A 57671-nucleotide genomic window follows, 5' to 3' on the forward strand; every position below is an offset into this window, starting at 1 on the left:
GGTTCGCGAGCGGCGCGGGGCTGACCGGGCTGACGATCGCGATCGATGGCGAGGAGGTGCCGTTCGGGACCGACCTGATCTTCGCCGCCGAAGACCTGCCGAACTTCGTTTTTCATGCCGAGATCTGCGAGGATTATTGGGCGCCGACCCCGCCCTCGACGCACGGTGCGCTGGCCGGGGCGCTGATCTGCGCCAATCTCTCGGCGTCGAACGTCGTGATCGGCAAGTCGCGGGAGCGGATGATGCTGTCGGCGTCGCAATCGGCGCGGGCAATGTGCGCCTATGTCTATTCCGCCGCCGGTCCGGGCGAGAGCACGACCGATCTGGCGTGGGACGGGCAGGGCAGCGTGCATGAACTCGGCGAGCTGCTGGCGACCTCCGATCGCTTCGCGCATGAGCCGGGCCTGACGATCGCGGATGTCGATACCGAGCGGCTGGTGCAGGATCGATTGCGCAACGGCACGTTCAACGACGCTGCCGTCTTCGCCGGTCATCCTGAGACGCGCTTCCGTCGGATCGGCTTCCGGCACCAGTCCGAGTTCGCCGACGTCGGGCTGAAGCGCGAGATCCGCCGCTTTCCCTTCGTGCCCAACACGCCCGGCAAGCTCGACGAGGATTGCTACGAGGCGTTCAACATTCAGGTCGAGGGCATTGCCAAAAGGCTGGTCGCGGCGCGCGCGCAGCGGCTGGTGATCGGCGTGTCCGGCGGGCTCGACAGCACGCACGCCTTGATCGTCGCCGCCAAGGCGCTCGACCGGCTCGGGCGGCCGCGTACCGACATCCTCGGCATCACCATGCCCGGCTTCGCGACCAGCGCAGGGACGAAGGACAATGCGTGGAAGCTGATGCGCGCGCTCGGGATCACCGCCGAGGAGATCGATATCCGCCCGGCGGCGACCCGTATGCTGGAGGACATGGGGCATCCGTTCGGGCGCGGCGAGCCGGTCTATGACGTGACGTTCGAGAACGTGCAGGCAGGGCTGCGCACCGATTATCTGTTCCGCATTGCCAACCAGCGCGACGGGCTGGTGGTCGGAACCGGCGACCTTTCGGAGTTGGCGCTCGGCTGGTGCACGTACGGCGTCGGCGACCAGATGAGCCATTATGCGGTCAATGCCGGAGTGCCGAAGACGCTGATCCAGTTCCTGATCCGCTGGGCGATCGGCACCGACCAATATGATCGCGAGACCGATGCGGTGCTGGAGGCCATTCTCGGACAGGAAATCAGCCCCGAACTGGTTCCGGGCGAAGAGTTGCAGAGCACCGAAAGCAAGATCGGGCCGTATGCGCTCAACGACTTCTTCGCGCATTATCTGATCCGGCACGGACTCGCGCCGTCGAAGGTCGCGTTCCTTGCGTGGCATGCGTGGCACGATGCGTCGGCGGGGCGCTGGCCGCTCGGCTATCCCGAGAACAAACGCACCGCCTACGACCTCGCGACGATCACGCTTTGGCTCGAGCGGTTCCTGATCCGCTTCTTCCAGACGAGCCAGTTCAAGCGCTCGGCGATCCCGAACGGGCCGAAGGTTTCGGCAGGCGGTGCGCTGTCGCCGCGTGGCGACTGGCGCGCGCCTTCCGACGGCACCGCGGCAGCGTGGCTGGCGGAGCTGAAGGCAAACGGGCCGGGGATTTAAATGAATCCGTCATCCCGACGACGAACGGGGAGGTGATCCCCTCGATAGCTCGCAGGCTTCCCTTCCTTACAACCGGGTCGTAGAAGGCGCCATGCTACAGGCAAGTCCGGGTTTCTCGCTCTCAACGCGTCCGGCAGCGCTCGCGCGCTGGCTCTATTGGGTCGCCGCACTGATCGTCGCGATGGTGGTGGTCGGGGGGATCACCCGCCTGACCGAGTCAGGGCTGTCGATCACTCAGTGGAAGCCGATCAGCGGGGTGGTCCCGCCGCTCACACAGGCGCAATGGCAGGCCGAATTCGCCAATTACCAGCGGATACCGGAATATCAGCAGCTCAACCGCGGCATGACGCTGGATGGGTTCAAGGCGATCTTCTTCTGGGAATATCTGCACCGGCTGCTCGGGCGCGTGATCGGGCTGGCCTTCGCGCTGCCGCTGTTGTGGTTCGCGGTGAAGCGGCAGATCCCGCGCGGTTATGGCTGGCGGCTGAGCGCGTTGCTGGCGCTCGGCGGGTTGCAGGGGGCGATCGGCTGGTGGATGGTCGCGTCGGGTCTGTCGGTGCGCACCGACGTCAGCCATCTGCGGCTTGCGACCCATCTCGGCACCGCCTTGTTCATCCTCGGCGGGATCGTCTGGACCGCGCGCGACCTGAGCGCACTCGCCGCCAACCCGCTGGCGCGTCCCGCCAAGCTGCGCACCTGGCCGGCGCTGGTGATCGTGGCGCTGGCGGTGCAGATCACCCTCGGCGCGCTCACCGCCGGGCTCGACGCCGGTTATGCCTTCTCGAGCTGGCCTCTGATGGGTGACGCGTGGTTTCCCGCGAATGTGCCGATGCTGACCCCGGCGTGGAGCAATGCGATCGACAATCCCGTGGTGGTCCAGTTCCTGCACCGCTGGATCGCGTTCGTCGCGGCGGGGGCGTTGGTCTGGCTGGCGTATCAGGCGCGGAAGATGCGCGCCGATCGTGTCGCCGCAGCGGTGGCACTGCTGGTCGTGGTGCAGATCGCGCTCGGCATCGCGACCTTGCTGTCGGGGGTCGAGATCGTCGTTGCGGTGGCGCATCAGGCGAATGCCGCCCTGCTGCTGATCGCCACCGTCGTCGCGGCGCACGCGGTCAGCCGCCGCCGAGCGTAGAAGCGCTTGAAGCCTCCGCAGGTCGTTCAGGTATCATAATACCGGTCAGCAAACCCGCGGAAACCTTGACAGGATCGTCGTCGCGCGGCATTGCGCCGCCATCGACGCGTACACCCGGCGGGGTGGCGCGTTTTTCTCTTTCGACGCGAATATGAAGGTCACCAGGCACCATGAAGGCGCTGATGAAGACCACCAAGGCGGCCAAGCCGTACGAGGTGGAGAAGAAGTGGCACATCGTCGACGCCACCGACCTCGTGGTCGGTCGTGCGGCGGTGGTGATCGCCAACGTGCTGCGCGGCAAGCACAAGACCAGCTTCACCCCGCACGTCGATTGCGGTGACAATGTCATCGTCATCAACGCGGACAAGGTGCGGTTCACCGGCAACAAGCTGACCGACAAGGTCTATTACAAGCACACCGGCTATGCCGGCGGCATCAAGGGCATCACGCCCGCCAAGGTGCTGGAGGGCAAGTTCCCCGAGCGCGTGCTGGAGAAGGCCGTTGAGCGCATGATCCCGCGCGGTCCGCTGGGCCGTCAGCAGATGCGCAACCTGCGCATCTTCGCCGGATCGGAGCATCCGCACGAAGCGCAGAACCCGGAAGTCCTCGATATCGCGGCCATGAGCCGCAAGAACAAGGTGGGCGCATAATGTCCGACAACCGCCAGTCCCTTTCCGATCTGGGTGCGGCGCTCCAGCAGCAGCGCGAGACCACCGACGGCGAGCAGGTCGAGACGACCTCTTCCCCCTCGGCCGACGCGTATCTGGCCGGTGACGTGCAGGAGCCGGTGCAGCGCGCGCCGCTGCGCGCGCAGGAAATCGACAAGTACGGCCGCGCCTATGCGACCGGCCGTCGTAAGGACGCCGTCGCACGCGTCTGGCTGAAGCCGGGCTCGGGCAAGATCACGATCAACGGTCGCGATCAGGAAATCTATTTCGCGCGTCCGACGCTGCGCCTCGTCATCAACCAGGTGTTCGGGATCACCGAGCGCGAAGGTCAGTATGACGTGATCTGCACCGTCAAGGGCGGTGGCCTTTCGGGTCAGGCCGGCGCAGTGAAGCACGGCATCAGCCAGGCGATCACCCGCTACGAGCCGGCGCTGCGCGCACCGGTGAAGGCGGCAGGCTTCCTGACGCGCGATCCGCGCGTCGTCGAGCGTAAGAAGTACGGCCGCGCCAAGGCACGTCGTAGCTTCCAGTTCTCGAAGCGCTAAGGTCAAGCGGGCGGTTCCGGCTCGGCCGGCACCGCTCGACGACATGGCGTACCAGCGATGGTGCGAAGGAGCGGTCCGGCAACGGGCCGCCCTTTTGCTTTGGGTGCGGTCAGTCGTCTTCGCGCTCGGCCGCGCCACGCAGCACCAGGTACCCCGATAGGCCTGCCAGCAACGATCCCGCGAGCACGCCGAGCTTCGCCTCGGTCTGCAACAACGGGGCGGCCGGGAAGGCTAGCAACGTGATGAAGATGCTCATCGTGAAGCCGATCCCGCACAGCAGCGCGACGCCGAGCAACTGACGACGGCTGGCGTGCGCGGGCATATCGGCCCATCCCAGCCGGATCGTGAGCGATGCCGCGCCGAACACGCCCGCCAGCTTGCCGATGAGCAATCCGCTCGCGACGCCCAGGGTCACCGGTGCGGTGAATGCCTCGGAAGACAGGCCGAGCACCGGGACGTCGGCATTCGCTAGCCCGAAGATCGGCACCACGATGAACCCGACGGGCAGGTGCAGCGCGCGCTCGAGACGGTGGAGCGGACTGCTGCCCTTCGCCCCGTCGCGCGACGGCACACGGTCGATCGGGATCGTCAGCGCGAGCATCACGCCGGCCAGCGTGGCGTGAACCCCCGATCGCAGCAAGAAGACCCACAGGATCACGCCGACGAGCAGGTAGGGCGACAGCCGCCGCACACCGCCTCGGTTGAGCGCGACCAGCACGGCGACCGCACCGATCGCACCGGCCAGGTCGGGCAGCGAAACATGGGCGGTATAGAACAACGCGATGATCACGACCGCGCCGAGATCGTCGATGATCGCCAGGGCGGCGAGGAACACGCGCAATGCCGCCGGCACGCGATCACCGAGCAATGCGATGACGCCGAGCGCGAAGGCGATGTCGGTCGCCGCCGGGATCGCCCAGCCGCTGGCGGTCCCCCCGCGGTTGAAGGCGAGATAGAGCAGCGCGGGCGCGATCATTCCACCGGCCGCGGCTGCACCCGGAAGGATGCGGCGGCGCCAGGACGAAAGCTCGCCGTCGATCAACTCGCGCTTGATCTCCAGCCCGACCAGCAGGAAGAAGACGGTCATCACTCCGTCGTTGATCCAGTGGCCGAGCGAGAGCGGGCCGACCTGGCTGTGGAGCAGCGCGTCGTAAGCGGGGGCGAGGGTGAGTTGGCGAGGATCAGCGCCACCACCGCCGATGCCATCAGGACGATGCCGGAAGAGGACTGTGCATGGAGGAAGGCGCGGATCGTGCCAAGTCGCCCGGGGACGTGGTGCTGCATCGCCGAGGCTGTGAGGGATGCGCGATGCTGAGGCAAGGCAGTGAGCCACGATCGCACCGCCGGCACATACCGGCGACGGGTCAGGTGATGTTATGCTGCGTCGCTGGTTAGGAACGTCCGCAGCCGGTCGGCCATGTCCTGCAACGTCACCTGCGCGATGTCGCTGTCCGCACCCCGGGAGGTTCGCAGCAGGTCCGCGATCGCGAGCTGGATCTGCGTGATGTGGTCGATGCGCTGGAGGCTGGCCATGTGCCGGCGTAGCGTCGCGTCGTCGCTGCCCAGATCATAGGCGAGGTCGGCCAACATACTCGACGCGAGCACCAGCTCGGCGGCGAGCGCCTGCGCCAGCGGGCGCGGTACGCCAGCCGTCGGCACCTCCCCGTCCGGCATCGGCATTGCCGCCATCGCGGTCATTTCGAGCACATCTTCATGACACCGGCGACCAGCGCGTCGCTGGCGACCGGCTGCGACACCATACCGCGCGTCAGCGTATAGCCGCCGCCGCTTTCGGCCGGGGCGAAGGCATAGCCGCCCGCCGCGTTGAGCGCGCGCAAGCCACCCGCACCATCCTCGTTGGCGTCGAGCAGCAGCACGCCGACCGCATTCGCCGCCGCCGCCTTCGCCGCAGAGGCGAACAGCAGCGAGATCGACGGACGCTCACCCGCGACCGGATCCTTGGCGAGCAGGCGCAGCGTGCCGTTCGGCCAGCTGTCGATCACCAGATGGGCGTCGCCGTTCGGGGCGAGATAGATCGTGCCCTGTTCCGGCTTCATGCCGTCGGCCGCGACCACCACCTTGGCCGCACATTGCTCGGCGAGTTTCTCGACCATGCTCTCGACCAGCCCCGGGCCGAGATGCTGGACGACGACGGTCGGCGGGCAATTGGCGGGAAAGGCGGTGAACAGGTCGAAGATCGACTTGGTATTCGACGCATCGCCGCCGACCAGCAGCAGCCGACCGTTCCAGTCGATCGGGGGCGCCTTGCCGGTCTTCGGTGCGGCCTTGGGCTTCAGGTCGGCCTTCTTGGCAGCCTTCAGACGCTTGGCGAGCTTGGCGATGATCGCGTCCAGTTCGGCGGGCGCCGCGACGCGCGGCTTCGGGAAGCAATCGATCGCGCCGAGCCGCAGCGCCTCGATCGATTCCGCCGCGCCGTCCTGCGTCCGGGTCGAGAACATGATGACCGGCATCGGCTTCGTGTCCATGATCTCGGCCAGGTAATCGAGGCCGCTCATGCCCGGCATCTCGACGTCGAGCGTCATCACGTCAGGGCGGGTGCTCTCCACCAGCCCGCGCGCTTCCGCCGCGCCATCGGCCATGCCGACCACTTCGACACCCGGGATCCGCTCGAGCGCACCCGAGATCAGCGCGCGCATGGTCAACGAGTCGTCGACCACCAATACTTTCGTTCCAGCCATGACCCAGTCCTAAATTACGCGCGTTAACTATGTGTTGTCAGGCGGCATCCGCCATCGCGGCGCGCTCCACCAGCCGCTCCAGCGCGAGCACCAGGATCAGCCGCTGATCGATGGTCGCGAGGCCGTCGAGGAATTGTTGGGCGGCGGTGTCGCCCATGTCGGGGAGCGGTTGCATGTCTTCGCTCTGCACCGTCACGATGTCGTTGACCGCATCGACGATAATGCCCTGCAATTGCTCGCCGATCCGCACGACGATGATGACGTGCCGCGCGGTCGGATCGGTCATGCCCCAGCCGAGCCGGTGACGCAGATCGAGCACCGGAAGCACCACGCCGCGCAAGTTTACCACGCCGCGAACGTGGCTGGGCACGTTCGGGAGCGGCGTGGCGGGCGACCAGGCGCGGATTTCGCGGATCGCCATGATGTCGACGCCCAGATACTGATCGCCGAGCTGGAAGGTGATGAGCTGACGGGACATGGGGTTCGTTCCTTGTGACATCAGTGCAGCACGCGCCGGATCGCGGCGGCGAGCTTTTCGGGGTGGAAGGGCTTGACGATCCAGCCGGTCGCGCCGGCCTGACGCGCACGCTGCTTCTTCTCGTCGGAGCTTTCCGTCGTCAGCACCAGGATCGGCAGCGTGCGGCGGCCGTCGGCGCGAACGTTCTCGATCAGCCCGAACCCGTCCATGCGCGGCATGTTGATGTCGGTGATGAGCAGATCGGGCTCGTCCTCCTCGTCGAAATTGGCGAGCGTTTCGAGCGCATGGACGCCGTCCTCGGCCTCGACGACGTGATAGCCGAGGTCAGTCAGCGCGGCGCGCAACAGCATTCTCATGCTGGGCGAGTCATCCACGGTCATGATCGTCTTGGTCACGGGTAACGGCTCCTGGGCAGAATGCGGGGCGTAATCAGAAGAACTCGACGTCGCCGAGCGACGCGGGCGGCGGCGGCGGCGGGACGGGGCGCGGCCGGATCACCGGCGCCGCGATCGCCTGTTCGGTCACGACGCGGCACCGGGCGAGGCCCACCGCGGGGCGGAACTCGACGCGCCGCGCGCCATTGCCGCCGACATCCTCGCCGACCAACGGGATGCGCTCGTCACGCAAGAACCGCCGCGCGAAAGCGATGTTGTCGCCGCCGATGTCGCGAAAGCCGGTGCGCATCGTCGCGCCGCCGAAGATCCGCGCCTTGAGCCGCGACCGTGCCCCGCCCATCGCCAGCATGGCGTTGATGAGCACTTCCATCGCATAGACGCCGTAGCGCTGCATCGAGGCGGGATCGGAGGCATGACCCTCCGCTAACAGGTAGTGGTTAATACCTCCTACCTTGGCGACCGGATCGTAAAAACAGGCGGCGATGCAACTGCCGAGCACGGTGGTGAGCACCACGTCAGTCTCGTCGCTGACGCGCGTCTCCCCTTGCGCCACGGTGATCCGGCGCAGCCCGTCACGGAGCGCGATCACCGTCATGCACGACACTCCTGGAGCAGGCGAGCGGCGATCCGCCGCAGCGGCATCTGCTGCACGACCGCGCCGATGCGATGCGCAACCGCGGGCATCCCGTAGACGACGCTGGACGATTCATCCTGCCCGATCGTCAAGGCACCGGCCTGACGCATCGCGAGCATCCCCTCGGCACCGTCCGCGCCCATACCGGTCAGGATCGCGCCGACGGCATCGCCACCGGCGATCCGCGCGACCGAGTGGAACAGCACGTCGACCGACGGCTGGTGTCCGCTCGCCTTCGGGCCGGCCAGCAAGCGGCAGTAGCGCCGCGTTGCAGGCCCGGCGATCTCGAGATGCTGATCGCCACCCGGCGCCAGATAGACCTTGCCGGGGCGCAGCACCGCGCCCGCGCGGGCTTCCTCGACGCTCGGCTTGCACAGGCGATCGAGCCGCGCGGCGAAGCTGGCGGTGAAGCTGGGCGGCATGTGCTGGACGATCACGGTCGGCGGGCAGTTGGCCGGGAAGCCGGAGAGCAGCTCGATCAGCGCCTCGACCCCGCCGGTCGACGCACCGACCGCGATCATCGACTGATCGCGCGGGACGTAATCGGCCTGAGGCGCGGGCTCGGCGATGCGCGGCGCCGCCGCGGCGCTCCGGCCGCGCGACCCGGAGGCGGCGCGGACCAGGGCGGGCAGGCGGATCGCCTCTTCGGGACGGCGCAGCGCCAGCTTGTCGAAACATTCGAAGGCGCCGAGTTCGAGCGCGGCGATGCTGGCGTCCGCGCCCTCGGAGGTCAGCGTCGAGAGCATGACGACCGGCGTGGGACGCAGCCGCATCAGCCGTTCGAGGAAGTCGAGGCCGTTCATGCCCGGCATCTCGATGTCGAGCGTCACGACATCGGGATCGAGTTCCTTGATCCGCGCGCGCGCTTCCTCGGCGCTCGATGCGGTGCCGACGACCTGGATATGCGGATCGTTGGCGAGCGTGCGCTGGATCAGCGCCTGCATCGTCAGCGAGTCGTCGACGACGAGGGTGCGAACGCTCATGCGCGCACCTTCAGATAGGCGGTGCGGCCGACGCACTCGAACCGCGAGGCAATTTCGGGCGCGAGGCGCTCCGAATGGCCGATGTAGAGCATCCCCCCGGTCTCCAGATGGTCGGCCAGCCGTGACTGCAGCTTGGCCTTCGTTGGTTCGTCGAAATAGATCATGACGTTGCGACAGCAGATCGCGTCGAACCGCCCCTTCATCGGCCATGGGCCGAGCAGGTTGAGCGGGCGAAACGAGATCGCCTCGCGTAGCGCCGGGTCGACCGTCAGCCGGTCGCTGACCCAGGTCGCGCGCATCTTGGGCGGCACGGTGCGCAGCGTGTCGGCGGAATAGCGGCCGGCGCGCGCCGTCTCCAGCACGCTGGGCGACACGTCGGTGGCGAGCATCCGCAGATCGCCCTTGAGCAACCGCTGCGCCGCCGACCGATCATGGCCGAGCGCTGCCATCAGCCACGTATAGGGTTCCTCGCCGCTGGAGCAGGCCGCCGACCACAGCCGCACGCGCCCGCCATTGACCAGGCGTTGCGCGAGCGTCGGCCACATCCGCTCGACGAAATCGTCGAAATGATGCGCCTCGCGGAAGAAGCTGGTGTGGTTGGTGGTCAGCGCATCCAGCATCCGGTTGCGCTCTTCCTCGTCGTCCTCGATCACCTTCAGATAGGCCGAGACGCTGGTCAGTCCGCACGCGCGCACGCGCGGGGCGACGCGACCGTAGACGAGCTGCGACTTGCCTTCCGGCAGCAGGATGCCGAGCGTGTCGTAGACGATCCGGGCGATCCGCTGGTGATCGGCGGGCGCGAAGTCGAACTCGCGCTTCGCCGAGGAGATGGCGAGCGCGGCGGTCACGCGGCGTGCGCCAGCTGCCCGCGCCGCGCACGCTGCGAGGTGAGCGCGTCGACGTCGATGATCAGCGCGACGCGCCCGTCGCCGAGGATCGTCGCCCCCGCCAGCCCGTCGATCGCCTGGTAATTGGCCTCGAGGCTCTTCACGACCACCTGTCGCTGATCCTGGATCGAATCGACCAGCAGCGCGGCCTGACCCTGATCGCCTTCGACGACGATCAGCACCGCCTTCTCGGGATCGCGCTCGCCGCTGCCGATGCCGAGCTGTTCGGCGACCGGATAGATCGGCACATAGGAGCCGCGCACGTCGAGTACTGCTCCGTTGATGCCGATCGCGGTGACCGACCGGTCCGAGGGCCGCAGGCTTTCGACGATGTGGCTGAGCGGGATCACGAACGTCTGATCGCCGACCGTGACGATCATGCCGTCAACCACCGCCAGCGTGAGCGGCAGGCTGAGCGAGAAGCTCGACCCGGACCCGAAGCGCGAATGGATGCCGATCCGCCCGCCGAGCGCCTGAACGTTCTTGCGCACAACGTCCATGCCGACGCCGCGCCCCGAGATGTTCGAGACGGTCGCCGCGGTCGAGAAGCCGGGCGCGAAGATGAGATTGTCGACTTCCTCGTCGCTCAGCACCGCGTCGGGCAGGATGATCCCGCGCTCGACCGCCTTGGCGCGGACGCGCGTGCGGTCGATCCCGCGTCCGTCGTCTGCGACGGTGATGACGATCCGTCCCGAATGATGCGCGGCCGAGAGCGTGACGACACCGGTTTCGGGCTTGCCTGCCTTGATGCGCTCTTCGGTGGTTTCCAGCCCGTGATCGACCGCGTTGCGGATCAGATGCGTCAGCGGCTCGCCGATCCGCTCGACGACGGTCTTGTCGACCTCGGTCATCTCGCCTTCGATGTCGAGCCGGACGCGCTTGCCGGTTTCGCCCTCGAGTTCGCGGATGATGCGCGGCACGCGGCTGAAGACGGTCTTCATCGGCTGTGCGCGGATCGCCATCGTCGATTCCTGAAGCTCGCGCGTCAGGTGATCGAGGTCGGTCAGCTCGGAGATGCCGGCCATGTCGTTCTCGCTCAGCCGTTGCGCGAGCATCGCCTGGGTGATGACGAGTTCGCCGACGAGGTTGACGAGTCGATCGAGCTTGTCGAGGTCGACGCGGATCGTCTGGGCGACCGGGGTCGGCGGTGCGGCGGGGGCGGCGGCCACGGGACGCGGTGCGGGAGCGGCGGCCGGTGCCACGGCAACGGGCGTCGGGGCCGGGGTCGGCGTCGGTGCCGGGGCAGCCGCGATCGGCGCGGGGGCAGGGGCAGGGGCGACCGGCGGAGCCGCCACCGGCTCCGGTGCCGCAGCGACCACGACCGTCGGCGGCGCGGCCGGCGGGAGGCTGGCGACCTTCTCCAGCGTCAGCGCGCAGCCGTCGGTGAATTCGAAGACGCCGCGGATGTCGTCTTCGGCGACCGCCGCAGGCACCGCGATCCGCCATGCCAGATATGAGAGTTCGGGATCGAGCGTCGCGAGCGGGGGCAGCGTGTCGGCGTCGCACGACAGCACCTGCGCGCCCATCCGCAGCAATTCGCGGAGCAGCAGCAGCGGCTCGCCGCCATTGTCGAGTCCGTTGGCGGGCGGGCGGAAGGTCAGCAGCCAGCCGGGGGTTGCTTCTTCGTCATTGTCCTCTGCGGGCGGTGCCGCAGCCGGACCGCCGACATCGTCGAGCATCGCCATCAGGTCGTCGAAATCGTCACCGATGCCGATCGGCGCGGTATCGGTGACCGCCTCGATGGTTACCGGCTCGGGCGCGGGTGCCGCTTCGCCGCTCGCCGCCGCGATCAGCCGCGCCAGCATCGCCGCGTCGTCGGGCGCGTCGCCACCGTCGCGCGCCGCGGCGACATGATCGGCGAGCATGTCGAAGGCGGCGACGATCAGGTCGACCAGCGCCGGGGTGAGTGCCAGCGACTCGCTGCGCAACAGGTCGAGCAGCGTCTCGTACTGATGGGTATAGGCCTGAAGCCGCTCGTGCCCGAACGCGCCCGCCCCGCCCTTGATCGAGTGGACCGCGCGGAAGATGCCGTTGATCGTCTCGCCGTCATATTGCTGGTCGCGAAGCGCGGCGAAGGCGCTTTCCATGCCGGCCAGGCCTTCTTCGCATTCCTGGAAGAAGATCTGCTGGATTGCATCGAGGTCCAAGGTCGGGCTCCTGCGCGAAAAGGGTCTTGAGGTCAGGCGGCGGCGAGGACGTCGAGCGCGGCAAGCTCGCCGGCCTCGATCATCGCGACGCTGGGGAAGGCGACCTGCCACGGCAGGCCGCGCGCCACGGCGGCGGCGCGCGCCGCGGCCAGCACCTGAAGGCACGCCTGCCCGATCTGGTCGACGGCGCCGGCATCGATCGCGATCGGCTCCGCGGCCTCGACCAGCTTTTGCAGCGACTGGCGCAGCGGCGCCGCCGCGGCGGTATCCAATCGGGAGCTGAGGACGATCGACATCGCGGACTTTCCTGTCAGATGACGCAGGGACGGCGCGGGCCGAAGCGATGTGCGATCACGATGGTCCCTTCCGTCCCCAGAGATGGTCGATTTCCCGCGCTTGATCCGCCGACGGGGAACCGGTCTGCGGTCGATCTGCCCGATCTCTCCTAAGATGACGTTAAATGCGCCGAGGCGCGGCGAAGTAGCCGCCAAGAGTACGGCGGTTAATACGATCACAACCAATGACTTGCATGGCTGATCGCAGAACGGCGACGGCGCCGGCGGGGGTGCGTTTTGTTGCAGTCGGTAAGGACGGTGATGCCGGAGGATCGATCGGGCGAGTTGCTGCGCCAGTCGGCGGTGATGCGCGCGATCGGCTCGCCGTTCGTCGCCGACGTGCTGGCCGCCGCCGCGCGGCAATTGACGCACGCGCCGCTGACCTGCGCGATGCTCGCGGACTGGCCGGGTGACCCGGCGGCGGCGGCGGTGGCGATGAGGCTGAACGCGGCGTTGCACGCGCTGGCGCGCCGCAACACGCCGCCGGTGCTCGGCGCCTTGTATCGCGGCGCGCATGACGATTTCGACGGTGCGGTGCGCGCGGCGTTGCGGGCGCACGATGCCTTCATCGCGCGCTGGCTGCGCGACATGCCGCAGACCAACGAGGTCGGCCGCGCGGCCGCGATCCTGGGTGCGTTGATGGAAGTGGTCGGTCGGGTGGCGTTGCCGGTCGAGTTGATCGAACTGGGGGCGAGCGCCGGGCTCAACCTCAACCTCGCTCGCTATCGCTACGATCTGGGCGGAGTCTCGGCGGGGGCGGCCGAGTCGGCGGTGCGGATCGCGCCCGAGTGGCGCGGCGCGGCGGCACCGGACCGGACCGTCGACGTCGTGGCGGCGGAGGGGGTCGATCTCGATCCGCTCGACCCGCACGACCCCGCGACGTGCGAGCGGTTGATGGCCTATGTCTTCGCCGACCAGCCGGCGCGCGCGGCGCGGCTCGCGGCGGCGCTGGTGGTGGCGCGGCAGCATCCGCCGCGGATCGCGCATGCCAATGCGACGACGTGGCTGGCGGAGCGGCTGGCGACGCCGCAGCCTGCCGGGCGGTGGCGCGTGGTCTTCCATTCGATGATGGCGCAATATGTCGACGCGGCGGCGCGTGCGTCGCTGGACCGCTGCATCGCCGCTGCGGGCGCGCGCGCGGATGCCGAGCGGCCGCTGGCGCGGATCGCGTTCGAATGGGACAGGACGCGCAGTGAAGTGGAGCTGCGGCTCAGCTGCTGGCCTGGCGGCGACACACGCGTGCTGGCGACGTGCCATCCCTATGGCGCGTGGATCGACTGGATCGGGTAAAAATCCCGCCTTTATCCATGTTTAACTAACCGACGCTAGACGCAGAGCGTACATACGAGCCCCTGCGGCAGAAAGAACAGAGATGTTCAAGACTCTGAGCATACCGAGGAAGCTGGGTTTTCCTTCCTCGTCATCAATGCCTCGGCGGCGATCATGATGGTCGTGTTCTTCGCCAATATCTGGATGATCCGCGCGGCGACCGCGAGCAACAACCACAGCCAGGAAGTCTATGCCAAGGCGTTGACGCTGGAGACGTCGATCCTGCGCGAGAACAGCCAGTTGCGCGGGTATCTGGTCACAGCCGATCCGACGTATCTGAAGTCGTACAACGAAGCGCGCGCGGAATATGACCAGGCGACGGTCGCCCTCGAACAGATGTTGACCGACCCGGCGCAGCGCGCGCTGGTGCTCACGTCGCGCGAACAGACCGCCAAGTGGCGGCGCGACTGGAGCAACCGGCTGGTCGCGATGGTGAAGGCCGGACAGCGCGAGGTCGCCGAACAGGCGGTGCGCGATGCCGGCAAGAAGGTGCTGACCAGCGCGATCGTGCTGCCGTTGCGCGACCTGCGCGATCAGGAAACCGCCGCGATCGACGAGAATGCCGCCGAGCAGGCGCAGGTGCTGACCACCGCGACGATCGCGCTGGTGCTGGGCGGCATCGCGCTGATCGGGATCGCGGTGCTGTTGCAGACCGCATTGAGCCGAAGCATCGCGCGGCCGGTGAGCGCGCTGACGCGGCGCATGGCCGACCTGGCCGCGGGCAAGAGCGCGATCGACGTGCCGGACACCGCGCGTGCGGACGAACTGGGCGACATGGCGCGCGCGGTGCTGGTGTTCCGCGACGCCGCGCAGGCCAAGCTGACCGCCGATCAAGAGCGCGAACTGGCGATGCGCGCGATCGGCGACGGGCTGCACCGTCTGTCCGAAGCCGACCTGACGGTGCGGCTGGCGGCGCTGCCGGGGTCCTATGCCGTGCTGTCGAAGGACTTCAACGGTGCGGTCGGCAAGCTTTCGGACCTGACGTGCAACGTGCGGCGCAGCGTCGAGACGATCAAGCAGAATGCCGAGGAGATCAGCCAGTCCGCGCGCGACCTGTCGTCACGCAGCGAGCAGCAGGCGGCATCGTTGCGCGAAACCGCCGCGGCGATGGACGAGATCACCGGCACCGTCCGCGAAGGCGCGACCAACGCCGCCGATGCCAACAAGGCGATGGCCGAGGCGCGCAACGCCGCACAGCAGGGCGGCGAGGTCGTTCGCAAGTCGGTCGCGGCGATGAACGGGATCGATCAGGCGAGCCGTGAAATTGCCGATATCATCAGCGTGATCGACGGCATCGCGTTCCAGACCAATCTGCTCGCGCTCAATGCCGGCGTCGAGGCGGCGCGGGCCGGGGAGGCGGGCAAGGGCTTCGCTGTCGTCGCCAGCGAGGTGCGCGCGCTGGCGCAGCGTTCCGCCGATGCCGCGGCCGACGTGAAGACGCGGATCATGTCGGCGATCCACCACGTCAAGTCGGGGGTCGAGCTGGTCGACGAAACCGGACAGGCGCTGGAACGGATCATCGACCGTGTCGGCAGTGTCAGCGACGTCATGGCGACGATCGCGCGCGCGTCGGATCATCAGGCCGAAAGCCTGGGACAGGTCAATATTGCGATCAGCGAGATGGACGGGGTGACGCAGCAAAATGCCGCGATGGTCGAGGAATCGACCGCCGCCGCGAACCTGCTGGCGCGCGAATCCGAGCAACTCGCGGGGGCGGTGGCGATCTTTACCGTCGACGACGCACCGGTGCGCTCGGCGCCGGTCGCGGTGAGCGCGCCGCGCGCGCGCCACATCACCGCGCCGACCCGTCCGCTGCCGCGCACGATCGGCAATACCGCGCTGAAGGCGAGCGAGGACGACTGGTCGGCGTTTTGATTTTTTACGCCGTCTCGGGTTTGTTGCGCTCGGGGCCGTCATTGCGAGCGTAGCGATTGCTTCGTTGCGCTCGCAATGACGGGAGGGGACGTTCCGGACCGAACAAGCGGAACCCCGGCTAAGGGCCGGCGCGCGGTGGTCAGCCCGTGAACGCTCCGATTTCGGCGACCGTCAGGTTGCCCGCCGGGATCGCCGGTGCCTCGAAGCGTAGCCGCAGGTAGCGGGCCTGCCGGACTGCGAACGGCACGCGCTGGGTGGCGAGCGCGTAGGCGATGTTGGCGAACTCGCCGGTCGCCGCGGGCACCCAGTTCTTGCCGTCGGCGCTCGTCTCCACATCATAGCCGCGCGGCGGCGCAGTATCCTTGGCGATGGTGCGCGATGGAGTGAGGCTGAAGCCGGCGAGTGGCAGGACGCGGCCGAGGTCGATCGTCACGCTCGCGGGATTGGCCGCCGTCGGTGACGGCACCGTCCAGCGCGTCTGCGCGTCGCCGTCGATCAGTTTCTCCGCGCCGGGTCCGCTGGCGGTGACGATCGACCAACCCTGCCGCGGGATGATCGTCGGATCGGATACCTTGGGTGGCGCGACGGGGACGGGCTGGACCTGGCGGAACAGCGAAATCTCGCTGATCGCGGGGCAGGCGGGGGCATCGAGTATGCGCAGCCGCAGCCGGCGCGCCGAGGACGGTTGCGGCAGGCGCACGATCCGCTGCGCGCTGATGCACTCATGCTCGGCAACCGTCCGCCATTGCCCGGCTTCCTCAAGGTCTATCGCGAACTTCGTCACGCGGACGCCGAGCGGGAGGTATTCGCGCAGCCGGATCACGTCGAACGTCCGGCCGGGTGGCAGGTCGAGCGTCAGCGTCGGCGTTGTGTCGCCATCGGGCGTCGACCAATAGGTGTCGCGGCGCCCGTCGAGCACCCGCGACGCGGCGAAGGCGCGGCCGCGCTCGGCACTGGCATGTGCGACCGCGCCCTGGGCCAGATTGCGGGCATAGGTCTGCGCCTGCGCGTCGCCGAAGCTCTTGAGCACCGCGGCGTCGTGATCGGCGACACGGCCGCGGCGATCGGGCGGGATGTTGAGGTGCATGTTGGTGCCGCGTCCGACCGATTCGTCGAAATAGCGCAGCAGGCGGGCGGGGCTCTTTACCTTGGCGTCCTCGTCGGCGTGGTAGAACCAGCCGGGACGGATCGAAGTGTTGGTCTCCGCCGGCCACCACACAGGCGCGCCGCGCACGCCGGAATTGCCCTCCGACTGGACGTAGGGATGCGCGGGCATCGTCGGCCAGCACGGGTCGCCGGCAATACCGTCTTCGTTGCCGACCCAGCGAATGTCCGCGCCATACGGGTCGAAGGTGCAGGCCATCGGCTGATGCTGGTGCACCAGCGCGATGATCGACGGCCAGTTATAGTATTTCGGCGCATCGATCTTCCGCGTCTCGCGGGCGCCGCCGTAATAACCGTCGCCGCCGTTCGCGCCATCGAACCAGAATTCGAACAGCTCGCCATAGCGCGTGCAGAGTTGGACGACCTGCTTGCGATAGTAATCGATATACGCGGGACGCCCATATTCGGCGTGGTTGCGGTCCCAGGGTGACAGATACAGGCCGAAGGCGAGCCCGGCGCGGCGCGTCGCCTTTTCCATCTCGCCGACGATATCACCCTTGCCGCCTTTATACGGGCTGTTGCGGATGCAATGCTCGGTCAGCAGCGTCGGCCACAGGCAGAAGCCGTCGTGGTGCTTGGCGGTGAGAATGATGCCGCGCATCCCGCCCGCCTTGGCCGCGGCGACGATCTGGTCGGCGTCGAAGTCGGTCGGGTTGAAGAGCTTCGGGCTCTCGTCGCCGTATCCCCATTCGCGATCGGTGAAGGTGTTGATCGAGAAATGGATGAACGCGTATTGCTCGCGCATGTGCCACGCGGCCTGCCGCTTGGAGGGCGTCGCGCCCCATGGCTTCGGCGCGCCGGTGCCCTGTGCGAAGGCGGGGAGCGCGGTGGTCGCGGCTCCGGCGGCGATCAGCGCGCGGCGGGTGAGGTCGGTCATCGGGGGCTCCTGACGAAAACGAAAGCACTGAATTGTTTAAAAAATCCGGCCCATTACCTCAGCCATTCGCCTCGAGTAGCCGTCGAGCTCGTCGAGACGGCCTATCGAGAGGACGCCGCATGGGACCACCTCTCGATACGGGCTCTCGACAGGCTCGATCCCTACTCGAGGCGAACGGCGTGGGTGAATGGCGACGGCCCATGTCCATCACGCCGGCGTGCGCCCGAACGACGGCGGGCGATCCGGCATGTCACGTCCGAACGCCGGGTTCGGCGTCGCGCTCGTCGTGAAGCGCAATGTGCCGCCATTCACCAGATCGGCGTGCGCGATCCAGCTCTTCGTCCACGGGCGGCCGTTCCACGTCACTGCGGTGACATAGGGTGTGGCGGCGGTGTTGCCCGGCGCCTCGACCACCAGCCGCTTGCCGCCGGGCAGCGCCAGCGTCGCGCGCTCGAACAGCGGCGAGCCGAATACGTATACCGCCTCGACCGGATCGACCGGGTAGAAGCCGAGCGAAGACATCACGAACCAGGCGCTCATCTGCCCGCAATCGTCGTTGCCGATCACGCCGTTCGGATCGTTCTTGTACATCTCGGTGAGTAGCCGTCGCACCATCCGCTGCGTCTTCCACGGCGCGCCGACATAGGCATAGAGATAGGCGACATGCTGGTCGGGCTCGTTGCCGTGCGCATATTGGCCGACCAGCCCGCTGATATCGGGCGGCGCGTTCTTCGGCAGCGTCGACGGCGCGGTGAACAGCGTGTCGAGCTTCGCCTCGAACTTGGCGTCGCCGCCGATGTGCGCGATCAGGCCATAGACGTCGTGCTGGTTGAGGAACGTCGCCTGCCAGCCGTTCGCCTCCGTATAATCGCGCCACCACGGCTTGGGCATGTGCCCGAGCTGGATCGGGTCATAGTCCTTCCACCACGAACCATCCGCGAAGCGCGGGCGTGCGAAGCCGATCGACGCGTCGATGACGTTGCGCCAATTGCCCGAGCGCTTGAGCAGCCGGGCCGCTTCCGCCTCGGCACCAGCGACGCGCGCGATCCTGGACGACGCCCAATCGTCATAGGCATATTCCTGCGTGCGGCTGACGCTTTCGAACCATTTGTCCGCCGGGACATAGCCCTTGGCGTCGTACAGGTCGCGGCCCTTGCTGTTGTCGAGATCGGGCGCGCTGAAATCGAAGGAGCGCTTGGCGATCGCGGGCCACGCCGCCGCGTAATTGGCGGGGATGCCCTTGGCGTGCGACTCGGCGAGCACCGACACGCCATGCCAGCCGATCATCGTGCCGGTCTCGACACCCTGCAACGGCCAGACCAATGGGCCGTACGGGCTTTGCTGCGTCTGCCGGATCAGGTCGTCGACGAGCGACTTGACGCGATCCGGCGCGACAATCGTCAGCAGCGGGTGGAGCGCGCGATACGTATCCCACAGCGAATAGGTCGAATACGCGCGCTGGCCGGCGGGCACATTGTGCACCTGCCGGTCGAGCCCGACGTACCGGCCGTCGACATCCGAGAAGAGCGTCGGCGCGACCATCGTGTGATAGAGCGCGCTCGCCATGATCGTGCGCTGGTCGGCGGTGCCGCCTTCGACGGTGATCGCGCCCAGCGCCTCGGCCCAGCGGCGCGCGGCGGCGCGACGGATGCCGTCGAAGTCGCCGCGGGTCGCCTCGGCCTTGAGGTTCGCGCGCGCGCCCGCGACGTCGACCGCCGAGATACCGCAGCGGATCACGATCGGCGCCGCGCCGGCATCGTCGTAGAACAGCACCGCCTTGACGCGCTTCGCCGATACGGACGTCGCCCCCTTCGGCTGTTCGACGTCGTCGTCGCCGTAGAAAGCGACACGATCGGGCTTGCGCGAGAGCTGCATCGCGAAATGGATGCGCCGGCCCTTGGACCAGCGATGGACGCGACGGCTGCCGGTCAGCGTGCCGTCGGCGTCGAGCGTGAGGCTGCCGTCGTCGATCAGCGGTCCGCTGTCCCATTTGTCGAGGATCATGTGCGCCATGTCGATCAGGATGTGACCGGCGCCCGTGGGGAAAGTGTAGCGGTGCCAGCCGGTCCGCTCGGTCACGGTCAGCTCGGCGCGGACGCCGCTTTCCAGGGCGACACGGTAATAGCCCGGCTCGGCATGTTCGTCCGAGTAACGCTGGCGATACCCCTGGTCGGGCGTCTCGATCGGACCGGGCTGGAGCTGCACGGGGCCGCGCGTCGGCACGACCAGCACGTCGAGCATGTCGCCGATCCCGGTGCCCGACAGATGCGTGTGGCTGAACCCCATGATCGAGCCGTCGCCGTGGTGATAGCCGGAGCAGGTGTCCCAGCGCGCCACATCGGTGTCGGGGGACAGCTGCACCATGCCGAAGGGCAGGGTCGCGCCGGGATAGGTATGGCCGTCGCCACCGGTGCCGACGAACAAATTGGGCGCGGCGCGGCGCGGGGCGGCGGCGAAGCTGGGGAGCGGCGCGATCGCGGCGGTGGCGGTGGTCGCGAGCAAGGCGCGGCGGGTGAGCATTACAGGGCTTCCTTGAGGATCGCAGGGTTCGTGCGCGCGAGCCGCACGATCAGTTCGCCGAACAGGCCGTTCGCCCAGGCGAACCAGTGGCGCGTCCATTTGGCCGGGTCGTTCATGTCGAAGGTCTCGTGCATGAAGCCTGTGCCCGCATCGGTGTCACGCAAGGTCTTCAGACAGGTGCGGATCGTGGCCGCATCGGTGGTGGAGAGCGCGCGGACGATCAGCGACATCGGCCAGATCTGACCCAAGCCGACGTGCGGTCCGCCGATCCCTTCACCCGCCGTGCCGCGGAAGAAATAGGGGTTGGCCTCGCTCCACGCCGCCGCCTCGGTACGCCGCCACAAGGCGTCGTCGGGCGCGACGCAGCCGAGATAGCCGAGGCCGGACAGCGAGGGCACGTTGGCGTCGTCCATGAACATGGCGTTCCCGAAGCCGTCGACCTCGTACGCCCACACCTCGCGGCCGTCGCGCAGCCGCATCGTGCCCCATTGCTTCAGCGCGGCCTCGACCTCGGCGGCGAGCGCGGTGGCGTCGGCGGCGAGCGCATCGTCATGCGCGGCTTCACTGGCGACGCGCGCCATCTCGCGCAGCGCGGTGACCGCGAACAGGTTCGACGGGATCAGGAACGGATATTGGCAGGCGTCGTCCGACGGGCGGAAGCCGGAGACGATCAAACCCACCGGACGGATCGGATTGCCCCAACCTTCCAGCGGCATCATCTCGGTATTGCGGTTAGAGGTGCGCAGGAAGCTGTACGGACCGCGCCCGTCCTTGCGTTGCTGTTCGCGGAAGGTGCGGACGCTCGCGCGCGCGGCCTCGGCCCAGGTCGTGTCGAACGGGCGCGGGTCGCGCGTCGCCTGCCAGTAACCGTGCGCGAGCCGCATCGGATAGCAGAGCGAGTCGATCTCCCACTTCCGCTCGGCGACGCCGGGCTTCATCTCGGTCTGGTCCTTGAGCGACCATTCGAGATCGGTCTTGGCCGCCGGATCCTGCATGAAGGCGTTCGCATAGGGGTCGATCAGTATCGACCGCGCCTGTCGCGCAATCAGCCCGCGGAACAGCTCGCCGAGCTTCGGGTCGTCCTTGACGAGGTGCAGGTAGGGCGTGACCTGCGCCGAACTGTCACGCAGCCATAGCGCATTGATGTCCCCGGTAATGACGAAGGCGTCGGGGCGTCCGTCGATGGTGCCCATCTTGACGGTGGTGTCGAGCGTGTTCGGATAGCAATTGCCGAACATCCAGCGCAGCTTCGGGTCGGCAATCTGCTTCGACACGCGCGCGAGTTCGCGCTCGACCGCGGGCGAGGTGAAGCGGCGGTCGGCGAGCGCAGGGCGCTTGCTGGCAACGTCCGGCTTGGCGGCGAAGGCGGGCGTCGCGGCGAGCGCGGCGCTGCCGGCGAGGAAGTGGCGGCGGGTGGGGGTCATGCGGGTATACTCCGTGTCCCGGCGCAGGCCGGGACTCAGTTGCGGAACAAGTGTGACGACGTGCTGCCTTCCATCGCGAAGGGCGTCCCAACTGGGCCCCGGCCTTCGCCGGGGTACAGGGTGCGGGCGATCACTTCGGTAGATCCACGTCGGTTCCGGTCACCGCGAAGTCGGTCCAGGTTCCCGCGGCACTTCCCGGCTGGCCACCGCCGACCCACAGGCGATAGCCACCGGGCACGATGTGCCGCCGCCCGTCGCGCTCGACGATGCTCATCATCCGCGGGTCGATCGTGAAGCGCGCGGTGGCGGCCTTGCCGGCGCGGAGCGGAATGCGCTGGAAGCCGACCAGCTGTCGTTGCAGCACCGGCGTCGTGAAGCCGCCACTTCCGACCTTGGGCGGCACCAGATACGCTTGCACCACTTCCTCGCCGTCGCGTCGTCCGCTGTTGGTGACGCGCGCGGTGACGGTCAGCGGCTGCCCGGCGGCGACGCTGGCTGCGCCCGCAACCCGGTCATAGCCGAAGCTCGTATACGACAGCCCGTGCCCGAAGCCCCAGAGCGGCGTGCCGGTGAAGTAGCGATAGGTGCGCTCCTTCATCCCGTAATCGACGAAGGCGGGCAGGTCGGTGGTCGCCTTGTAGAAGGTCACCGGCAGCCGTCCCGACGGGTTGGTCGCACCCGTCAGCACGTCGGCGAGCGCGGTGCCGCCCGCTTCGCCCGGATACCAGAGCGCGAGCACCGCATCGGCCATTGCCGGATCGACCGCCACCGCGCTGCCGCTCGCCAGCACCAGAACAATCGGCTTCCCGGTCGCCTTCAGCGCGGTCAGCAGGCGTTGTTGCGCGAAAGGAAGCGCGATGTCGCTGCGGTCGCCGCCGATGAAGCCGGGCACCTGCACCTGCAGCGCCTCGCCCTCCAGGTCAGGGGAAAGGCCACCGACCATCACGACGACGTCGGACGCCTGCGCCGCCTTGACCGCTTCGGCGACCAGCGGCTCTTCGGGTGGGAGCCACAACAGGCGGAACGTCTCGTCCTGGCTGCTGTGATCGAGCGTCAGGTCGAACGGCTGCGGCTGGCCGTCGCTGTCCCAAGCGATCTCGACCCGGCCCTTGGCGACTGCGCCCTGATGAAGCACGCGCCCGCCGACCGACAGCGTCGCGGTGTCGTGCGTGCTGCAATTCTTCCAGCATTGCGCCTGATCGAGCATTAGCCGGTACGCGCCCGGTCCTGGCGGGGTCAGCGTGCCGGTCCAGCGCGCGACATAGCCCTGCACCGGCAAGCCGGGGGCCGGGGGGACACGCGTCAGGTCGAGGTCGATATGGCGCTCGGCACGCTTCAGTACCTCGCGCCCTCCGACGCTGTAGCTGGCGGTCAGGTTCCTGAGCGCCGTCTCCGGCAGCACCACCGGCGCGCCATCGGCAAGCACCGAGCCCTGCGCATAGGCGACATTCGCAAATCGCTGACGCAAGCCGGCCAGCGGGGTGACCGGCTGGACCGCGGTGCCGTGGTAATTGCCCTGCAGCACGCCGAGATCGTCGGCGTTCGCACCGATCACCGCCAATTTGGTGCCCGGCGCGAGCGGTAGCCGCTGGCCACTGTTCTGAAGCAGGACGATCGCCTTGCGCGCCGCGTCCAGCGCCAGCGCGCGGTTGCCGGCCGTGTTGATCGCATCCGGCTTGATGTTCGCCCACGGGCTGGTCGCGCCGAACGCGATCCCCAACCGGCGACGCGCGTCGAGCGAGCGGTGGAGTGCGGTGTCGACCTCCGCCGTGCTGACCAATCCGCGCTGCACCGCTTGCGGAATCGCCGAATAGGTGTTGCCGCAATTCAGGTCGTTGCCACCCTTTACCGCCGCCGCGGCAGCCGCCGCCGCGTCGAGCCGGTAATGGTGGAACATGTGGATGTTCGCGACCGCATCGCAGTCCGAGACGGTGAAGCCGGTGAACCCCCAGTCGCGGCGCACGCGATCGTTGAGCAGCGTGCCCGACGCGCACGCCGGCGTGCCGTGGATCGAATTGTACGCGCACATCAGCGACTGCGCCTTGCCCTCGGTCACCGCCATGCGGAACGCGGGGAGATAGGTCGCCTCAAGATCCTGCGGGCTGGGATCGACGTCGAAGCCGTCGCGTCCGGCCTCGGGCCCGCTGTGCACCGCGAGATGCTTGGGCGTCGCGATCACCTTGGGATGGAGCGGGTCCGGGCCTTGCAGGCCGGTGACGAACGCGACGCCCAGCTTGCCGGTGAGATACGGGTCCTCGCCATAGGTTTCCTGCCCGCGGCCCCAGCGCGGATCGCGGAAGATGTTGATGTTGGGCGACCAGATCGTCAGCCCTTCGTAGATGCGGCGGTTCGCGCCGACCGGCTGCGCGTTGAACTTCGCGCGCGCCTCGGTGGCGACCACATCGCCGATCTTGTGGACCAAGGCGGTGTCCCACGTCGCCGCCATGCCGATCGCCTGCGGGAAGACGGTGGCATGGCCGTTGCGCGCGAGGCCGTGCAGCCCCTCGTTCCACCAGTCATAGGCGGGTAGCCCGGCCTTGGCGTCGGCGGGCGCGGTGCTTTGCAGCTGCGCGGCTTTCTCCTCGATCGTCATCGTCGCGATCGTCGTCGCGACCGGGTCGGCGGCGGCGCTTGCCAACAGCAGCCAGATCATTTGCGTCCTCCCAGCGAGCGCAGCGTCAAGGCGCGCTTCAATTGTGCGGGCGTCGCGCTCGACGCCACGGTGATCGCGCGGCTTTCGCCGGGCAGCAGGTCGAAGCCGTCGTCGGACGGCTGGGCGGAGGTCGCGCCGAAATCGAGCATCACCGCGCGCGCCAGCGCCTTCGCGGTGATCGTCACGGTCCGGCCCTCCCAGCGCACCGACAGGCCGGGGTCGGGCCAGCGCACGTCCTTGGGGAGTACCCGCTCGACGATGCGCCGGTGCAGCAGGCGGGTGTCGAAGTATAGTTCCGCCACGGCATAGCTCTCACCCGGCGCGGCCGTCCCGAACAGTTCGGCGTCGGGGATCGTCGCCGCCTCGCTGGCGGCCAGCGGTTCGATCATCGTCTCGCCGCCGCGCTCGCCGAGCACATGTCCGGCCATATCGAACCCGCGAACGCGCCAGCGCCCCGATAGCGGCGTCGTAGCGTCCGACACGATCGCGACGCGTGTCGCCGCGTCCTTGTGCTCGGCGACGATCACCTGCTCCGCGAAGAAGCGTCGCGCGGCATATTGGAGCAGCTTCCACCGCCCGTCATAGTCGATGCTCGACCAGGAGATGGCGGGCCAGGTGTCGTTCAACTGCCAATAGAGCGACCCCATCGTCACCGGGCGGCAGGCGCGATGATGCAGCGCCGCCATTTCGATCGCCTGCGCCTGATTGACCTGGCTCAGATACACGTAGTCCGCCAGTCCCTTGGGCTCGCCGAGCCGCTCGCGGATGTAGAAGAGCAGCCGGTCGTTGCCTTCCCCGGCAAGGAACTTCTGGTGTGCCTTCATCACCGGATCGGTGGGCGCGACGTTCAGATTGCCCGCGAAGTCCTTGATCGTCGCCAGATCGGGCATCGCCTGAAAGCCATATTCCGACATGAAGCGCGGGCAGGAGTTCAGATAGTTCGCGACCGGCTTCGACCCGGACCAGACATCCCAGAAATGGCGGTCGCCCGCGGCATCGGTGTCCACCGGACCTTCGTAATCGGTCGAGGGTGAACCCGGCCAGTACGGTACCGCCGGATCGAAGTCGCGCACCGCCTGCCGCAGCACGCGGTCGAACAGCACGGCCATCCCGATGCCGATCCGTTCCTGCTCGTCCGCGCCGACGGCTTTCTTGAACGCCTTGCGATCCGACCAGTTTTCCCAGCCCGACAGCACTTCGTTGCCGCCCGCCCACAACACGATCGACGGGTGACCGGACACGCGGGCGACCTGCTGTTCGGCCTCGACGCGGACATTCTCGCGGAACGCCACGTCGGGTGGTGTCACCGCGCCGCCGAACATGAAGTCCGACCAGATCATCAGCCCGAGCTCGTCGGCGGCATCGAAGAAGGCATCGGGGAGATAATAACCGCCGCCCCAGATGCGGATCATGTTCATATTGGCCGATTTCGCATCGGCGAGCAGGCCGCGCATCTTGGCGGGCGTGACGCGCGCCGGAAAGTTGTCGAAGGGGATCAGGTTCGCGCCCTTGGCGAAGATCGGTGTATCGTTGACCTTGAACCCGAAGGCGCCGCCACCGCGGATCAGCTCGACGGTGCGCAGCCCGATGCGGCGTTCCGCCCGGTCGCTCTCGGTGCCGTTCTCGGCCAGCGTGCCTGCCACCCGGTAGAGCGGCTGCGCACCGTAACCGACCGGCTGCCAGCGTTGCGGCTGCGCGATCGTCAGCGGAATGATGACGCGATTGTCGCCGGGCGTCAGCGTCACGTTCTGCTCGGCGGTGACCAGCTTCCCGTCAGGCGCGGTGATCGTTGCGCGCACCAGCGCCGGGCCGCTCCGATCGGCGACCACGTCGAACTTCGCATCGAGCCGCGCCTCGGCGTCGGTCAGCGCGACCTGCTCGAAGCGCAGTTGCGCCAGCCGGGCATCGTCCCATGCCTCCAGCCGCATCGGCTGCGTCGGGCCGATGTTGATGATGCGGGGGCCCCAGTCCCAGCTCCAGTCGTATTTGGGTTTGCGGATGTAGGGGGAGGTCTGCTTGCCCTTCGGTTCGTCGCCGAACGCGGAGTCGTATTCGCCGGGCAGCGGGTGCGCCTCGGCCAGCACCTTCGGCTGCATCGTCCTGATCGGCGAGGCGAAGGTGAGGGTGATGATGTTGTCGCCGGCCTTGAGGAAGCGCTTGGCATCGACGCGCCATTGCCGGTGCGCATTGTCGGCGCTCAGCACCGGCTGGCCGTTGACCGACACGGTCGCGAAGGTGTCGAGCGCGTCGAACACCAAGTCGAGATGGCCGCGCGCGATCTGTTCGGCGCTCAGCCGGAGCGTGCGCTGATATTGCCAGCCGGTCAGCCCGGCCCATTGGATCGCCGCCTCGTTGGTGCCCTTGAAGGGATCGGGCACCTGTCTGGTCGCGATCAGCGCCTGTTGCACGCTGCCCGGCACGGTCGCGTCGAACCATTTGGCGGCGCGCGGATGCGTGCGCGCGGCGTCGGCGTCCCGGGGGTCGATGCGTACCTGCCAGCCCTGATCGAGCGGCGTCACCGTCTTCGGTGCCGCCACCGCCGCGGTCGAGGCGAGCAGCAACGGCAGGGCCAGCCACCGCATCAGCGGCGCTCCGTCAACTGGACGCTGCCGACTGCGTAATAAGGGTCGCTGAGCGGCGCGGTGAACTGAAAGCAGATGTCCTGATCTCCGGTCATCTTCGGCAGCGTGCCTTCGAAGGTGAAGCGTTGCGGCGCGCTCGCCGGATCGGGCAAAGGGAACGCGCCGATGGCGACCGGCTTGGCGGTCTTGTCGCCCGCCTCCTGCGCCTTCGCCGCCGCGGTGCAGCCCAACTGGACCAGCAGCTCGCCGTATGGCGAGACCGCATATTGCTGGCGCGCCTTCGCCCCGTCGTGGCCGAGCGCCCAGTTGCGCGCGAGCCGCACCACCTCGACCTTATACCCGCCCGCCACGTCCAGCGGCGCGGCCGGATAGACCGCGCAGGTGTTGAACAGATTGAGGTTGAACGCCGGCGATGCCGCGGTCGCGTCCGGGGTCAGCGGGACGCGCAACCCGAAGGGGCCGGTCGCGCACGGTGCCAGATCGCTGTTGGCGCGCAGCAGCAATGCGGTGCGCGAGCTATCGAAGGCGCGCACCGCGGCGGTCGGCTGGCCGGCGGCGTCGAAGGCCGCCGCGCGCACCGTGACGCCGTGGGTCAGCGACAGCGGCGCACGATAGACGCGCGATCGGGCGGTCGGCGTGCTGCCATCGGTAGTGTAGCGGATGGTTCCGTAACCGGCCTGCGTCGACAGCGTCAGCGGCACACGGTTCGCGCGCAGCGCATCGCCGCGCGTCCCCGCCACCGCGAAGTCGACCGCAAACGCGCTGTCCGCGACGGTGACGCCACCGCTGCTCCACCGCGCCGCCTGACGCTGCACGCGCGGCAGGAAGCCGGAGAGGTTGCGCTGGTCCTTCGCCGACCAGGTGATTTCGGCGATCGCGGCGGCGCGCGGGAACAGGTGGAACTCCACCTCCGCGGGCGTGACCATATATTCGCTCCATGCATTGCCCTGCGCGCCGAGCACGTGATGTGCACGATCGGCAGGGATGCCGGCGGGCATCGGGTCATAGGCGTAGACGTCGGCAAGCGAGCTGACGACATTCTGGCCCGGCACCTCGGTGTCCAAGCGGCTCTGGACGCGATCGAGGTACAATGGCGTGCCCGGCGACAGGACCACGTCATGCCCAAGATTGGCGGCGGCGACCGCGCCCTGCTCACCACGCCACGACATTACCGATGCCGAGGCCGGCAGCCCGCCCTCCAGGATCTCGTCCCAGCCGATCAGGCGTCGACCCTTGCTCTGCAGATAGGCGCCGAATTGATCGATCATCCAGCTTTGCAGCGCATCCTCGTCCTCGAGACCCAGCGCCTTGATCTGCGCCTGCACCACCGGGCTGCGCTGCCATTGGTCTTTCAGCGCCTCGTCCCCGCCGAGATGGACATAGGTGCCGGGGAAGACGTCGGTCAGCTCGTCGAGCACCTCCTTGACGAACGCGATCCCCTTCGGCCCCGGATTGAACAGATACGGCTCGATCCCCCAGCGATTGCCGACCGGCGGGCGGTCACCGAGAATGCCCAGTTCGGGATAGGTCGCGACCAGTGCGGTGGCGTGACCGGGGAGGTCGATCTCGGGCACGATCGTGATCCCACGCTCGCCGGCATAAGCGACCAAGCCGCGCAACTCGTCCTGCGTATAGAAGCCGCCGACGCGCGTCGTCGGAGCGGGGCCGCCGGTCGAGGGCGGGGTGCGCCACGCGCCGGCTTCGGTGAGCTTCGGGTAGCGCTTCACCTCGAAGCGCCAGCCCTGATCGTCGGTCAGGTGGAGGTGGAGCGTGTTGAGCTTCACTGCCGCCATCTGGTCGACGATCCGTCGCAGGTCGGGCATCGGCAGAAAGTGGCGCGCCGGATCGATCATCAACCCGCGCCAACCGAAGCGCGGCGCGTCGTCGATCGTCACCGCTGCGACCCGCACCGGCTGGCCGCGACGCGCATCGGGGCTGAGCAACTGCACCAGCGTCATCGCGCCGTGCACGAAGCCGGCGGGCGTCGCGGCGAGGATGCGGATGCCGTCGCACGTGGCGATCAGGCGATAGGCTTCCGCGCCGGTGACACTGGCGTCCTGTTCGAAGCGGATGCGCGCTGGCGCATCGGTGACGGTCAGGCCCAGTCCGCGCGTGGTGCGGACATGCTCGACCAGCAGCCGGGCGGCAGCAGCAGCGGGGGCGGGCGCGCTGACGGTCGCGCCGTCCGCGATCGTCACGCTTCCCGATCCGCGCACGACCGATTGCGGCAGCGGCAGCAATGACTGCGCAACGCCGGGCGTCGCGAGGCAAGTCATTGAAATAGCCGCAATAGCGGTTGCGCAGAGACGGCGCATCGCTGCTCCTTGGTTCTGTTTTGGTATTTAGGGCATCATGCCCATCGCGACCGCGCGCGTCCATGCCGCGGGCAAAAAATGGGCCCCCGCGGATGCGGAGGCCCAGGGCAGGAAACGATCTAAGTAACTGAGATTATAGGCGGAAGGTGACGCTACCCACATAGGTGCGGCCGTTCTTGTAGAAGGCCGACGGACGATCGGGCGTGCCGCTGTACTGCAGGTAGGTTTCGTCGAGCAGGTTCTGCGCATTGACCGTCAGCGAGATGTTCTTGGTCAAGGCGAGCGACGCCGATGCGTCGAGCTGGTTGTACGGCGCTACCATCTCGAACGAGTTCAGGCGTCCGATCGAACGGAAGTAGGACGAGCGGTAGTTGTAGCTGACGCGCGCCTGGAACGGTCCCTTCTCGAAGTAAGGGATAACGTTGACGGTGTGCTTCGACAGATACGGCAGGTTCAGCGAACCCTCGATACCCGGGATCACCGAGGTCGAGCTGTCCTGATAGGCATAGTTCGCCTGAATGCCGAACCCGCCCCAGATCTCGGCCTGGCCGTTGACCAGCACGCCGTTGACCTTCGCCTTGCCGGCGTTGATCGGGCTGTTGACGCGATAGGTGTTGATGACCCGGCCTTCGAGCGAATTGTAGAAGCTCTGTCCGGTCTGCGTCGTGGTGATGATGTAGTTGTTGATCTCACGACGGTAGAGTTCGACCGACAACAGCGCACCGGCGCGCGGATAGAATTCCGCCGTGATCTCGTAGTTGGTCGATTCATACGGCTTCAGATTCGGATTGCCGCCGCCGGCATCCAGCGTGACGTCGTTCTGCGAGATCGACGCGGCCAGATCCTGATACCGCGGACGCGAGATCACCTTGGCCGCAGCGCCGCGCACGATGAATTGCGGCGTGACTTCATACGCCACGTTAAACGCGGGCAGGAACTTCAGATAGTCGGTCGAGGTGCTGGTCGGCACCGGCGTCGGGTTCTGGTTGGTCGCGGTCGGCAGCGACAGCGCATAATAGGATGCGTCGTGGGTGTAGACGAGGCGACCGCCAAGGTTGCCGCGCAGCCCGCCCTGGTCGAAATTGACCTGGATATAGCTCGCCGCAGTCCGCTCCTCGACGCGCGTCGAGGCACCGACCTTGTAGAACAGCGGGGTGTTGATGCTGTTGGCGAGGATCTGGATCACCGCCTCGCGGGGCAGGTTGAGATACTTGGTCGCGGTGCCCGAGCCGCCCGAACCGTCGAAGATGCCGTCCGGCGTGGTCAGCGTCGTGACGCCGAGCTGCGAGCCGTCCTTCGCCGACGTCAGATAGCTGTTGATGCCGCGCGCATCGATCTTGTTGACGTGATCGGTGATCCGCGCGCCGATCAGCAGCTGCTTGAAGAAGCCGTCACCCAGCGGCACGACCGCGTCGAAGCCGCCGAACGCATCGCGATCGGTCGTGACGCTATAGTCCTGCCCACCAATCTGCGCGGCGTTCAGCTGCGTGCCGTTGACGAGGTACGGGGTGCCCTCGATCGTGACCGGGTTGTTGCTCGGGTTGGTGAAGTAATTGGCCGGGTTGGTCAGGTCGCCGGTGAAGTTCACCTCGGCGGTGGTCGGCGAGATCGCGTAGCTGAACGGCAGCTTGGTCTGCACGTTGAACAGATATTCGGGGTTACGCCCGCCGGTCGCCTTGCTCCAGCCGCCGACGAACGAAACCTTCGCGCCATTGTCGCCTTCCCAGTCGGCGAAGAAGTTGAGGTTGTCGGTCTTCAGCTTGGTCGAACGCACCAGGGTGTCGAGCTGCGCGTTGCGCTGGCTGGTCGCCGCGCCGAAGCTGGCGTTGGTGACGACGCCGTTCGAGATCGTCGCCGATTGCAGGTCCGCGCCGCTCCACGCGACCGGGATCGTGTACATCGACTGGCTGTAATTGTTGTAGTTGCCGTCGATGTGCAGGCCGTTCAACGTCAGCGTCAGGTTGCTGGCCGGGCGATACTGCACCGTGCCCGACACGCTGGTGCGCTCGCGCTGCTGCTGGAAGTAGGCATAGTTGATGCCGAATGGCGCGACCGCCTTCATCAGGTCGTCGCGCGTGCCGCCGGTGAGCGTGGCGGACTGGTTCTGCAGGATGCCCTGACCGGCGCTATCACGCTTCACGCTGCCATCTTCGTTCTTCTGGAAGAAGTCGGCGCCGCTCTGATAGCCGAAGAATTCCACACCGGCGCGAACGAGCTGCTGCTTGTCATAGGTGGCCGCGACGAGGAAGCCGAACGTCTCGTCCTGGTTCTTCCAGCTGTACAGGCCGGAGCCGCGAACGCTGCCCTTCTCCGAGCGATCATTGTAGGTGTAGCCGCCCGACGCGAACAGCGAGTTCGCATCCAGTTCCAGCGGGCGACGCGTGCGCACGATCACCGTGCCGCCGAGGCTGCCGTCCTCGAGGCGTGCTTCCGGCGACTTGTACACTTCGAGGCGGTCGACCAGTTCCGGCGCCAGCAGCGAATAGTTGAAGGTACGGCTCGACGGATCGTTGTCGTTGCCGCCCCAGTCGGCCGAAGCGAGCGCGTGGCCGTCGAGCAGCATCCGGTTGAGCGCCGGATCGGTGCCGAGGATCGCGACCTTCTCACCTTCGCCGAAGCGGCGGTCGATCGAGACGCCGGGGATGTGCGCGAGCGACTCGGCGACGTTGCGGTCGGGGAATTTGCCGATGTCTTCCGCCGAGATCGCGTCGACGACGGCGTTGGCGTTGCGCTTTACCTCGATCGCCTGACGGAGGCTGCCCGCGTAACCGGTGACGACGATGTCTTCGCCGACCGCGCCGTCTGCCTGCGCATTGTCAGGAGCGGTGTTCGACGGTGGCGTCGTGGGCGCCTGCTGCGCCTGCGCGCTGGCGGCGGTGAAGCCGATCATGGCGGTGGAAACCAGCATCATCTGACGCAAGCGCATAATAAACCCCTCATAGACCCGTCGCTGCGGGCGGGATGAAACCGGACCATTCGTTCGACGCCTTGGCATGTCGCAGCGCATCGGTCCGAGACTGGTCTTATAACCAATTTACCATCGTTCGTCACAGATTGTTACGAAGAGGTTTCACCCTCAAAAGGCATTTTTACGCTTTTTGTGCGTAGCTGTGTCTTCCAGGTGACAGATGCTTTTCTGCGGCCGTTGCAGTGAGCGGTATCATGCAGTTCGGGCCGCGGGGTTGCACCGCGTCGGCGTTGGGCTACGGTTACGTCAACGTGATGGGTCCGCGTACCGCGGCGACAGGGAGGACGCGGATGGCCTTTTCGGATGAGGTGGGACGGTTTCGGGAGGGCAATGCCGCGCCGCTCTACCTCCAGCTGCAACAGGTGATCCGCGAGGCGATCGACGGCGGCATCCTCAACCAGGGCGACGCGATCCCCGCCGAGCGCGATCTGGCGGTCGAATATGACGTGTCGCGGATCACGGTGCGCAAGGCGATCGGCGGGCTGGTCGAGGACGGGCTGCTGACGCGGCGGCGCGGGGCGGGGACGTTCGTCGCCGGGCGGGTCGAGAAGAGCTTTTCCAAGCTGTCGTCCTTCTCCGAAGACATGGCCGCGCGCGGCAAGACCGCGTCGAGCAGCTGGATCAGCCGCGTCGCGAGCACCGTGAACCCGGAAGAGAGCATGGCGCTGGGCCTGTCGCCGGGTGCGCCGGTGTTTCGCTTCCAGCGCATCCGCCACGCCGACAACGAGCCGATGGCGCTCGAACTGTCGGCGATCGCTGGCTATTGCCTGCCGTCGGTCGAGGCGGTCGAGGATTCGCTCTATAGCGCGCTCGACAGGGCGGGCAGTCGCCCGGTGCGCGCGCTCCAGCGGCTGCGCGCGGTGCCGTTCGGACCGGAACATGCCAAGATGCTGGGCGTCGACGCCGGCCATGCCGGTTTGTTGATCGAGCGCCGCGGCTTTCGGCGCGATGGGCGGGCGGTGGAGTTCACGCGCTCCTATTACCGCGGTGACGCCTATGATTTCGTCGCGGAATTGTCCGACCTTTAGGCCCTCACTTCGTCACGCTGCCTTATCGTCATTCCCGCGGCGGCGGGGATCCAGACGCGCAGGTCTTCGCAAGGGCCGAACGGTCAGAGGTTCTGGATTCCGCCTTCGCGGGAATGACGGAGCGGGGAGGTCAGGCGGTCAACGCCCCCGCATCCGCCACCAGCAGATGCAGCGTGCCGTCCGCCGAACGCGCCAGCGCGCGCACGCCGAGCCCGTTTAACGCCACCTCGTCGATCGCACCGCCTGCCAGCGCCACGCGCACGCGGCCCGGATGGACGCTGGCCGCACGGACGTTCGCTGTGCCGCCCAGCGCCTGGAGCACCGCCGCCGACAGCGTGACCGGCGCGTCGGCAACCTCCTCGACCACCGGCGCGGTCGCGACCGCCACGCCGCCCGCCGCGAGGGCGTCGCGGATCTCGACCGCGACGACGTCGGCGATCGGTCCCAGCACGACCTGCAACGCGGTCGGCGAGGGGCGGATCAGCCCGCGCGCGCCGAGCGCCTTGAGCGCGGCGTCATCCACCGCCTGCTGGTCGCGCACGTTGAGCCGCAGCCGGGTCGTGCACGCGCCCACCTCGGTCAGGTTCGCCGCACCGCCCAGCGCGCGCGCGAAGGCCGCGCCGCGCTCGCCGGCCGCGACGGCCACCGTCGCCTCGCCGTCGAGCGGCTCACGACCGGGCGTCTTGAGGTCGAAGCGCGCGATGAAGAAGCGGAACAGCCCGTAATAGAGCGCAAAATAGACCGCGCCGACCGGGAGCAGCAGCAGCGGGCGCGTCGCTAGCCGGAAGTTGAGCACATAATCGAGCAGCCCGGCCGAGAAGCCGAAGCCGAGCTTCACGCCCAGCGCGTTCATCAGCGCCATCGATACGCCGGTCAGCACCGCATGCACCGCGTAGAGGATCGGCGCGAGGAACATGAAGCTAAACTCGATCGGCTCGGTCACTCCGGTCAGCATCGAGGTGAGCGCGAGGCTGAACAACATGCCGCCGATCGCCTTGCGCCGCTCCGGCAGCGTGGCATGGTACATCGCGAGACAGGCGGCGGGCAGGCCGAACATCATGACGGGGAAGAAGCCGGCCATGAACGCCCCCGCGCTCGGATCACCCGCGAAGAAGCGTCGCAGGTCGCCGGTGCTGCCGTGATAGTCGCCCATCACGAACCACACGATATTGTTGAGCAGGTGGTGCAGCCCGGTGACGAGCAGCAGCCGGTTGAGCAGGCCGAACAGGAACAGCCCGGCCCCGCCCGACGCAGCAATGCCATAGCTCAAATGGTCGATCCCGCTCGCGATCGCGGCGAAACCGGTGCCGATGACGACCGCGAGCACCAGACCGGCGAGCCCGCTGACGATCGGCACGAAGCGCCGTCCACCGAAAAAGGCGAGGTATTCGGGCAGCTTGATCGTCGAGAAGCGGTTGTAGAACAGTCCGCCGACCAGCCCGGAGAGGATGCCGGCGGGTACGTCGAGCCGCGCGATCGCTTTCGCCTTCCACGCCGCCACCGCCAGATCGACCGAAGGGCCGGTCAGCCCGGTGGTGACCTCGGGCGGAACGACCAGCAGCACCTTGGCCGCTTCGGTCGCGACGAGGAAGCAGACCACGCCCGCGAGACAGGCCGCGCCGTTGCCGTCACGCGCGAAGCCGGTGGCGACGCCGATCGCGAACAACAGCCCGAGGTGCGAGAAGATCGCGTCGCCCGCCGCGCTGACGAACGCGATGTCGAGCAGGTCGGGCTGGCCGAGCCGCAGCAGCAGACCGGCGATCGGCAGCACGGCGATCGGCAGCATCAACGCGCGGCCGAGCGGCTGCAGGGTGCCGAGGATCGACTTCATCGCGCAAACTCCCGTGCGAGGCGGCGGACGGCGTTGGCGTCCGGGCAGGCGAGCGCCGCACGCGCATGGTCGCGCGCCGCCGCCAGATCGAGATCGCGTACCAGCGCCTTGATCTCCGGCACCGCAGCCGGAGCGACCGACAATTCGGTGACGCCGAGCCCGAGCAGGATCGGCACCGCGAGCGGATCGGAGGCGAGGCTGCCGCACACGCCGGTCCAGCGGTGGCGCAGCGCGCCGCCGCGCACCGTTTCGCCGATCAGGCGCAGCACGGCCGGGTGCAGCCCGTCGAGCGCACCCGCGACCGCCGCATTCCCGCGGTCCATCGCCAGCGTATATTGCGTCAGGTCGTTGGTGCCGATCGACAGGAAGTCGGCCTCGGCGGCGAGCAGATCGGCACCGATCGCGGCGGCGGGCGTCTCGACCATCACGCCGAGTTCGACATCGCGCGCCCCGCCGGTCAGCGTGTCGAGGACGGCGCGGACCTTGAGCAATTCGTCGACGCCCGCGATCATCGGGACCATGATCCGGCAGCGCCCGAGCGGGCGGACCGCGAGGATCGCCTTGAGCTGATCCTCGAGGATCTGCGGATGCGCGAGCACGACGCGGACGCCGCGCAGGCCGAGCGCGGGGTTTTCCTCACCAAGAATGGGCAGATAGGGTGCAGGCTTGTCGCCGCCGATGTCGAGCAGCCGGACGATCAGCGGCCGTCCGTCGAGCGCGTCGACCACCGCCTGATAATCGGCGGTCTGTTCGGCGACGTCTGGCGCGGTTTCGCGGTCGAGGAACAGCAATTCGGTACGGAGCAGCCCGCAGCCCTCCGCGCCATTGCGCACCGCGAACTCGGCGTCGGCGGGGGAGCCGCAATTGGCGAACAGCTCGATCCGCGTGCCGTCGGCGGTGCGGCATTCCTCGGTGGCGCGCGCGAGCGCATCGGCGCGGCGCGTCGTGGCGGCCGTGACGCGCGCTTCGGCATCGGCGAGCGTCTCTAGCGAAGGGGCGGGGTGGAGCCAGCCGGACCCGGCGTCGAGGATCACGCGCGTTCCGATCGCCACGTCGCGCAGCGTGTCGCCGAGCGCGACCAAGGTCGGCACGCCGCGCGCGGCGGCGAGGATCGAGACGTGCGACGTCGGGCCGCCGCGCACGATCGCGAGCCCCGCCAGCCGGTCGAGGTCGAGCGCCATGAACTGCGAGGGCAACAGGTCCTCGGCGACGAGGATCGCGCCATCGGGCAGCGTCACGCCCGCGTCTTCGACCCCCATCAACCGCGCGATCAACTGGCGTTCGAGGTCGCGCATGTCGTCGGCACGCTCGGCGAGGCGCGGATCGCTCCCCGCGCGTAGCGCATCGGCTTGCGGCCGGATCGCGGCGCGCCACGCATAAGCCGCACTCTGCCCCTCGGCGATCCCCGCGCGCGCCGTGTTCAGCAGCGCGTCGTCGGAGAGCATCGCGGCATGCGCGTCGAGGATCGCGCGCATCGGGCCGCTGGCTGCGGCGGCCTTGCCGGTCAGCTCGGCCGACAATGCGGTGCACGCCTGCGTGAAGGCGGCTTCCTCGGCGGCGATCCCGCACCCGTCGCGCGGTACGTCGAGGTCCTGCGCATCCCAGCGCGCGACCGTGCCGATCGCGAGCCCCGGCGCGGCGGTGACGCCCGCGATCGCGCCTGCGGGCACGTCGCGTGGCGCAGGCGAGGTGGGGCGGGGCGGTGTGGGGGCGGCGTCTTCCTTGATGCCGTGGAGGATCAGTTCGGCGACCGCCTCGACCGCCGCTGCGGCCTGTGCGCCGGTCGCGGCGATCGTCACCCGGTCGTTATGCGCGACGATCAGCGACAGCAGGCCGATCGGGCTGGTCGCACCGACCGGGTCGCCGTCCTTCGCCAGCGTCACCGACGCGTCGAAGCCACGCGCCACCTCGGCGATACGCGCGGCGGGGCGGGCGTGGATGCCGTGCGGCAACGGCACGACGATCGTGCGCAACGCCGAGGGACCGTCACCCGCCGCCTGCTGTGCCTGCGCATCGAGAAGGGTGAGCGTCATCAGCGGATCGCCCGACGCCACGATCGCCCCCGTGGCGCGGTGTGCGATCGTGAAGCGATCGCCATTGGTGACGACGATCGGCGTCACTGCCGCGCGCGCCTCGCACACGATCCGGTCGAGGTCGAAGCGGATCAGCGGCTGACCGCGCGTCACGGCATCGCCGGCCACGACCAACGTTTCGAACCCTTCGCCCTTCAGCCCGACGGTATCGAGGCCGATATGGATCAGCAGCTCCGCACCCTCGGCAGTGCGCAGCGTGATCGCGTGGCCGGTCGGCTGCACCGTGATCACCTGCGCGTCGCACGGCGCGGTCAAGGTGTCGCCGGTCGGGTCGATCGCCACGCCGTCGCCCAGCATCCGCTCCGCGAACACCGCATCGGGCACGTCGTCGAGCGAGCAGGCCCAGCCTTCGAGCGGTGCGTAGAGCGAGAGGGAAGCCATGGCGTCTCCGGGTAGAAACTGGGGTCAGGCGACCGGCTGCGCGCCGATCCAGGTGCTGGCGAGGTAGAGGTCGCGGGTCAGGATCGCCCAGTCGGCGCGCTGGCCGACCGCCAGCGTCCCGCGCTCGTCGGACAGGCCGAGGAACGCCGCCGGGCTTGTCGCCGCCAGCCCCGCCGCTGCCTCCGGGGTCAGCCCGAGCCGCGTCACCGCGCCGCGCACCGCGCCCGCCATGTCGAGGTCGGATCCGGCGAGCGTTCCGTCGGCGCCGACGCAGCGGCCACCCTCGACGTGGATGGGCTTGCCCTGAAGTACGAAGTCCTTGGTCTCGGCGCCGACACACGGCATCGCGTCTGTCACCAGCATAAAGCGGTCTGCGGGACGCGCGCGCAACGCGATCCGCAGCGCGGCGTCGTCGACATGGAAGCCGTCGACGATGATCCCGCACCAGGCGCTGTCATTGTCGAGCACCGCACCGACCACGCCGGGCGCGCGGTGTCCGAGCGGCGACATGGCATTGTAGAGGTGCGTCACCCCGCTCGCACCCGCCGCGAAGGCGGCGGTGGCGGTGGCGTAATCGGCGTCGGTATGGCCCAGGCAGACGCGCACGCCGGCCGCGACCAACGCGGCGATCTGCGCGGTCGAGACGCATTCGGGCGCGAGCGTCACCATCACGCGCCCGCGCCGCGGCGCGGTGAGCAGCGCGAGCATGTCGTCGTCGAGCGCGCGGAAGCGTGCCGGGTCGTGGATGCCCTTGCGCGCGACGTTGATCACCGGCCCCTCGACATGGATGCCGATCACCCCCGGCACGCCGGCCTCGATCGCGGCATCGACCGCATCGAGCCCGCGCGCGATCGCGTCGGGCGTGTCGCTGATGAGCGTCGGCATCGTCGCGGTGGTGCCGTAGCACGCGTGCGCCATCGCGATCGCCGCCAGTCCCTCGACGGTCGGCGTGTCGTTGAACAGCACGCCGCCGCCGCCATTGACCTGCGTATCGATGAAGCCGGGCATCACCCAGCCGCCATCGAGATCGGTCGCGTCGGCGTCGGCCCCGGCATCGACCTGCGCGTCGATCGCGGTGATGATCTGGTCCTCGACCGTGATCGTCGCCGCCGACAATGTGCCGTGCGCCGTGACGATATGGCCGTTGGTAAAGCTGTGCCGCGTCATAGCGTGCGGGTGACCTTGCTCAGATGGCGGGGCGCATCCGGATCGAGCCCACGTGCCACCGACAGATTGTTCGCCATGCGATAGAAGCTCTGGATCGTCAGGATCGGCTCGATCGCGGGATGGTCGGCCAGCGCGGGCGGGTGGCTGGCGCCGTCGGCGCGCGCATCGGCGAGCGCGACACGGGCGCCACGCGCCGCGAACTCGGCCGCCGCCTCGCGCACGCCGTCACCGGCCACGTCGGAGGTGGCGAAGGCGAGCAGCGGAAAGCCTTCGCCCACGATCGCCATCGGACCGTGGCGCACCTCGGCGGCACTGAACGCCTCGGCATGGAGCGCACAGGTTTCCTTGAGCTTGAGCGCAGCCTCCTGGGCGATGCCGAAGCCGAGTCCGCGGCCGATCACGAACAGGTTGTTGGCGTCGACCAGCAGATCGACCACCTCGCTCCAGTCCAGCGCCCACGCCGTCGCGAGCCGGTCGGGCAGGGTGTCGACAGCCGCACGCAGCCGATCGTCGCCCGACCATTCCGCGACCAGCAGCGCCAGCGCGGCGAGCGCGGTGATGTAGGATTTGGTCGCGGCAACCGACTTCTCCGGCCCCGCCATCAGCGGCACGACGGTGTCGGCGGCCTCGGCGAGCGGCGAGGTGGCGTCGTTGACCAGCGCGACGATCCGCGCGCCCGCCGCCTTCTGCGCGGCGACGGTGGCGAGCAGGTCGGGGCTGCGCCCGCTCTGCGAGATCGCGATGCATAGCGGCGCGGCGGGGGTCTTCACCGCCGATTCGTAGACCGATGCGACCGAAGGCGCAGCGGAGGCGACCGGCACGCCGACGAACGTCTCGATCAGATATTTGCCGTAGGTGGCGGCGTGATCCGACGAGCCGCGCGCGCAGGTGACGACCACTGCCGGCGGCGTCGCGCGCAGGTCACGTGCGAGATCGCGCAGCGTATCACGGTTGGTGGCGAGCGTTCGTGCGACCGCTGCGGCGGACTCGGCCGCTTCCGCGAACATCAACGTCTGATCGGCGTCGGGCATGTGGTGGCGCTTCCCTCGCGAACGGTGCGGACCCGGTGTGCCGCTCCCTGTTCGGACAGGGTTAAGTCATACATTGGTATTGTTCAAGTCTCTGCCGCGCACAGGATGGTCGTAAGCGCCGCGACGGCTGCGATATCGGTGCGCTTGGCGACCGGCGGACTGAACCCGAAGCGCGACAGGGCGGGGTCGTCCTCGCTGATGGCCGTCCGGCACGAGGCGTGAACCTCGCGCACCCCGGTCGTGAGGATCGCGGGCAGGGTTGCCGCCGACACGCCGCTGCCCGCGAGGATCACGATCCGCTCCCCGGCATGCGCCACGAGCGTGGTCAGCATCGGCAGCGCATCCGCCGCCTGCGGCTGTCCTCCGGAGGTGAGGATGCGATCGAAACCCAGTTCGATCGCGGTGTCCAGCGCGGCGGGCAGGTCGGGTGCGAGGTCGAAGGCGCGGTGCAGGGTCAGCGACAATGGGCGGCGGCGCGCCGCGCCGAGATCCCGGGCAAGCGCGATCCATGCGGCGATCGTCCCGGTATCGAGGCGATGGTCGGGCAGGCTGGCGCCGATCACGACCCCCGCCAGTCCTGCGTCGGCGGCGGTGCGGATGTCATCGGCGACCAGCGTGCGCTCGGCGGCGTCATGGACGAACCCCCCGGCACGCGGACGGGCGAGCAGGTGGACGGGCAGGGGCGCCTGCGCCGCCGCGCGGATCAGCGAGGCGGGCGGGGTCAGCCCGCCGACGTCGAGTGCCGCGCATAATTCGATGCGGTCCGCGCCGCCAGCGACCGCGGCGGCGATGCCGTGCGCATCCTCGACGCAGACCTCGAGCAGCCGGCGCGTCATGCAGCGAACAGCGACGGTGCCTTGTGGACGACGGTGCGCCCGGCGGTGTCGGTGACGGCATAGGTGAAGCCGGGCAGCAGGCAGAACGCCCCGACGTTGCCGCGCGGATCGAGCGCGAGGAAGCCGACCTGCACGCCCTTGATCGCGTCGCCGCGGAGTTTGGCGATGTGGCGGACCACTTCCTCGCACGCGCGCTGCGGCGACAGCCCGGCGCGCAACGACGCGACGACGCGCGCGCTCCCCGAAACGCGCGTCACTTCCTCGCCGACGCCGGTCGAGGTCGCGCCGCCGACGCCGCGCTCGACGTACAGGCCCGCGCCGACCTGCGGCGAATCGCCGACGCGGCCGCGCATCTTGAACGCCATGCCCGAGGTCGTGCAGGCTCCCGCCATCCGGCCGCTGGTGTTGCGTGCGAGCAGGCCGATCGTGTCGTGATCCAGCGCCCCGCCCGGCGTCACATGCCGCTGCGTGCCATAGGTGCCGGTCTCGCTATTTGCGACCGGCTGGTATTTGGCGGTCTTCAACCAGTCGCGCCACGCCTTCTCGGCCTCGGGCGTCAGCAGCTTTTCCTGCGGAAAGCCTTGATCGCGTGCGAAGCGCGTCGCGCCTTCGCCGACCAGCAGGGTGTGCGGGGTCTTCTCCATGACGCGGCGCGCGACCGAGATGGCGTGCGTGGTGTTCTCCAGCGCGGCGACCGCGCCGACCCCGCCGGCATCGTCCATGATGACCGCATCCAGGGTGACGTGCCCGTCGCGATCGGGATAGCCGCTATAGCCGACCGAATGGTTGTTCGGATCGGCCTCCGGCACCTTCGCGCCCGTCTCGACCGCATCGAGCAACGTGCCGCCCGCCTTCATCGCCGCAAAGGCCGCGTCGTTCGCCGCCGCGCCGAAATCCCAGGTCGAGACGATCAGCGCCGCGCCGCCGCGGGTTGCCGCCGCCACGGGCGCCGCCGCGCCCAGCGCCGCCAATCCGGTCATCACCGATCGCCTGTCCGTCATTCGACCCGCCCCTGTTCGTATCATCGCCTACCATGCACGTCTGCCCGCTGGCCGCAACGAGAAGCTGCATTGGTGATGCAGATGGTCCTATGCAGGTCTTCCTGTGCCGGGTGATCCGTACCCGGCGCGTGCGTGACAGCAAAAAGGCCGCGGGTTCGACCCGCGGCCTCCAGCTTTCGTTCGCGTCGTCACCGGGCGGCGCCCGCGATGACCGGCAACGGCAGTCGTTATCTCTGGGGCGCGCGACGGGCGAGAACCACGACCATCGCCAGCGTGCCCAGCGCTCCCGCGGCTCCGACAGCGATTACCATAAAGCTTGGTACGTCCATCATCCTCTCCCTGCCGCATCGTGGCGGCTATTCTTTCTGTACGTGGGAGAGTGACCGGAAGCCGGGGGGACTGCAACCGGAAAGTCAGTCCCGCATCATTATTGCGCGCGGGCGCTATTCGAGATCGCTCTCGCTGACGACGATCGGCTGCGCATCGGCGTTGCGGGCCAGCGCCGACAATGCCGCATCGTTGATCGCATCGGAGAAGCGGTTGAACATGTCGATCGCGTCGCCATCCGGTGCGTCGCCGCTCAGCGCTTCCAGTACATCATATTGAACGGCAAACTCATATTCTTCGCCGTCCGCCTCGCCGGTGAACTCCACCTGGCGTTCGTCGATGTTGTCGAGCAGCGTGCCGAGATCGATTTCGAGCCGTTCGATCGCCATTCATTCGTCCTTTCACGTTCGTCAGCAGCCAAAAAACAGGAGCGGCGACGATGTTCCACCGTGGTCGTTTGTCCGGCTTAACCATACTGTCGCGCGGCGCGCACGTCCGGTCGCAGCAAGGATGGTCGGCGACGCGGTGATGGATCAGCGATAAGCGAACAGGGGAGACGGCACGGCAGCCGCAGGTCGCTGATGTCAGAGGGAGAAAATTTCATGCGTCATCGTTCGATCATGCTCGCCGCGTGCGGCATGTTGATGCTGGGGGCCTGTGCCAAGAAGGCTCCGCCAGCGCCGCCACCCCTCCGCCGGGTGCCGTCGCCGGCAGCCATGCCGCCGACCGCGACGGCGACGGGATCGTCGACGGCTATTACACGTCCGACGGCATCTACCATCCCTATGCGCCGCCGGCTCCGCCGCCGCCGCCGCCCGCGCCGACGCGCCGCGGGGAACGGGGCTGATCACTCGGGCGAAGGAAGGGCGGCGGTGCCGCTCTTCCCTGGCCGGGCTCGCGATCGTGCTGGCCGTCGCCGCGTCGATGACCTCGGCGTCGGCGGCTGCGCCGCGTTCGACGAAAGCGAAGGCCGCCGCCGGCAAGGTCACGAAGCCGAAGACGGCAAAGACCGGCGCGCAGAAGCCGAAAGCGAAGCTCTCCAAATCCGCTGCCGATACGGCGCGCGACCGCGCGGTCGCAGGCGCGGTCCGCGCAGCGGCCGGCGGCTGGATGGCGCGCGTCTATGCACAGCGCAATTACGCGCCCTTATGGGCAAGCGGCGGACGCATCGGCCCGGCGGCGGACACGCTGATCGGTTACCTCGCCGATGCCGATCTCGATAATCTCAAACCGTCGTCCTACGATATCGGCAAGCTGCGCGAACGGCTCGATGCAGCGCGCGGCGGCGATCCGGCGCGGGTGGCGGCGGCGGACCTCGCCTTGTCGGACACGTTCGTCCAGTTCGTTCGCGATCAGCGCAAGCCGCGCGAGGTCGGTATGAAATGGGCCGATCCCGCACTCAAGCCGAAGCGGCCCAAGCCGGAGGCGGTGCTGCGTGCGGCGACCTTCCCCAAATCCTTCGCTGGCTATGTCAAGGACATGGGCTGGATGAGCCCTCGCTATGTCGAGTTGCGGGAGGTGTCGCGACGCGCGCGTAGCGGCGGGATCACGCCCGCCGCGCTGCTGCGGTTGCGCCTGAACCTCGATCGCGCGCGCCTCCTGCCGGGACCGTGGACGCGGCATGTCGAGGTCGATGCCTCGTCCGGGCGGTTGTGGTTCTACGAAGCGGGCACGACCAAGGGCACGATGCGCGTCGTCGTCGGCACGCGCGAGACGCAGACGCCGATGCTCGCCGGCACGCTGCAATGGGCGATCCTCAACCCCTATTGGAACGTCCCCGACTATCTGGTGCGCAAGAACATCGCCACCAAGGTCCTCGGCGGGCGCACGCTGGCGTCGCTCAACATGGAAGCGTTGAGCGACTGGACCGCGGCCGCCCGCCCGATCCCGGCCAGCGCGATCGACTGGCCGGCGGTGGCGGCCGGCAAGCGCGAGCTGCGGCTCCGCGAGCTGCCGGGGCCGGCGAACTCGATGGGCAAGGTCAAATTCCTGTTCCCCAACGATGAGGGGATCTACCTGCACGACACGCCCAATCGCGCGCTGCTGACGAAGGACGATCGTCACTTCAGCAACGGATGCATCCGGCTGGAGGATGCACCGCGGCTGGCGCGCTGGTTGATGGGCAAACCGCTCAGTCCCGGCAAGAAACCGGAGCAGGCGGTGGCGCTCACCGCGCCGACGCCGGTCTATCTCACCTATCTGACCGTGATCGGCAGTGGCGCGCAGGCCGTCGCGTTCCGCGATGACGTCTATGGGCGCGACGGCCGGACCACCTAGGGTCTGTACTCAATCGCAACAAGGTCGTGACGGAGCGGATTTTGACGCCAGGCTAGGAGCAAGGAGGGAGCGATGCTCTCGCATCGTGACCGACGCGCGACGCCGCATGGCGCCAAAAGCCGCCCGCCGCTTCGCGGTCGCCTCTGGAAGGCCACCCAGCATCGTCGCTTGCTTGCGGGTAGCGCAGCTACCCGACCGCGCGTCGCTCCTCGTGGGCGGCCTTCCAGAGGCGATCACGATCCTTGTTGCGATTGAGTACAGACCCTCAGCCCCGACCGGCGCACGCCTATTTTCCCGGATCGAGCGCCGGTACGCGCCGTGCCGCCTCGGCAGGTTCGATCCCCGGCCGCGGGGCGGCGGGCAGGCGTTCGTCGCCGCGGATCGCGCGACCGGCGCGCTGGATCGCCTCCACCAACCGCGGATAGATGCCGCACCGACAAATGTTGGTGATACCCGCGCGGATCGCGTCGTCGGAGGGCATCGGATCGCGCTTGAGCAGCGCCGCGGCGGCCATCGTGATGCCGGGTATGCAATAACCGCATTGCGGCACGTTCGCGGCGATCAGCGCGAGCTGGACGGGATGCGCGCGCTCGCGCGACAATCCCTCGATCGTGGTGACGAACGTGCCCTCCACCTGCCGCAGCGGCACCTGGCACGATCGCACCGCATGGCCGTCGATGTCGACGGTGCACGCGCCGCAACTTCCCGTACCGCAGCCGTATTTCGTGCCGGTCAGATTGGATGCGTCGCGTAGGGCCCACAACAGCGGAGTGTCGGGCGCCATCCGGTATTCGACGGCCTCGTTGTTGACGGTCAGGCGGGTCATGTCGCCGGCCTATCGTCGCGCGGGCGGCGCAACAAGCCACCGGTAGGGGCTGGAGCCCGAACGAACGAGATCAGGCGTCGCGGCGGCGATAGGCGTGGTGGAGGTTGTCGATCCACCCGGCACTCGCCTTTGCCGCAGTCGCGCCACGATCGCGCGGCTTGCGCGCCTCTGCCAGATCGATCGCGCCTTTGATGAAGTGCAGCCCCGTGTGATTCGTCGATGTCCACATCACTTCGGCAGGGAGATCGATCAGCGATCCCATCGTCACCTCGACATGGTCGCCCTTGGTCAGTTCGCCGGGATTGTCGATGCACGCGCCGGTCGCGGAGAGATTGCGCACGCGAGCCTCCGCGGCGCGATCGCGGTGGGCGATGCGCGCATAGAGGATGACGCTGCTGCGCGGTTCGCGGGGCGAAGAATCGGACATCAGGCATCTCCCTTGGCACGCGCATGGCAAACAGGTGGTTAAGGCCGACGCTTCTGTCGCAAACGAGCACCGGCGGTTTAATCGTTTGATCTGCGTAAGAACGGTTGCCAGTCGCCGCGACCTTGCCATAGTGGCATTGGATGGATCCGCAAACTGCGTCGAATGACGCGCTTCTTTCGGCGGTTAGTGCCCTCACGCCTTGCGATCGCGAGCCCATTCACCTTCCCGGCTCGGTTCAACCGCATGGAATCATGCTTATTGCCGATCCGCGAACGCTTCAGGTCGCGGCGGGCGCCGGGGCGATCGAGCAGGTCCTGAGCGCAGACTGGCTCGGCGCGAACCTTTCGGAGCTGTTGCATCAGGATATCGCCGCGCTGACGGACGCGGCCCCGGGACCGGGCGGCACCGTGCTGGGCACCCCCGTCGCCGGGCATGACGTGGCGTTACACCGCGCCGGCCCATGGTTGATCGCGGAACTGGAGCCGACCGAGGCCGATCCGGGCTCGGTCGCGGCCACGCTGGGCTGGCTCGACGCGATCACCGCCGGGTTCGAGCGGGCGGGCACGTTGCGGATGCTGGCCGATCGGGCGGCGGTGGCGTTCCGCACGCTGACCGGTTTCGACCGCGTCATGATCTATCGCTTCCTCGACGACGAGGCGGGCAGCGTGATCGCCGAGGATCGCGATCCCGCGCTGCGATCGTTCCTCAACCATCATTTTCCCGCCAGCGACATCCCTCGGCAGGCGCGCGCCTTGTACGTCCGCAATCGCACCCGTGTCATTCCCGATATCGCTTACGTCCCCGCGCCCCTGCGCCCGGCGGGGTTCGAGCAGGTCGATCTCAGCGACGTCGCGATCCGCAGCGTGTCACCCGTGCATGTGGAATATCTCCGCAACATGGGGGTGCAGGCGTCGGCGTCGATCTCGATCGTCAAGGACGGGTTGCTGTGGGGCTTGGTCGCCTGCCACAACATGACCCCGCGGCTGATGCCACGCAGCGTCCGCGCCGCCGCAGCAGCGATGGCCAGCGCGCTGGCGCGTCAGATCCTCGCCAAGGAAGAGGCGGAGGCGTATCGCGTTCGTCTTGCACTCCGTAGCGAGGAGGACGCGCTGCGCCCGCTGCTGCAGGAGGGTGATCCGTTCCGTGTGCTCGGTGAGCGTGGCGACGAGCTGCGCCGGATGCTCGACGCCGACGGGCTGGTGCTGATCCGCGACCAGAATGTCACCGTCTCGGGCGTCGCACCGGCGGATATCGACGTCATGGACCTGCTGCGTTGGGCGTCGCTGCGGGAGGACGGGCCGGTATTTTCGACCCGTGAGCTGGCGGTCGACTGGCCCGATGCCGGTGCGTTCGGCACGATCGCGGGCGTGCTGGCGTTGCGCGTCGACGACCGGCACACGTTAATGTGGCTGCGCGTCGAGCAGATCGAGGAGATCGAATGGGCGGGTAATCCGCACAAGGCGATCCCGCACGATCCCGCCGCGACGCTGCACCCGCGCGCCTCGTTCGAATCGTGGCACGAAACCGTCCGCGGACGCGCGCGACGCTGGACGCTCGAGCAGATCGAGGGCGCGAACCGGCTACGCCGCCTTCTGCGCGAGGCGCGTGCCTCGAACGAGCTGCGACGGCTGAACCAGGAGCTGGAGCGGACCGGCGCCGAGAAGGACGCGCTGCTGACGCAGAAAGACCTGCTGATGCGCGAGGTCGACCACCGCGTGCAGAACAGCCTGCAACTCGTCTCGTCGTTCCTCGCCATCCAGGCGCGCGACGCCGGGCCGGGGATCGTCGCGGACCAGTTGCGCGAGGCGCGCTCGCGGCTGTCGGCGGTCGCGCTGGTCCACCGCCGCTTGTACCGCGAAGACCAGATCAAGACGATCGATCTCAGCCGCTATCTCGGCGAGCTGCTCGAGGATCTAAAGGCGTCGCTGGGGGACGAATGGTCGCGGCACATGATGCTGTCGATCGCGCCGGTGCTGATCCCGACCGACCGCGCGGTCAATATCGGGCTGGTCGCCGCCGAGCTGGTCATCAACGCGACGAAATATGCCTATCCGAAGCAGTCGGGCGGGCCGATCGAGATCACGCTGGAGCAATATCGCAATCGCCTGCGGTTGATCGTCGCCGATCAGGGCGTCGGCAAGCAGGGTGATGGCGAGGGGTTCGGCAGCCGCATGATGCGCGCGGTGATTCAGCGGATCGACGGCCAGATGGATTATCTCAGCAATGACCCGGGTCTGCGCGCAGTCCTGACCGCACCGATCGAGGCGGCTTGAGCTTGGACGATAGGGACGACGGCCCACATAGGGCGGTCGTCATTGCGAGCGTAGCGAAGCAATCCAGGGCGTCCTGATCCGGCCCTGGATTGCTTCGCTGCGCTCGCAATTACGGATCAGGCGGGCTTGGTCAGTCCACTTCCGCCGCCTCGGCGTAGAGCGCGAAGGTCGCCAGCGCTCCCGCGATCATTCGTGCCGTCCAGTGGGCGTCCTCGCCCGCCGCCGCTTCGTCGAGCGCCGCCCGGATCGAGCGCCACTGGCCGGACGTATGCACCGCGCCAAGGTAACGTCCGGGCATCGCGGGCGGCACCTGTCGCGCAAGCATCGCGCCGCCCAGCCGCGAGCCCTCCACGACATAGAGCACGCCCCATAAAGTCGCGTCATCATCGCCGGGCGTGAAGGGCAGGGGAGCGGGCGACGCGACTCCCAGGTCGGCGAGATCCGCCGCGAGCAATGGTGCGCGTACCGGCAGCGTCCGCGCGAACGGCAACGTCGCCATCACCCGCTCCGCCGCCGGCAATGCGCGGCCATGCGCCAGCAGAAAGCGACGATACGCCTCTGCGGACGCAAGATCATGCGCCCCGAACGCCGCATCGACTGCCTCGTGCGCCGCGCCCGTCGCTTCGCGCAGCATCGTCATCGCAGACATTCGGGTCAGTCCAGCCCGCGCTCCAGGAAGCGCTCCGCCACCGCGCAGTGCATCGCCACCCCGGTGGCGAGCACATCCTCCTCGATCGTCATCCGCGTGTTGTGGAGCGGCGGGTTGGTGCGCCAGTCGCTGCCCGGCGCGGCGACCCCGACGAACGCCATCGCGCCCGGCACCTCGCGCAACACGTAGCTGAAGTCCTCGCCGCCCATCATCGGCGCCGGCATCGCGGTCCAGCCCGCACCGCCCGGTATCTCCGACGAAAGCTCGCGCAGCAGCCGCGTCGCGCGCGCGTCGTTGACCGTCACCGGATAGCCCTCGTCGATCGTCGTCTCCGCGACGCAGCTGTGCGCGGCGGCGATCCCCTGTGCGATCTGGTGGAACGCCTCGCGCATCGCGGTGCGGGTCGGCTCCGACAGGGTGCGCAGCGTCCCCATCAGCTTGACCTCTTCGGGGATGATGTTGTGCGAAGAACCGGCGTGGATCTGCGTCATCGTCAGCACCGCGGGATCGGCGACCGGCACACGGCGCGCGACATGCTGTTGCAGCGCGGTGACGATCGCGCAGGCGACCGGAATCGGGTCGATCGCCTCGTGGGGCATCGCGGCATGGCCGCCGCGGCCGCGGACCGTCGCGAGCACCGTGTCGGTCGAGGCGAGCATCGCGCCCTCGCGCCCGACGAACATGCCGGCGGGCGCGTTGGGGAGGATGTGCAACGCGAACGCCGCCTCGGGCCGTGCGACGTCGAGCAGCCCGTCGGCGATCATATGCCGCGCGCCATGATGGCCTTCCTCGCCGGGCTGGAACATGAAGACGATCGTTCCCGACAGCTCGTCGCGCCGCGCGCTCAGTGCCTTGGCCGCGCCGACCAGCATCGCGGTATGCGCGTCATGCCCGCAGGCGTGCATCTTGCCCGGAACCGTCGAGGCGAACGGCAGCCCGGTCTCCTCGCTCATCGGCAGCGCATCCATGTCGCCGCGCAGCAGCACCGTGCGCCCGTTCGATCCCGCGCCGCCGCTGCGGCCGCCGCGCAGGATCGCGACGAAGCCGGTGGTGCTGGTGCTGTCGTGGATCTCCAGCGGCAGCCCGGCGAGCGCCGCCTTGGCCTTGGCGGTCGTCAGCGGGCAGTGCAGCCCGACCTCGGGCTCGGCGTGGATCGCCCGGCGCAGCGCGATGACGTCCGCCAGTTCGGCGGCGCCGATCGCGGTCCAGTCGGTTCGGGTGGCGAGCGTGCTGGTCATGACGGACTCCTTTGGTCACCGCTGTAACCGATCCGTCATGCCTGCGGAAGCGTCAGGGGCGCGGCGCGCGCTCGTAATGCGGATCGTGGGGGCGAGCATTTGCCCCTTCATCGCCCCCTCACCCAGCGTCGGCGAGGTGGGGGCGAGCAGGATCTTGCGGATCACGTCCATCCCCTCAAGCACGCGTCCGAACGCCGCGAAGCCGGGCTGGCCGTCCTTGGCGTCCATCGAGGTCAGGTCGCCGACCACGACGAAGAAATCGCCGGCCGCGGTATTCGGCGCGCCCATCGCCATCGAGATCGTGCCGTCGGTGTGGCTGAGGCCGGTCTGCGTGGTAGGCTCGAACTTGATCGGCGGCAGCGTGCGCTTGGCCTCGTTGCGGGTGCCGAACTGCACGAGCCCGTAGCCGTCCGCAACCTTCAATGCGCGATAGAAGGAGACGCCGTCCAGCTTCTTGCCGTCGACATATTTCAGGAAATTGGCGGCGGTGATCGGTGCGGCCTTGGCGTCGACGCCGATCACGATCGGTCCGGCCTCGGTGGTCAGCACGACACGCGTGAGCGTCGTGGGGGCGGGGGTGGTCGGCGGTGTTACGGGGGAAACGGGCGTGGTGGGCGCGACCTGCGGCGCGGCCAGTGCCAGCGCGATCAGCGCCGCGATCATGCCGCGCCCCTTTGTGCAGGCGCGATCAGCACCGGCAGCGTATTTGCCGCCGCACCAGTGAGTTGCAGCACGTACCGACCCGGCGCGAGTCGATAGTCGACGATCTTGCGGATGCCGGTACACGCCGGCCCGTGGCTATGCGCGGCCGACGGAAGGGCGCGTCCGCCGCGTACCACCTCGATCCACGCCGGAGCGCCGAGCGCGATCCGGTACGTGCCGGGGCGAAGTATCTGGAACAGCGCCATTCCCGCGTTGGTCCCGGTGCCCAGCTCGCGCGTCGGCGGGGCGGCGGGGGCGAGGCGATCGAGCGGGACCAGCCGCAGCTCGGCGGCGCGACCGACCTCGATCACCGGCGCGCTGCGCGTCGCGGCGCCAGCCTCCAGCGCGACCCGCGTGCTCCAGCTTTCCAGCCCGATCGGCATCGCCGGGCGCACGGCGGTGCAGGATGGCTCCGGCGCGGGCAGGTCCTGCGCGGAAAATGGCGCTGACGCGAGCAGCAGGGACAAGGCGAACGACATTCTTCAGCTCCGATGATGCCGTTCCATACCTTTCCGCACGCTTCGCCACCAGCCCGGTGTTCGATCCGGAAGGCAACCAACCGCCGGCTTGCCGGGTTCAGCCGAAACGTGCAGCTTTACGCCATCGAGAGGGAGAGCGACGATGACCGATCAACGCAACGACATGGGCCGCGCGGCCGCCGATGCGGCGCAGCAGGCGACCGACCGGCTCCGCAGTTCGGGCCAGCATATGATGGAGAGCGGCCAGACGATCAGCACCAAGATCCTCGATCAGGTCGAGACCAACACGCAGGAAGCCTTCGCCGCGATGCGCGCCGCCGCGCAAGCCAAGGACCTGTCGCAGGTGATGCAGATCCAGAGCGATTTCCTGCGCAACCAGGGCCAACGCTCGATGGAGCAGGCGCGCGAGATCGGGCAGCTCATCATGCAATTCGGTCGCGCGGCGGTGTCGCCCGGCGGCGGGAATGAATCGAACGGCTAATACGTTAAGGCGAGCGAAGCGAAGCATTCCAGGGCCGGATCAGGACGCCCCGGATTGCGTCGCTACGCTCGCAATGACGACCTAAGGTGTAGTTGGTCCGACCGGCTGACCCACCGGTCGCGGTCCCTGATCGGTCACGTCCAGCAGCGAGTCCCCGCCGAGCGTGCGGTACAAGGTGACCAGATTGGTCGCGCGCACCAATTGCGTCGCCACCAGCGTCCGTTGCGCCGAATACAATTGCCGCTGCGCATCGAGCGATGTCAGATACGTGTCGATCCCGCCGCGATAGCGCGCGTTGGTCAGGTTCAGCGTGTCGACCGCCGCGGTGTAGAAACGCTGATTGGCGGCGAGTTGTTCGGTGATCGTCCCACGTCGCGCCAGCGCGTCGGACACTTCACGCAAGGCGCTCTGGATCGTCTGCTCGTAACTGGCGAGTGCCGCGTCGCGCTGCGCCACGCTGTAATCGACGTTCGCGCGTCCCGCGCCGGCGCGGAAGATCGGGTAGCTGGCGTTGGGCGCCACCGACCAGTTGAACGCATCGCCTGAGAACAAGGTACGCAGCGCGGTGCTCGCAAAGCCGACCAGCCCGGTCAGCGAAATCCGCGGGAATAGCGCAGCGCGCGCCGCACCGATCTCGGCATTGAAGGCGCGCAGCGAATATTCCGCCTGTACCACATCGGGACGGCGGAGCAGCACGCCCGAATCGATCCCGGCGGGCAGTTCGCCGATCGTCTGCGCGGCCTGCTCGATCCCCGCCGGTAGCTGCGCCGCGTCGATCGGCGCGCCGACCAGCAGTTGCAGCGCGTTGACGTCCTGCGCCAGCAACGTGCGCTGCTCGGCGAGATCGGCCTCGGCGGTCGCGAGGATCTGTTCGGCCTGGCGCACGTCGGTGCGGGGCGACACGCCGCCCTGGCGCCGCGCATCGGTCAACCGCACGCTGGCGCGCGCCGCGACCGCGGTCTGCTCGGCGACGGTCAGCAGGCTCTTGTCGGCGGCATAGCTGAGCCACGCGCTCGCGATATCGCCGATCAGCGTCAGCCGCGTCGCGCGTGCCGCCGCCTCCTGCGCGAAGTAGCGCGACAGCGCCGCACCGGTCAGCGAACGGACCCGCCCGAACAGGTCGATCTCGAACGCGGTGACGCCGAGCTGCGCCTGGAAGGTGCTGTTCGATCCGGAGACGATCGTCGTCCCGCCGGTGCCGGTGCCCGTACCCGTACCGCCAGTGCCGGTGCCCCCGGTTCCGGTCCCGCCGGTTCCCGTGCCACCCGTCCCTGTGCCGCCCGTGCCCGCGCCGGTCCCGCCGGTGTTGATCCCGGTGTTCACCCCGGACCGGCTGCTCTGGCGATAGCTATAGGCACCCGTCGCGTTGAGCTGTGGGAACAGGTCGGCGCGCTGGATGCGATATTGCGCGCGGGTCGCCTCGATATTGGCGACCGCGATCCGCAAGTCGCGGTTGTTGACCAGCGCCTGATCGATCAGCGCCTGCAACCGCACGTCGCGGAAGACATCGCGATAGGTGACGCTGGGCAGCGCCGCCTCGCTCTGGCGCAGATAGGCGTCACCGACCGGCCATGACGTCGGCACCGGCGGGGTGGGGCGGACATAGGTGGGTGCGAGCGAGCAGCCCGCGAGCGCGGCGGAGGCGCAAAGCGCGGCGATCAGGCGAGTCATCATGCCCCTTCCGGCGCGGGCAGCGCGGGCTTGTCGATCGGGCGCGGCAATTGCTTGGGCGCGTCGGGTGCCGCGTGGCCACCACGGTCGTGCGGACCGTCGTCGTCCGGGCCGGCATCGGGGCTGGGATCGGCACCGCGTCGCAGCCCCTTCCAACCATCGCGGAAGCCACGCCGCACCAGCACGAAGAACAATGGGATGTAGAAGATCGCCAGCACCGTTGCGGTGATCATTCCGCCGATCACCGACGTGCCGATCGCGATCCGGCTGTTCGCGCCCGCGCCGGTCGAGATCGCCAGCGGCAGCACGCCGAAGATGAAGGCGAGACTGGTCATCAGGATCGGGCGCAGACGGATCCGTGCGGCATCCAGCGCGGCGTCGATCACGCGCTTGCCCTTTTTCTCCTCCTGCTCGGCAAATTCGATCATCAGGATCGCGTTCTTCGCCGCGAGCCCCATCGTCGTCAGCAATCCGATCTGCAGATAGACGTCGTTGACCAGCCCACGCAGCGTCGTGAACAGGATCGCACCGATCAGCCCGAGCGGGATCACGAGCAGCACCGCGAACGGGATCGACCAGCTTTCGTACAGCGCGGCGAGGCATAGGAAGACGACGAGGATCGACAGCCCGTACAGCAACGGCGCCTGACCTGACGACAGCCGCTCCTGGAACGACAGACCCGCCCAGGACACGCTGGTGCCCGGCACTTGCCCCGCCAGTTCCTCGATCCGCGCCATCGCGTCGCCCGAGCTCTTGCCCTCGGCCGCCGCACCCTGGAATTCGTAGGACGGAATGCCGTTGAAGCGCGACAGCGTCACCGGCGCCTGGCTCCAGCCGATCTGCGAGAAAGCCGCGAACGGCACCATCTGCCCGTTCGATCCGCGCACGAACCATTGATTGAGGTCGGTCGGCGCGGCGCGATACGGCGCATCGCCCTGCACGAAGACACGCTTGACGCGTCCGCGGTCGACAAAGTCGTTGACGTAGCGGCCACCCCAGGCGGTCGACAGCGTGGTGTTGACATCGGCCTGCGTCAGACCGAGCGCGGCGAGCTTCTGCTGGTCGATGTCGATCTTCAGCGTCGGCGTATCGGGCAATTCGGTCAGCCGCACCGACGCGAGCACAGGATCGGCGTTGGCGGCGGCGAGCAACTTGTCCTTGGCCGCGCCGAATTGCTCCTGCGTCAGCCCGCCGGAATTCTGCAATTCCATCGTGAAGCCGTTCGACTGGCCCAGACCGCGCACCGCCGGTGGCACCAGCGCGAACACGCGCGCATCGCGCAGGCCGCGGAACGCCGCCGAGGCGCGCGCGACGATCGCATCGGCGGTATTCTCCTTGCCCTTGCGATCGTCCCACGGCGCGAGGTTGACGAAGCCCTGGCCGGTGTTCTGGCCGCTCGCACCGCCGCCGCCACCGCCGCTGACCGTGAACATCGCGCGGACGTTCTTGCCTTCGCTGGTGGCGAGATAATCCTCGACCTTGTGCTGCACATCCTCGGTACGCGAACGGGTGGCGCCGGCGGGCAGCTGGAATTGCACCAGCGCCGATCCCTGATCCTCGGTGGGCAGGAAGCCGGTCGGCATCCGCAGGAACAGCACCGCCAGCAAAGCGACCGTCAGCAGATAGATCAGCAGGAACAACGCCTTGCGGTCGATCACGCGGCGCACGCCCGCGACGTAGCGCGCCACTCCGCGATCGAAGGTGTTGTTGAAGCCATCGCGGGCGCGCTCAAGCCCGTGCGCGACGCGCGGGAACTTGCGGCCGATCCAGCTTTCCTCGATCGGGTCGCCGTGCTGGTCGTGCGTCTGCTTGAGCAAGGTCGCGGTCAGCGCGGGCGACAGGATGACGGCGACCAGCACCGACAGCACCATCGCCGAGACGATCGTCAGCGAGAACTGCCGATAGATCACACCGGTGGACCCGCCGAAGAACGCCATCGGCATGAACACCGCCGACAGCACCAGCGCGATCGCGACCAGGGCGACCGTAATCTCCTTCATCGACTCGATCGTCGCTTCGCGCGGGGTCATGCCGGGGTTTTCCTCCAGCAGTCGCTCGACGTTTTCGACGACGACGATCGCGTCATCGACCAGCAGGCCGATTGCGAGCACCAGCCCGAACAGGGTCAGCGTGTTGATCGAGAAGCCCGCGACATAGAAGACCGCGAACGTGCCCAGCAGCACCACCGGCACCGCGATCGCCGGCACCAGGGTCGCGCGCCAGCTTTGCAGGAACACGAACATGACGATGACGACGAGGATGATCGCCTCGATCAGCGTCTTGACCACTTCCTCGATCGACAGCTTGATGAAGTCGGTCGTGTCGTTGGCGAAGGCATAGGTAAGCCCGGCCGGGAACGCCTTCGACGCCTGCTCCACCTGCGCCTTGACCAGTTCGGCGGTCTTGAGCGCGTCGGCACCGGGCGCCAGCAGCACGGCGATGCCCGCACCGGGGTGGCGGTTGACGCGGCTGAACGCATTGTAGCTTTCCGCGCCCAGTTCGATCCGGCCGATATCGGCGAGGCGGACCGTGCCGCCGTCCTGCTCGGTCTTCAGGATGATCTTGGCGAACTGGTCGGGGGTCTGGAGCCGCGATTGCGCGGTGACGACCGCGTTGAGCATCTGCGTCGCGGGGCTCGGCTGCCCGCCGATCTCGCCCGCCGCGACTTCGGTATTCTGGTTCTGAATCGCGGTGATGACGTCGCCCGGCATCAACTGGTAGCTGTTGAGCTTGGCGGGATCGAGCCAGATGCGCATCGCATATTGCGAGCCGAACACGTTGGTGTCGCCGACGCCCTTGGTACGGCCGAGCGGGTCCTGCAGGTTGCTGACCAGATAGTCCGAGACGTCCTGATTGGTCAGCTTGTCGGTGGTGTCATAGACGCCGACGATCAACAGGAAGTCGGGGTTCGACTTGCGGACCACCAAACCCTGTTGCTGGACCTGCTGCGGCAGGCGGCTCAGCGATTGCTGGACCTGGTTCTGGACCTGCACCTGCGCGATGTCGGGATCGGTGCCCTTGTCGAACGTGGCGGTGATCGTCACCGACCCGCGGCTGGACGAACTCGACTGGAAATACAGCAGTCCGTCGATGCCGGTCAGTTGCTGCTCGATGACCTGCGTGACGCTGTTCTGGATCGTCTGTGCGTTCGCGCCGGGGAAGGTGGCGCGGATCGAGACCTGTGGCGGCGCGACGTCGGGATATTGCGCGATCGGCAGCGACAGGATCGCGCCGACCCCGGCCAGCATGACGATGATGGCCAGCACCCATGCGAAGATGGGGCGGTCGATAAAGATGCGGGACATGCCGGCTTAGCCCGCCTTGCCTTGACCGCCACCGGATTGTTTCTTCATTTCCTCAGGGAAGGCGCCTTCACCGGTTGCGGCGCATTGGCGGGCACCGCGCGGATCTGTGCGCCGGGACGCAGGTTGGCGAGGCCCTGCGTGATGATCTTCTCGCCGGGCTTCAGCCCGTCGGTGACCACCCAATAGGCGCCCTGCGTGCGATCGGCCTTGATGTTGCGCTGTTCTGCCTTGCCGTTCGCACCGACGACGAACAGCGTCGCATTGCCCTTGGCATCGCGGCTGATCGCGGGTTGCGGCACGAGGAAGGCGTTGTTCAGGATCGACTGCGCGAACTCGGCGCGGACGAACATGCCCGGCAGCAGCAGGCCCTGCGGGTTCGCGAACCGCGCGCGCAGCGTCACCGTCCCGGTGCTCGGGTCGACGACGACTTCGGCGAATTCGACCGTCCCCTTGATCCCGTAGTCGCTGCCGTCCTCCAGCTTCAGCGTCACCTCGGCACGCGTCGGGGCGGCGCCGCCCCCGGCCAGCGCGCGGCGCAGCGCGAGCAGGTTGGTGCTCGATTGCTGGATATCGACGAAGATCGGATCGAGCTGCTGGATCGTTGCCAGCGGATCGGCCTGCGTCGCGCTGACCAGGGCGCCGACCGTAAACAGCGACCGCCCGATCCGCCCGGTGATCGGGGCGGGAACGGTGGTGAATCGCAGGTTGACGCGCGCACTGTCGAGCTGCGCGCTGTTCACGCCGATCTGCGCCGACGCCTGCCGCTGCTGCGCGACCGCGTCGGTGTAGTCCTGTGCGCTGATCGCCTCCATCTCGGCGAGCGGCTTGTAGCGATCGGCGCGGATCTTGGCGGCGCTGAAGGTCGCCTGCGCATTGGCGACATTGGCCTGCGCCTGATTGGCGGCAGCGCGGTAGAGCGAGGGGTCGATCTGGTAGAGCGGCTGCCCGCGCTTCACCAGCGCGCCCTCGGTGAAGAAGCGCTTCTGGATCACGCCGGTGATCTGCGGGCGGACCTGCGAGCTTTCGTAGGCGACGGTACGGCCGGGCAGTTCGCTGATCGTCGGCACCGCGGTCGGTTGCACCACGACATAGCCGACCGTCGTTGGTCCGCCGCCGGGGCCGCCTGCGCCGCCTTTGCCCTTCGCCTGTCCGCTGTCGCTGCCACCGCCGCAGGCGGACAAGGCAATTGCCGCCGCAAGGCTCGCCAGCCCGGCCGCGGCGCGCATCCGCCGTACCATCAAACGTTCTGTCACTTTATGCCTTGTCCGACCGCGGGGTTGCCGATGGGCTAAGCGCTATTTGTCGCAAATGTTTCGCACCGGCGAACATTTATTCATCAGCCGCGGCGGAATTGTCCCGGTCGCCGCTCGGCCACCGCGCGCAAACCCTCCTTGAAATCATCGG

Annotated in this window: 45 protein-coding genes and 2 pseudogenes (2 of these 47 only partly in view); 12 read left to right on the forward strand and 35 right to left on the reverse strand. The window is 68.2% G+C overall.

The window, feature by feature from the left end:
• Together QP166_RS03250 and QP166_RS03255 are read left to right on the forward strand one after the other, a co-directional pair.
• Positions 1 to 1634, forward strand: the 3' portion of a protein-coding gene (locus QP166_RS03250; RefSeq protein ID WP_333917246.1) for an NAD(+) synthase. 409 nt of this gene lie to the left of the window's left edge; only the last 1634 of its 2043 coding nucleotides appear in the window; the start codon falls outside the window, past its left edge; it ends in the stop codon at positions 1632 to 1634.
• 91 nt (positions 1635 to 1725) lie between these two features.
• A complete protein-coding gene (locus tag QP166_RS03255; protein ID WP_333914605.1) occupies positions 1726 to 2766 on the forward strand; it encodes a COX15/CtaA family protein in 1041 nt (346 codons plus the stop codon).
• On the opposite strand, the gene QP166_RS03260 is transcribed toward QP166_RS03255, so the two are convergent.
• A complete protein-coding gene (locus QP166_RS03260) occupies positions 2747 to 2962 on the reverse strand; it encodes a hypothetical protein (RefSeq protein WP_333914606.1) in 216 nt (71 codons plus the stop codon). The genes QP166_RS03255 and QP166_RS03260 overlap by 20 nt on opposite strands.
• On the opposite strand from QP166_RS03260, the gene rplM reads away from it, so the two are divergent.
• Together rplM and rpsI are read left to right on the forward strand one after the other, a co-directional pair.
• Positions 2937 to 3416, forward strand: a complete 480-nt coding sequence (gene rplM, locus QP166_RS03265; protein WP_333914607.1) for a 50S ribosomal protein L13 — start codon at positions 2937 to 2939, stop codon at positions 3414 to 3416. The two genes, QP166_RS03260 and rplM, sit on opposite strands and share 26 nt — an antisense overlap.
• Complete coding sequence (gene rpsI, locus QP166_RS03270; RefSeq protein WP_333914608.1) at positions 3416 to 3979, forward strand: 30S ribosomal protein S9; 564 nt, start codon at positions 3416 to 3418, stop codon at positions 3977 to 3979. The genes rplM and rpsI overlap by 1 nt, the downstream gene beginning before the upstream one ends.
• Before the next feature lie 109 nt (positions 3980 to 4088).
• Here the strand turns inward: rpsI and nhaA are convergent.
• From nhaA to QP166_RS03320, 10 genes and pseudogenes are all read right to left on the reverse strand, one after another.
• Positions 4089 to 5263, reverse strand: a pseudogene (gene nhaA, locus QP166_RS03275) (Na+/H+ antiporter NhaA).
• Between the two features lie 90 nt (positions 5264 to 5353).
• A complete protein-coding gene (locus tag QP166_RS03280; RefSeq protein ID WP_333914609.1) occupies positions 5354 to 5677 on the reverse strand; it encodes a hypothetical protein in 324 nt (107 codons plus the stop codon).
• Positions 5674 to 6678 (reverse strand): chemotaxis protein CheB, encoded by a 1005-nt coding sequence (locus QP166_RS03285; RefSeq protein ID WP_333914610.1) that lies wholly within the window; start codon positions 6676 to 6678, stop codon positions 5674 to 5676. The genes QP166_RS03280 and QP166_RS03285 overlap by 4 nt, the downstream gene beginning before the upstream one ends.
• Positions 6679 to 6715: 37 nt before the next feature.
• Positions 6716 to 7156 carry a chemotaxis protein CheW gene (locus QP166_RS03290; RefSeq protein WP_333914611.1) on the reverse strand — a complete coding sequence of 147 codons (441 nt, stop codon included), beginning with the start codon at positions 7154 to 7156 and terminating at the stop codon, positions 6716 to 6718.
• Between the two features lie 20 nt (positions 7157 to 7176).
• Positions 7177 to 7551, reverse strand: a complete 375-nt coding sequence (locus QP166_RS03295; RefSeq protein ID WP_333914612.1) for a response regulator — start codon at positions 7549 to 7551, stop codon at positions 7177 to 7179.
• A gap of 34 nt (positions 7552 to 7585) precedes the next feature.
• Positions 7586 to 8146 (reverse strand): chemotaxis protein CheD, encoded by a 561-nt coding sequence (locus QP166_RS03300; protein ID WP_333914613.1) that lies wholly within the window; start codon positions 8144 to 8146, stop codon positions 7586 to 7588.
• Positions 8143 to 9168 (reverse strand): protein-glutamate methylesterase/protein-glutamine glutaminase, encoded by a 1026-nt coding sequence (locus QP166_RS03305; RefSeq protein ID WP_333914614.1) that lies wholly within the window; start codon positions 9166 to 9168, stop codon positions 8143 to 8145. Before QP166_RS03305 ends, QP166_RS03300 begins: the two co-directional genes overlap by 4 nt.
• Positions 9165 to 10016: a CheR family methyltransferase gene (locus QP166_RS03310; RefSeq protein ID WP_333914615.1), complete on the reverse strand. Its 852-nt coding sequence runs from the start codon at positions 10014 to 10016 to the stop codon at positions 9165 to 9167. Before QP166_RS03310 ends, QP166_RS03305 begins: the two co-directional genes overlap by 4 nt.
• On the reverse strand, positions 10013 to 12202 hold the full coding sequence (locus QP166_RS03315) for a chemotaxis protein CheA (RefSeq protein WP_333914616.1): 2190 nt from the start codon (positions 12200 to 12202) through the stop codon (positions 10013 to 10015). Before QP166_RS03315 ends, QP166_RS03310 begins: the two co-directional genes overlap by 4 nt.
• A gap of 32 nt (positions 12203 to 12234) precedes the next feature.
• The gene (locus QP166_RS03320) at positions 12235 to 12498 is read right to left on the reverse strand and encodes an STAS domain-containing protein (protein WP_333914617.1); all 264 of its coding nucleotides are present in this window, start codon (positions 12496 to 12498) and stop codon (positions 12235 to 12237) included.
• Positions 12499 to 12798: 300 nt separating this feature from the next.
• Between QP166_RS03320 and QP166_RS03325 the strand changes: the two genes are divergently transcribed.
• Both QP166_RS03325 and QP166_RS03330 read left to right on the forward strand, forming a co-directional pair.
• On the forward strand, positions 12799 to 13827 hold the full coding sequence (locus QP166_RS03325) for a DUF2332 domain-containing protein (protein WP_333914618.1): 1029 nt from the start codon (positions 12799 to 12801) through the stop codon (positions 13825 to 13827).
• Positions 13828 to 13980: 153 nt separating this feature from the next.
• Positions 13981 to 15741 (forward strand): methyl-accepting chemotaxis protein, encoded by a 1761-nt coding sequence (locus tag QP166_RS03330; RefSeq protein WP_333914619.1) that lies wholly within the window; start codon positions 13981 to 13983, stop codon positions 15739 to 15741.
• A 139-nt stretch (positions 15742 to 15880) separates the two neighbouring features.
• Here QP166_RS03330 and QP166_RS03335 read toward each other — a convergent pair whose 3' ends face one another.
• The 7 genes from QP166_RS03335 to QP166_RS03365 all read right to left on the reverse strand — a co-directional run bounded on the left by QP166_RS03335 (position 15881) and on the right by QP166_RS03365 (position 32202).
• The gene (locus QP166_RS03335; protein WP_333914620.1) at positions 15881 to 17782 is read right to left on the reverse strand and encodes an alpha-L-fucosidase; all 1902 of its coding nucleotides are present in this window, start codon (positions 17780 to 17782) and stop codon (positions 15881 to 15883) included.
• 207 nt (positions 17783 to 17989) lie between these two features.
• On the reverse strand, positions 17990 to 20302 hold the full coding sequence (locus tag QP166_RS03340; RefSeq protein ID WP_333914621.1) for a GH92 family glycosyl hydrolase: 2313 nt from the start codon (positions 20300 to 20302) through the stop codon (positions 17990 to 17992).
• On the reverse strand, positions 20302 to 21726 hold the full coding sequence (locus QP166_RS03345; RefSeq protein ID WP_333914622.1) for a glycoside hydrolase family 125 protein: 1425 nt from the start codon (positions 21724 to 21726) through the stop codon (positions 20302 to 20304). The genes QP166_RS03340 and QP166_RS03345 overlap by 1 nt, the downstream gene beginning before the upstream one ends.
• A 130-nt stretch (positions 21727 to 21856) precedes the next feature.
• Entirely contained in the window at positions 21857 to 24379 is a 2523-nt protein-coding gene (locus tag QP166_RS03350) for a glycoside hydrolase family 3 C-terminal domain-containing protein (protein ID WP_333914623.1), read from the reverse strand.
• The gene (locus QP166_RS03355) at positions 24376 to 26961 is read right to left on the reverse strand and encodes a beta-mannosidase (protein ID WP_333914624.1); all 2586 of its coding nucleotides are present in this window, start codon (positions 26959 to 26961) and stop codon (positions 24376 to 24378) included. Before QP166_RS03355 ends, QP166_RS03350 begins: the two co-directional genes overlap by 4 nt.
• The gene (locus tag QP166_RS03360) at positions 26961 to 29237 is read right to left on the reverse strand and encodes a beta-N-acetylhexosaminidase (protein ID WP_333914625.1); all 2277 of its coding nucleotides are present in this window, start codon (positions 29235 to 29237) and stop codon (positions 26961 to 26963) included. The genes QP166_RS03355 and QP166_RS03360 overlap by 1 nt, the downstream gene beginning before the upstream one ends.
• A 172-nt stretch (positions 29238 to 29409) precedes the next feature.
• Positions 29410 to 32202: a TonB-dependent receptor gene (locus QP166_RS03365; protein ID WP_333914626.1), complete on the reverse strand. Its 2793-nt coding sequence runs from the start codon at positions 32200 to 32202 to the stop codon at positions 29410 to 29412.
• 332 nt (positions 32203 to 32534) lie between these two features.
• Between QP166_RS03365 and QP166_RS03370 the strand changes: the two genes are divergently transcribed.
• Positions 32535 to 33272: a GntR family transcriptional regulator gene (locus QP166_RS03370; protein ID WP_333914627.1), complete on the forward strand. Its 738-nt coding sequence runs from the start codon at positions 32535 to 32537 to the stop codon at positions 33270 to 33272.
• A gap of 130 nt (positions 33273 to 33402) precedes the next feature.
• Here QP166_RS03370 and nagE read toward each other — a convergent pair whose 3' ends face one another.
• From nagE to QP166_RS03400, 6 genes are all read right to left on the reverse strand, one after another.
• Positions 33403 to 35103 (reverse strand): N-acetylglucosamine-specific PTS transporter subunit IIBC, encoded by a 1701-nt coding sequence (gene nagE / locus QP166_RS03375; protein ID WP_333914628.1) that lies wholly within the window; start codon positions 35101 to 35103, stop codon positions 33403 to 33405.
• Positions 35100 to 37577 (reverse strand): phosphoenolpyruvate--protein phosphotransferase, encoded by a 2478-nt coding sequence (gene ptsP, locus QP166_RS03380; protein WP_333914629.1) that lies wholly within the window; start codon positions 37575 to 37577, stop codon positions 35100 to 35102. The genes nagE and ptsP overlap by 4 nt, the downstream gene beginning before the upstream one ends.
• A gap of 24 nt (positions 37578 to 37601) precedes the next feature.
• The gene (gene nagA, locus QP166_RS03385) at positions 37602 to 38744 is read right to left on the reverse strand and encodes an N-acetylglucosamine-6-phosphate deacetylase (RefSeq protein WP_333914630.1); all 1143 of its coding nucleotides are present in this window, start codon (positions 38742 to 38744) and stop codon (positions 37602 to 37604) included.
• Positions 38741 to 39775, reverse strand: coding sequence for an SIS domain-containing protein (locus QP166_RS03390; protein ID WP_333914631.1), 1035 nt, complete (start codon positions 39773 to 39775; stop codon positions 38741 to 38743). The genes nagA and QP166_RS03390 overlap by 4 nt, the downstream gene beginning before the upstream one ends.
• An 83-nt stretch (positions 39776 to 39858) precedes the next feature.
• Positions 39859 to 40611, reverse strand: a complete 753-nt coding sequence (locus tag QP166_RS03395) for a copper homeostasis protein CutC (protein ID WP_333914632.1) — start codon at positions 40609 to 40611, stop codon at positions 39859 to 39861.
• A complete protein-coding gene (locus tag QP166_RS03400) occupies positions 40608 to 41612 on the reverse strand; it encodes a N(4)-(beta-N-acetylglucosaminyl)-L-asparaginase (protein ID WP_333914633.1) in 1005 nt (334 codons plus the stop codon). The genes QP166_RS03395 and QP166_RS03400 overlap by 4 nt, the downstream gene beginning before the upstream one ends.
• Before the next feature lie 89 nt (positions 41613 to 41701).
• On the opposite strand from QP166_RS03400, the gene QP166_RS03405 reads away from it, so the two are divergent.
• A complete protein-coding gene (locus tag QP166_RS03405; protein ID WP_333914634.1) occupies positions 41702 to 41995 on the forward strand; it encodes a hypothetical protein in 294 nt (97 codons plus the stop codon).
• 60 nt (positions 41996 to 42055) lie between these two features.
• Here QP166_RS03405 and QP166_RS03410 read toward each other — a convergent pair whose 3' ends face one another.
• Positions 42056 to 42328: a DUF1488 family protein gene (locus QP166_RS03410; RefSeq protein ID WP_333914635.1), complete on the reverse strand. Its 273-nt coding sequence runs from the start codon at positions 42326 to 42328 to the stop codon at positions 42056 to 42058.
• 213 nt (positions 42329 to 42541) lie between these two features.
• Here QP166_RS03410 and QP166_RS03415 point away from each other — a divergent pair.
• Together QP166_RS03415 and QP166_RS03420 are read left to right on the forward strand one after the other, a co-directional pair.
• A pseudogene (locus QP166_RS03415) lies at positions 42542 to 42786 on the forward strand (hypothetical protein).
• Positions 42787 to 42842: 56 nt separating this feature from the next.
• On the forward strand, positions 42843 to 44216 hold the full coding sequence (locus tag QP166_RS03420; RefSeq protein ID WP_333914637.1) for a L,D-transpeptidase family protein: 1374 nt from the start codon (positions 42843 to 42845) through the stop codon (positions 44214 to 44216).
• A 286-nt stretch (positions 44217 to 44502) separates the two neighbouring features.
• On the opposite strand, the gene QP166_RS03425 is transcribed toward QP166_RS03420, so the two are convergent.
• Both QP166_RS03425 and QP166_RS03430 read right to left on the reverse strand, forming a co-directional pair.
• Complete coding sequence (locus QP166_RS03425; RefSeq protein ID WP_333914638.1) at positions 44503 to 45042, reverse strand: (2Fe-2S)-binding protein; 540 nt, start codon at positions 45040 to 45042, stop codon at positions 44503 to 44505.
• Between the two features lie 70 nt (positions 45043 to 45112).
• Positions 45113 to 45469: a PilZ domain-containing protein gene (locus QP166_RS03430; RefSeq protein ID WP_333914639.1), complete on the reverse strand. Its 357-nt coding sequence runs from the start codon at positions 45467 to 45469 to the stop codon at positions 45113 to 45115.
• Positions 45470 to 45609: 140 nt separating this feature from the next.
• Between QP166_RS03430 and QP166_RS03435 the strand changes: the two genes are divergently transcribed.
• The gene (locus tag QP166_RS03435) at positions 45610 to 47742 is read left to right on the forward strand and encodes a histidine kinase dimerization/phosphoacceptor domain -containing protein (protein ID WP_333914640.1); all 2133 of its coding nucleotides are present in this window, start codon (positions 45610 to 45612) and stop codon (positions 47740 to 47742) included.
• Positions 47743 to 47872: 130 nt separating this feature from the next.
• On the opposite strand, the gene QP166_RS03440 is transcribed toward QP166_RS03435, so the two are convergent.
• From QP166_RS03440 to QP166_RS03455, 4 genes are read right to left on the reverse strand one after another with little or no spacing between them, the layout of a single operon-like run.
• Positions 47873 to 48391: a biliverdin-producing heme oxygenase gene (locus QP166_RS03440; protein WP_333914641.1), complete on the reverse strand. Its 519-nt coding sequence runs from the start codon at positions 48389 to 48391 to the stop codon at positions 47873 to 47875.
• Between the two features lie 5 nt (positions 48392 to 48396).
• Positions 48397 to 49629 carry a M20 metallopeptidase family protein gene (locus tag QP166_RS03445; RefSeq protein WP_333914642.1) on the reverse strand — a complete coding sequence of 411 codons (1233 nt, stop codon included), beginning with the start codon at positions 49627 to 49629 and terminating at the stop codon, positions 48397 to 48399.
• Between the two features lie 15 nt (positions 49630 to 49644).
• Positions 49645 to 50292, reverse strand: coding sequence for a peptidylprolyl isomerase (locus QP166_RS03450; protein WP_333914643.1), 648 nt, complete (start codon positions 50290 to 50292; stop codon positions 49645 to 49647).
• Positions 50289 to 50810 carry a hypothetical protein gene (locus tag QP166_RS03455; protein ID WP_333914644.1) on the reverse strand — a complete coding sequence of 174 codons (522 nt, stop codon included), beginning with the start codon at positions 50808 to 50810 and terminating at the stop codon, positions 50289 to 50291. Before QP166_RS03455 ends, QP166_RS03450 begins: the two co-directional genes overlap by 4 nt.
• 142 nt (positions 50811 to 50952) lie before the next feature.
• Here QP166_RS03455 and QP166_RS03460 point away from each other — a divergent pair, with 142 nt between their 5' ends.
• Positions 50953 to 51291 carry a phasin family protein gene (locus QP166_RS03460; RefSeq protein WP_333914645.1) on the forward strand — a complete coding sequence of 113 codons (339 nt, stop codon included), beginning with the start codon at positions 50953 to 50955 and terminating at the stop codon, positions 51289 to 51291.
• An 81-nt stretch (positions 51292 to 51372) separates the two neighbouring features.
• Here the strand turns inward: QP166_RS03460 and QP166_RS03465 are convergent, their stop codons facing one another.
• From QP166_RS03465 to QP166_RS03480, 4 genes are all read right to left on the reverse strand, one after another.
• Positions 51373 to 52962 carry an efflux transporter outer membrane subunit gene (locus QP166_RS03465; RefSeq protein ID WP_333917247.1) on the reverse strand — a complete coding sequence of 530 codons (1590 nt, stop codon included), beginning with the start codon at positions 52960 to 52962 and terminating at the stop codon, positions 51373 to 51375.
• The gene (locus QP166_RS03470; protein ID WP_333914646.1) at positions 52962 to 56267 is read right to left on the reverse strand and encodes an efflux RND transporter permease subunit; all 3306 of its coding nucleotides are present in this window, start codon (positions 56265 to 56267) and stop codon (positions 52962 to 52964) included. Before QP166_RS03470 ends, QP166_RS03465 begins: the two co-directional genes overlap by 1 nt.
• A gap of 44 nt (positions 56268 to 56311) precedes the next feature.
• Complete coding sequence (locus QP166_RS03475; RefSeq protein ID WP_443027239.1) at positions 56312 to 57493, reverse strand: efflux RND transporter periplasmic adaptor subunit; 1182 nt, start codon at positions 57491 to 57493, stop codon at positions 56312 to 56314.
• Positions 57494 to 57603: 110 nt separating this feature from the next.
• On the reverse strand, positions 57604 to 57671 hold the final stretch of the coding sequence (locus QP166_RS03480) for an enoyl-CoA hydratase/isomerase family protein (protein ID WP_333914647.1). 700 nt of this gene lie beyond the right edge of the window; the window shows 68 of its 768 coding nt (coding positions 701-768); its start codon lies beyond the right edge, outside the window — the gene reads right to left on this strand; its stop codon occupies positions 57604 to 57606.

This window comes from Sphingomonas sp. LR60, assembly GCF_036855935.1.
Taxonomy (GTDB): domain Bacteria; phylum Pseudomonadota; class Alphaproteobacteria; order Sphingomonadales; family Sphingomonadaceae; genus Sphingomonas.

What these genes read in the sequence shown, in the direction of transcription:
- QP166_RS03255 (WP_333914605.1), top strand. Translation starts at nt 1,726, where the DNA reads ATGCTACAGGCAAGTCCGGGTTTCTCGCTCTCAACGCGTCCGGCAGCG.
- rplM (WP_333914607.1), top strand. Translation starts at nt 2,937, where the DNA reads ATGAAGGCGCTGATGAAGACCACCAAGGCGGCCAAGCCGTACGAGGTG.
- rpsI (WP_333914608.1), top strand. Translation starts at nt 3,416, where the DNA reads ATGTCCGACAACCGCCAGTCCCTTTCCGATCTGGGTGCGGCGCTCCAG.
- QP166_RS03280 (WP_333914609.1), bottom strand. Translation starts at nt 5,677, where the DNA reads ATGACCGCGATGGCGGCAATGCCGATGCCGGACGGGGAGGTGCCGACG.
- QP166_RS03285 (WP_333914610.1), bottom strand. Translation starts at nt 6,678, where the DNA reads ATGGCTGGAACGAAAGTATTGGTGGTCGACGACTCGTTGACCATGCGC.
- QP166_RS03290 (WP_333914611.1), bottom strand. Translation starts at nt 7,156, where the DNA reads ATGTCCCGTCAGCTCATCACCTTCCAGCTCGGCGATCAGTATCTGGGC.
- QP166_RS03300 (WP_333914613.1), bottom strand. Translation starts at nt 8,146, where the DNA reads ATGACGGTGATCGCGCTCCGTGACGGGCTGCGCCGGATCACCGTGGCG.
- QP166_RS03305 (WP_333914614.1), bottom strand. Translation starts at nt 9,168, where the DNA reads ATGAGCGTTCGCACCCTCGTCGTCGACGACTCGCTGACGATGCAGGCG.
- QP166_RS03320 (WP_333914617.1), bottom strand. Translation starts at nt 12,498, where the DNA reads ATGTCGATCGTCCTCAGCTCCCGATTGGATACCGCCGCGGCGGCGCCG.
- QP166_RS03325 (WP_333914618.1), top strand. Translation starts at nt 12,799, where the DNA reads ATGCCGGAGGATCGATCGGGCGAGTTGCTGCGCCAGTCGGCGGTGATG.
- QP166_RS03330 (WP_333914619.1), top strand. Translation starts at nt 13,981, where the DNA reads ATGATGGTCGTGTTCTTCGCCAATATCTGGATGATCCGCGCGGCGACC.
- QP166_RS03335 (WP_333914620.1), bottom strand. Translation starts at nt 17,782, where the DNA reads ATGACCGACCTCACCCGCCGCGCGCTGATCGCCGCCGGAGCCGCGACC.
- QP166_RS03340 (WP_333914621.1), bottom strand. Translation starts at nt 20,302, where the DNA reads ATGCTCACCCGCCGCGCCTTGCTCGCGACCACCGCCACCGCCGCGATC.
- QP166_RS03345 (WP_333914622.1), bottom strand. Translation starts at nt 21,726, where the DNA reads ATGACCCCCACCCGCCGCCACTTCCTCGCCGGCAGCGCCGCGCTCGCC.
- QP166_RS03350 (WP_333914623.1), bottom strand. Translation starts at nt 24,379, where the DNA reads ATGATCTGGCTGCTGTTGGCAAGCGCCGCCGCCGACCCGGTCGCGACG.
- QP166_RS03355 (WP_333914624.1), bottom strand. Translation starts at nt 26,961, where the DNA reads ATGCGGTGGCTGGCCCTGCCGTTGCTGCTCGCCTCGACCGCGGCGGTG.
- QP166_RS03360 (WP_333914625.1), bottom strand. Translation starts at nt 29,237, where the DNA reads ATGACTTGCCTCGCGACGCCCGGCGTTGCGCAGTCATTGCTGCCGCTG.
- QP166_RS03365 (WP_333914626.1), bottom strand. Translation starts at nt 32,202, where the DNA reads ATGCGCTTGCGTCAGATGATGCTGGTTTCCACCGCCATGATCGGCTTC.
- QP166_RS03370 (WP_333914627.1), top strand. Translation starts at nt 32,535, where the DNA reads ATGGCCTTTTCGGATGAGGTGGGACGGTTTCGGGAGGGCAATGCCGCG.
- nagE (WP_333914628.1), bottom strand. Translation starts at nt 35,103, where the DNA reads ATGAAGTCGATCCTCGGCACCCTGCAGCCGCTCGGCCGCGCGTTGATG.
- ptsP (WP_333914629.1), bottom strand. Translation starts at nt 37,577, where the DNA reads ATGGCTTCCCTCTCGCTCTACGCACCGCTCGAAGGCTGGGCCTGCTCG.
- nagA (WP_333914630.1), bottom strand. Translation starts at nt 38,744, where the DNA reads ATGACGCGGCACAGCTTTACCAACGGCCATATCGTCACGGCGCACGGC.
- QP166_RS03390 (WP_333914631.1), bottom strand. Translation starts at nt 39,775, where the DNA reads ATGCCCGACGCCGATCAGACGTTGATGTTCGCGGAAGCGGCCGAGTCC.
- QP166_RS03395 (WP_333914632.1), bottom strand. Translation starts at nt 40,611, where the DNA reads ATGACGCGCCGGCTGCTCGAGGTCTGCGTCGAGGATGCGCACGGCATC.
- QP166_RS03400 (WP_333914633.1), bottom strand. Translation starts at nt 41,612, where the DNA reads ATGACGGACAGGCGATCGGTGATGACCGGATTGGCGGCGCTGGGCGCG.
- QP166_RS03405 (WP_333914634.1), top strand. Translation starts at nt 41,702, where the DNA reads ATGCAGGTCTTCCTGTGCCGGGTGATCCGTACCCGGCGCGTGCGTGAC.
- QP166_RS03410 (WP_333914635.1), bottom strand. Translation starts at nt 42,328, where the DNA reads ATGGCGATCGAACGGCTCGAAATCGATCTCGGCACGCTGCTCGACAAC.
- QP166_RS03425 (WP_333914638.1), bottom strand. Translation starts at nt 45,042, where the DNA reads ATGACCCGCCTGACCGTCAACAACGAGGCCGTCGAATACCGGATGGCG.
- QP166_RS03430 (WP_333914639.1), bottom strand. Translation starts at nt 45,469, where the DNA reads ATGTCCGATTCTTCGCCCCGCGAACCGCGCAGCAGCGTCATCCTCTAT.
- QP166_RS03435 (WP_333914640.1), top strand. Translation starts at nt 45,610, where the DNA reads ATGGATCCGCAAACTGCGTCGAATGACGCGCTTCTTTCGGCGGTTAGT.
- QP166_RS03440 (WP_333914641.1), bottom strand. Translation starts at nt 48,391, where the DNA reads ATGTCTGCGATGACGATGCTGCGCGAAGCGACGGGCGCGGCGCACGAG.
- QP166_RS03445 (WP_333914642.1), bottom strand. Translation starts at nt 49,629, where the DNA reads ATGACCAGCACGCTCGCCACCCGAACCGACTGGACCGCGATCGGCGCC.
- QP166_RS03450 (WP_333914643.1), bottom strand. Translation starts at nt 50,292, where the DNA reads ATGATCGCGGCGCTGATCGCGCTGGCACTGGCCGCGCCGCAGGTCGCG.
- QP166_RS03455 (WP_333914644.1), bottom strand. Translation starts at nt 50,810, where the DNA reads ATGTCGTTCGCCTTGTCCCTGCTGCTCGCGTCAGCGCCATTTTCCGCG.
- QP166_RS03460 (WP_333914645.1), top strand. Translation starts at nt 50,953, where the DNA reads ATGACCGATCAACGCAACGACATGGGCCGCGCGGCCGCCGATGCGGCG.
- QP166_RS03465 (WP_333917247.1), bottom strand. Translation starts at nt 52,962, where the DNA reads ATGACTCGCCTGATCGCCGCGCTTTGCGCCTCCGCCGCGCTCGCGGGC.
- QP166_RS03470 (WP_333914646.1), bottom strand. Translation starts at nt 56,267, where the DNA reads ATGTCCCGCATCTTTATCGACCGCCCCATCTTCGCATGGGTGCTGGCC.
- QP166_RS03475 (WP_443027239.1), bottom strand. Translation starts at nt 57,493, where the DNA reads ATGCGCGCCGCGGCCGGGCTGGCGAGCCTTGCGGCGGCAATTGCCTTG.